General features: G+C 58.8%; 48 protein-coding genes and 1 pseudogene (1 of these 49 only partly in view). 16 read left to right on the top strand and 33 right to left on the bottom strand.

Annotated elements, in window-relative coordinates; all coding sequences use genetic code 11:
- The 5 genes from KW849_RS30370 to KW849_RS30390 all read left to right on the top strand — a co-directional run.
- Positions 1-254, top strand: partial view of a GNAT family N-acetyltransferase gene (locus KW849_RS30370; protein WP_218433743.1) — the end only. Its footprint begins 604 nt before the window's first position; only the last 254 of its 858 coding nucleotides appear in the window; the start codon falls outside the window, past its left edge; it ends in the stop codon at positions 252-254.
- A gap of 57 nt (positions 255-311) precedes the next feature.
- Positions 312-1,019: a cupin domain-containing protein gene (locus tag KW849_RS30375; protein WP_218433745.1), complete on the top strand. Its 708-nt coding sequence runs from the start codon at positions 312-314 to the stop codon at positions 1,017-1,019.
- A gap of 84 nt (positions 1,020-1,103) precedes the next feature.
- The gene (gene tatA, locus KW849_RS30380; RefSeq protein WP_218433747.1) at positions 1,104-1,325 is read left to right on the top strand and encodes a twin-arginine translocase TatA/TatE family subunit; all 222 of its coding nucleotides are present in this window, start codon (positions 1,104-1,106) and stop codon (positions 1,323-1,325) included.
- Positions 1,326-1,475: 150 nt separating this feature from the next.
- Positions 1,476-2,645 (top strand): aminotransferase class V-fold PLP-dependent enzyme, encoded by a 1,170-nt coding sequence (locus tag KW849_RS30385; protein WP_256357462.1) that lies wholly within the window; start codon positions 1,476-1,478, stop codon positions 2,643-2,645.
- A gap of 787 nt (positions 2,646-3,432) precedes the next feature.
- On the top strand, positions 3,433-3,606 hold the full coding sequence (locus KW849_RS30390; RefSeq protein ID WP_218433751.1) for a hypothetical protein: 174 nt from the start codon (positions 3,433-3,435) through the stop codon (positions 3,604-3,606).
- Between the two features lie 48 nt (positions 3,607-3,654).
- On the opposite strand, the gene KW849_RS30395 is transcribed toward KW849_RS30390, so the two are convergent.
- The 12 genes from KW849_RS30395 to KW849_RS30450 form a co-directional block, all read right to left on the bottom strand.
- Entirely contained in the window at positions 3,655-4,734 is a 1,080-nt protein-coding gene (locus KW849_RS30395; protein ID WP_218433753.1) for a tartrate dehydrogenase, read from the bottom strand.
- A 41-nt stretch (positions 4,735-4,775) separates the two neighbouring features.
- Positions 4,776-6,233 (bottom strand): NAD-dependent succinate-semialdehyde dehydrogenase, encoded by a 1,458-nt coding sequence (locus tag KW849_RS30400; RefSeq protein WP_218433755.1) that lies wholly within the window; start codon positions 6,231-6,233, stop codon positions 4,776-4,778.
- A gap of 725 nt (positions 6,234-6,958) precedes the next feature.
- Positions 6,959-8,116, bottom strand: coding sequence for an acetylornithine deacetylase (argE, locus tag KW849_RS30405; protein ID WP_218433757.1), 1,158 nt, complete (start codon positions 8,114-8,116; stop codon positions 6,959-6,961).
- Positions 8,113-9,267, bottom strand: coding sequence for an FAD-binding oxidoreductase (locus tag KW849_RS30410; protein WP_218433759.1), 1,155 nt, complete (start codon positions 9,265-9,267; stop codon positions 8,113-8,115). The genes argE and KW849_RS30410 overlap by 4 nt, the downstream gene beginning before the upstream one ends.
- Positions 9,264-10,655 (bottom strand): NAD(P)/FAD-dependent oxidoreductase, encoded by a 1,392-nt coding sequence (locus tag KW849_RS30415; protein ID WP_218433768.1) that lies wholly within the window; start codon positions 10,653-10,655, stop codon positions 9,264-9,266. The genes KW849_RS30410 and KW849_RS30415 overlap by 4 nt, the downstream gene beginning before the upstream one ends.
- Positions 10,637-10,945 (bottom strand): (2Fe-2S)-binding protein, encoded by a 309-nt coding sequence (locus KW849_RS30420; protein ID WP_218433770.1) that lies wholly within the window; start codon positions 10,943-10,945, stop codon positions 10,637-10,639. The genes KW849_RS30415 and KW849_RS30420 overlap by 19 nt, the downstream gene beginning before the upstream one ends.
- Entirely contained in the window at positions 10,942-12,786 is a 1,845-nt protein-coding gene (locus KW849_RS30425; RefSeq protein WP_218433772.1) for an ABC transporter ATP-binding protein, read from the bottom strand. The genes KW849_RS30420 and KW849_RS30425 overlap by 4 nt, the downstream gene beginning before the upstream one ends.
- A gap of 1 nt (position 12,787) precedes the next feature.
- A complete protein-coding gene (locus KW849_RS30430; RefSeq protein ID WP_218433774.1) occupies positions 12,788-13,660 on the bottom strand; it encodes an ABC transporter permease in 873 nt (290 codons plus the stop codon).
- On the bottom strand, positions 13,657-14,613 hold the full coding sequence (locus KW849_RS30435) for an ABC transporter permease (RefSeq protein ID WP_151213984.1): 957 nt from the start codon (positions 14,611-14,613) through the stop codon (positions 13,657-13,659). The genes KW849_RS30430 and KW849_RS30435 overlap by 4 nt, the downstream gene beginning before the upstream one ends.
- 46 nt (positions 14,614-14,659) lie before the next feature.
- Positions 14,660-16,303 (bottom strand): ABC transporter substrate-binding protein, encoded by a 1,644-nt coding sequence (locus tag KW849_RS30440; protein WP_218433780.1) that lies wholly within the window; start codon positions 16,301-16,303, stop codon positions 14,660-14,662.
- 93 nt (positions 16,304-16,396) lie between these two features.
- Positions 16,397-17,671 carry an FAD-binding oxidoreductase gene (locus KW849_RS30445; protein WP_218433782.1) on the bottom strand — a complete coding sequence of 425 codons (1,275 nt, stop codon included), beginning with the start codon at positions 17,669-17,671 and terminating at the stop codon, positions 16,397-16,399.
- A gap of 36 nt (positions 17,672-17,707) precedes the next feature.
- A complete protein-coding gene (locus tag KW849_RS30450) occupies positions 17,708-18,376 on the bottom strand; it encodes a haloacid dehalogenase type II (protein WP_218433811.1) in 669 nt (222 codons plus the stop codon).
- A gap of 862 nt (positions 18,377-19,238) precedes the next feature.
- On the opposite strand from KW849_RS30450, the gene KW849_RS30455 reads away from it, so the two are divergent.
- The gene (locus tag KW849_RS30455) at positions 19,239-20,726 is read left to right on the top strand and encodes an aldehyde dehydrogenase family protein (protein ID WP_218433813.1); all 1,488 of its coding nucleotides are present in this window, start codon (positions 19,239-19,241) and stop codon (positions 20,724-20,726) included.
- A 203-nt stretch (positions 20,727-20,929) separates the two neighbouring features.
- Here KW849_RS30455 and KW849_RS30460 read toward each other — a convergent pair whose 3' ends face one another.
- Genes KW849_RS30460 through KW849_RS30490 form a run of 7 tightly spaced genes read right to left on the bottom strand, consistent with a single transcriptional unit; the run spans position 20,930 to position 27,213 of the window.
- Positions 20,930-21,634 (bottom strand): 2-oxo acid dehydrogenase subunit E2, encoded by a 705-nt coding sequence (locus KW849_RS30460; RefSeq protein WP_218433814.1) that lies wholly within the window; start codon positions 21,632-21,634, stop codon positions 20,930-20,932.
- A gap of 3 nt (positions 21,635-21,637) precedes the next feature.
- A complete protein-coding gene (locus tag KW849_RS30465) occupies positions 21,638-21,871 on the bottom strand; it encodes a lipoyl domain-containing protein (protein WP_108219369.1) in 234 nt (77 codons plus the stop codon).
- Positions 21,872-21,875: 4 nt separating this feature from the next.
- The gene (locus KW849_RS30470; protein WP_218433815.1) at positions 21,876-22,901 is read right to left on the bottom strand and encodes an alpha-ketoacid dehydrogenase subunit beta; all 1,026 of its coding nucleotides are present in this window, start codon (positions 22,899-22,901) and stop codon (positions 21,876-21,878) included.
- Between the two features lie 24 nt (positions 22,902-22,925).
- A complete protein-coding gene (locus tag KW849_RS30475; RefSeq protein WP_256357464.1) occupies positions 22,926-24,005 on the bottom strand; it encodes a 2,3-butanediol dehydrogenase in 1,080 nt (359 codons plus the stop codon).
- Between the two features lie 56 nt (positions 24,006-24,061).
- Positions 24,062-25,051 (bottom strand): thiamine pyrophosphate-dependent dehydrogenase E1 component subunit alpha, encoded by a 990-nt coding sequence (locus tag KW849_RS30480; protein ID WP_218433817.1) that lies wholly within the window; start codon positions 25,049-25,051, stop codon positions 24,062-24,064.
- A 12-nt stretch (positions 25,052-25,063) separates the two neighbouring features.
- Positions 25,064-26,644: a GMC family oxidoreductase gene (locus KW849_RS30485; protein WP_218433818.1), complete on the bottom strand. Its 1,581-nt coding sequence runs from the start codon at positions 26,642-26,644 to the stop codon at positions 25,064-25,066.
- Positions 26,645-26,694: 50 nt separating this feature from the next.
- A complete protein-coding gene (locus KW849_RS30490) occupies positions 26,695-27,213 on the bottom strand; it encodes a transcriptional initiation protein Tat (protein ID WP_218433819.1) in 519 nt (172 codons plus the stop codon).
- Between the two features lie 687 nt (positions 27,214-27,900).
- On the opposite strand from KW849_RS30490, the gene KW849_RS30495 reads away from it, so the two are divergent.
- Positions 27,901-29,850 carry a sigma-54-dependent Fis family transcriptional regulator gene (locus KW849_RS30495; RefSeq protein WP_218433820.1) on the top strand — a complete coding sequence of 650 codons (1,950 nt, stop codon included), beginning with the start codon at positions 27,901-27,903 and terminating at the stop codon, positions 29,848-29,850.
- A gap of 61 nt (positions 29,851-29,911) precedes the next feature.
- Here KW849_RS30495 and KW849_RS30500 read toward each other — a convergent pair whose 3' ends face one another.
- From KW849_RS30500 to KW849_RS31635, 4 genes and pseudogenes are all read right to left on the bottom strand, one after another.
- On the bottom strand, positions 29,912-30,463 hold the full coding sequence (locus KW849_RS30500) for a VOC family protein (RefSeq protein WP_218433821.1): 552 nt from the start codon (positions 30,461-30,463) through the stop codon (positions 29,912-29,914).
- Between the two features lie 260 nt (positions 30,464-30,723).
- Positions 30,724-32,136 (bottom strand): aldehyde dehydrogenase family protein, encoded by a 1,413-nt coding sequence (locus KW849_RS30505; RefSeq protein ID WP_218433822.1) that lies wholly within the window; start codon positions 32,134-32,136, stop codon positions 30,724-30,726.
- A 5-nt stretch (positions 32,137-32,141) separates the two neighbouring features.
- The gene (locus KW849_RS30510; RefSeq protein ID WP_218433823.1) at positions 32,142-33,191 is read right to left on the bottom strand and encodes a homoserine dehydrogenase; all 1,050 of its coding nucleotides are present in this window, start codon (positions 33,189-33,191) and stop codon (positions 32,142-32,144) included.
- 126 nt (positions 33,192-33,317) lie between these two features.
- Positions 33,318-33,401, bottom strand: a pseudogene (locus KW849_RS31635) (YqgE/AlgH family protein); the annotation flags it as partial.
- 400 nt (positions 33,402-33,801) lie between these two features.
- Between KW849_RS31635 and KW849_RS30515 the strand changes: the two are divergent.
- Positions 33,802-34,113: a DUF6124 family protein gene (locus tag KW849_RS30515; RefSeq protein WP_218433824.1), complete on the top strand. Its 312-nt coding sequence runs from the start codon at positions 33,802-33,804 to the stop codon at positions 34,111-34,113.
- 211 nt (positions 34,114-34,324) lie between these two features.
- On the opposite strand, the gene KW849_RS30520 is transcribed toward KW849_RS30515, so the two are convergent.
- The 10 genes from KW849_RS30520 to KW849_RS30565 all read right to left on the bottom strand — a co-directional run bounded on the left by KW849_RS30520 (position 34,325) and on the right by KW849_RS30565 (position 45,912).
- Positions 34,325-34,762, bottom strand: coding sequence for an Lrp/AsnC family transcriptional regulator (locus KW849_RS30520; RefSeq protein WP_008003746.1), 438 nt, complete (start codon positions 34,760-34,762; stop codon positions 34,325-34,327).
- Between the two features lie 22 nt (positions 34,763-34,784).
- Positions 34,785-36,164 carry a threonine synthase gene (thrC, locus tag KW849_RS30525; protein ID WP_218433825.1) on the bottom strand — a complete coding sequence of 460 codons (1,380 nt, stop codon included), beginning with the start codon at positions 36,162-36,164 and terminating at the stop codon, positions 34,785-34,787.
- Positions 36,165-36,180: 16 nt separating this feature from the next.
- Positions 36,181-37,071 carry a LysR substrate-binding domain-containing protein gene (locus KW849_RS30530; RefSeq protein WP_218433826.1) on the bottom strand — a complete coding sequence of 297 codons (891 nt, stop codon included), beginning with the start codon at positions 37,069-37,071 and terminating at the stop codon, positions 36,181-36,183.
- A gap of 60 nt (positions 37,072-37,131) precedes the next feature.
- Positions 37,132-38,562 carry an amino acid permease gene (locus tag KW849_RS30535; protein ID WP_218433827.1) on the bottom strand — a complete coding sequence of 477 codons (1,431 nt, stop codon included), beginning with the start codon at positions 38,560-38,562 and terminating at the stop codon, positions 37,132-37,134.
- A gap of 150 nt (positions 38,563-38,712) precedes the next feature.
- Positions 38,713-39,990 (bottom strand): cystathionine gamma-synthase family protein, encoded by a 1,278-nt coding sequence (locus KW849_RS30540; RefSeq protein WP_218433828.1) that lies wholly within the window; start codon positions 39,988-39,990, stop codon positions 38,713-38,715.
- Positions 39,991-40,382: 392 nt separating this feature from the next.
- Positions 40,383-41,321: a carbohydrate kinase gene (locus KW849_RS30545; RefSeq protein ID WP_218433829.1), complete on the bottom strand. Its 939-nt coding sequence runs from the start codon at positions 41,319-41,321 to the stop codon at positions 40,383-40,385.
- 90 nt (positions 41,322-41,411) lie between these two features.
- Positions 41,412-42,071 (bottom strand): nucleoside triphosphate hydrolase, encoded by a 660-nt coding sequence (locus KW849_RS30550; protein ID WP_218433830.1) that lies wholly within the window; start codon positions 42,069-42,071, stop codon positions 41,412-41,414.
- A 289-nt stretch (positions 42,072-42,360) separates the two neighbouring features.
- Positions 42,361-43,287 carry an ABC transporter substrate-binding protein gene (locus KW849_RS30555; protein WP_218433831.1) on the bottom strand — a complete coding sequence of 309 codons (927 nt, stop codon included), beginning with the start codon at positions 43,285-43,287 and terminating at the stop codon, positions 42,361-42,363.
- A 46-nt stretch (positions 43,288-43,333) separates the two neighbouring features.
- Complete coding sequence (locus tag KW849_RS30560; protein WP_218433832.1) at positions 43,334-44,356, bottom strand: ribose ABC transporter permease; 1,023 nt, start codon at positions 44,354-44,356, stop codon at positions 43,334-43,336.
- The gene (locus KW849_RS30565; RefSeq protein WP_218433833.1) at positions 44,353-45,912 is read right to left on the bottom strand and encodes a sugar ABC transporter ATP-binding protein; all 1,560 of its coding nucleotides are present in this window, start codon (positions 45,910-45,912) and stop codon (positions 44,353-44,355) included. Before KW849_RS30565 ends, KW849_RS30560 begins: the two co-directional genes overlap by 4 nt.
- 459 nt (positions 45,913-46,371) lie before the next feature.
- Here KW849_RS30565 and KW849_RS30570 point away from each other — a divergent pair, with 459 nt between their 5' ends.
- From KW849_RS30570 to KW849_RS30605, 8 genes are all read left to right on the top strand, one after another.
- Entirely contained in the window at positions 46,372-47,376 is a 1,005-nt protein-coding gene (locus KW849_RS30570) for a LacI family DNA-binding transcriptional regulator (RefSeq protein WP_108219390.1), read from the top strand.
- A gap of 299 nt (positions 47,377-47,675) precedes the next feature.
- Entirely contained in the window at positions 47,676-49,340 is a 1,665-nt protein-coding gene (gene pgi, locus KW849_RS30575; RefSeq protein ID WP_108219391.1) for a glucose-6-phosphate isomerase, read from the top strand.
- A 276-nt stretch (positions 49,341-49,616) separates the two neighbouring features.
- Complete coding sequence (locus KW849_RS30580; protein ID WP_218433834.1) at positions 49,617-50,843, top strand: carbohydrate porin; 1,227 nt, start codon at positions 49,617-49,619, stop codon at positions 50,841-50,843.
- Positions 50,844-51,337: 494 nt separating this feature from the next.
- Positions 51,338-52,738 (top strand): GABA permease, encoded by a 1,401-nt coding sequence (gene gabP / locus KW849_RS30585; protein WP_108219393.1) that lies wholly within the window; start codon positions 51,338-51,340, stop codon positions 52,736-52,738.
- A gap of 112 nt (positions 52,739-52,850) precedes the next feature.
- The gene (locus KW849_RS30590) at positions 52,851-53,966 is read left to right on the top strand and encodes a GlxA family transcriptional regulator (protein ID WP_218433835.1); all 1,116 of its coding nucleotides are present in this window, start codon (positions 52,851-52,853) and stop codon (positions 53,964-53,966) included.
- A gap of 73 nt (positions 53,967-54,039) precedes the next feature.
- Entirely contained in the window at positions 54,040-55,161 is a 1,122-nt protein-coding gene (locus KW849_RS30595) for a Re/Si-specific NAD(P)(+) transhydrogenase subunit alpha (RefSeq protein ID WP_218433836.1), read from the top strand.
- An 11-nt stretch (positions 55,162-55,172) separates the two neighbouring features.
- Positions 55,173-55,523: an NAD(P) transhydrogenase subunit alpha gene (locus tag KW849_RS30600; protein ID WP_046042645.1), complete on the top strand. Its 351-nt coding sequence runs from the start codon at positions 55,173-55,175 to the stop codon at positions 55,521-55,523.
- A partial coding sequence (locus tag KW849_RS30605) for an NAD(P)(+) transhydrogenase (Re/Si-specific) subunit beta (RefSeq protein WP_218433837.1) occupies positions 55,520-56,579 on the top strand: 1,060 nt, incomplete at its 3' end. The genes KW849_RS30600 and KW849_RS30605, both read left to right, overlap by 4 nt.

Consider the following 56,579-nt stretch of genomic DNA (forward strand, 5'->3'; position numbering starts at 1 on the left):
GCCGTGGTCGCTGCATCGGCCCGGTCATCGCGGAAAATCCAGAGCAGGCCAAGCACCTGATCGCGGTGTTGTTGGCCCAAGTGCCGGACGCATTCGTGCGCATGGATATACCGTCCGATAGCGGACTGGCCCCTTGGCTGGAAGAGGCCGGGCTGAAGCAGGTCGACACCGTTGCGCAAATGGCTCGTGGTACCCCACCGCAGGCTTTCGGCGGAGTGCGCCAGTTTGCGCTGGTGACTCAGGCCATCGGCTGACAACCCCCACAGATCCATCCAACGCCACACGACGCATATTCCTGGAGAAACTCCTTCATGCAAGAGCCCACTGCAGTGCTGCTGGCACACGCCGACGGCAGTCCCGTTCTAACAAAATTCACCCCCGGTTCGTTAGGGGCAAATGATCCTTTCGACCGGCACATTGCTTATCTCGGGCCGGATGACATCGCTGCCGGCGTGGTCCAGGCGAGCGGACAGTTCAACGTCGATGACTATCCCTATAGCGAAACGATCGTGGTTCACGCGGGACGCGTCATCCTGCAGAGCCAGGATCACAGGCTCCAACTAAATCCCGGCGACAGCGCCGTGATCGCCCGCGGTACGTCGCTCCAGATCGAGGCGCAACCCGACTCTCTCTGGGCGTTCTGCGCGGATACCCAGCTCGTTGAAGAGCGCCATCCCGGGCTCACCGTGCTCCCCCCGCTAACCCTGCTCTCTCCCTCGGCGGCACCGGGGCCAGAAATTCTGCTAAGCCCGGCACCGCAATGTCGCTCGCACAATTTGTTTGTCGAAGAGGCGACCAATCTGCGCATCGGCGTCTGGGATTCGACACCCTATACCCGCGGGGCGAGGCCGCACCTGCTGCATGAACTGATGCACCTGATCGAAGGTAGCGTCACCCTCCAGCTGGCGGACGGGATCGATCTGACAGTCAACACTGGCGATACGGTATTCGTGCCCCGAGGCGCACCATGCGCCTGGCAAAGCAGCGCCTATGTACGCAAGTTCTACGTCGTCAAATAACTCGAACCGCGTTAGCGCCGGCAGATGAGTTTTCCTCCGCCGGCCCCACCACAAAACCGATCAATCAGTTGCGGAGTACAGACAATGGGATTAGGTGGCTTCAGTACCGGAAAACTCCTGATCATCCTGTTGATCGTGATCATGCTGTTCGGAACCAGGCGCCTGAAAGGCTTGGGGTCGGATATCGGCGACACGATCAGGGGGTTCCGCAAATCCATGGGCGACGATAAGCCGGTCACTGAACCGCCCAGGGACCCGCCCGTTGACGCTCAGGCGCGCACGCTCGAAGACTCGGTAAAACCCTAATCTATATCGGCTTTAACGAACGGCTATTGATGGTCCAGGCTGCTCCAAAGAGATCACTAATCGTGGCGTTGAAGCTCGTGGGCGTGGCGAGTGCCCAAGCCTCAGTCACAATTCAAACAGAGGTGAGAAGCGGGAATGCAAGTGCAGTCGATGTCAGACAAGTCTGTCGGAGGGGAAGCATTCTGGGAGCGCGTGTGCGCAGCCTATCCGGAGCAGCGCCCTCTATTGAACCTGAACAACGCGGCCGTGAGTCCGCCGCCGCTGGTGGTTGAGCAGGCCATGATCGATGCCTATCGGCTGATCAGCCACAACCCGGACGTCAATATGTGGAGCAAGCTCGACGCCGAGCTCCCAACGATCAAGCAACAGCTGGCTGACATGGCTGATTGCGATCCCGATGAGATCGCCCTGAACCGCAACTCCTCCGAAGGCTTGTCGACAGTCATCTTCGGCATTCCATTGAAGGCTGGCGACCAAGTGCTGGTCTCACAGTGGGACTATCCGAGCGTAATAGCTGGATGGTTGCAGCGTCAGCAGCGCGAAGGCATCGAAGTGGTGACCGTCGACTTCGACCTGATGGACGATGAGAATGTCATCGTGCAAGCGTATGCGCAGGCAATTACCCCGCGTACCCGGGTGATCCAGCTGACCCACATGCTGCACTGGACCGGGCGGGTCCTGCCGATCAAGCGCATCTGTGCGCTAGCCCGGGCGCGGGCGGTTGTCACGGTGGTGGACGGTGCCCAGACGTTTGCACAGATGCCGCTCAGCTTCCGCGAACTGGATTGCGACTACTTCGTCACCAGCCTCCACAAATGGCTGGGGGCGCCGGTCGGCAATGGCATGCTCATTGTCAGGCGCGACCGAATCGACGGCACCTGGCCGTTGCTGGGGCCTTTCGATCCTCCGCCGCTACAGATCGACAAGTTCGACCACTGGAATCTCGACACCTATAACTCGGCGATACAGGCCGGCATTGCCCCGGCTATCCGTTTCCATGCGCAAATCGGCACGCGAGCCATTCACGCGCGTCTACAGGAGCTGACCCGCTACTGGGTTGACCTCGCCAGCGACATTCCCGGTTTCAGGCTCCACACGCCACTTGATACCGTCGAGCTGGGCGCAGTAAGCCTGTTTTCCATCGATCAATGCGATGCTCGATGGATTGATCAGGAGCTTCGAAAAACCCACAAGGTGCATGTCAAGTTCCGCCAGATCAGACACATCAGCGGACTTCGGGTATCGCCGGGCATCTACACGCAGAAGAGCGATCTATGCCGCTTCGTCGAGGCGCTAAAGCAGGTGGTTGCAAGCAGATAGGCCGGCGGGCCGGGGGGACCCACGGAGGCAGTGGCCCCCGAAAATGGCTTGGGTGTACTCCCCGGCCGCAAGCATGCTTTGGTAGTCCTTGTCGTCAACCCTCACGAACCCTCTGTTCGCGCCAGTACGTAGACCGCTTTAGCCAAACGGGATATGTTCGACCGGTCGTATTTGCGCCAATTCTGCGCGCACAAAGACGACAACCCTCCCCCTCAATATAGTCCGCCAATAGTCCCTCCGGGGCCGTGCGCCGGGTCGATAGTTGCGTAGATAGAGGGCAAAGGCGCGGCCGCTGGCTACCTTGAGAAGTAACTGTCCAGGTTTTTTGCGCCAAAAAAAGGTTCTTCACGGAATCCCGGGGAACACATATAACGAAATATCTGTAGGGGCTGCCGAAGGTTCGGGCCGCGTTCGGACGATCTTTTTGATCTTGATCTTCAGCAATCTCCCGATCGCAAAAGCAAGATCAAAAGATCGCAGCCTTCGGCAGCTCCTACAAGGGAACGCGTGCACCACCAAACAATGAGGTCGAGCGTTAGCTCGCCTCGCGGTGCTGTTGCGGTGCACGCCGCCTCGAGAGGCCGAGCGCAGGTTCTGCGCAGTGGGCAACCCGGCATGGATGCCGGGTTAGCCGCGCACGGCCATGGATGGCCGATCGCGGCGGGCCCACGGAGCAGGACCGGAGCGAGGGCATGCCGAGCCTAGGCGAGGCACCGAACGTCAGGGGCAAGAGCCCTTGGTTACTTGGGGCTCTTCCAAGTGACCCGCCGTAAGGGCGGAACCCTAAGTGGCCGTTACCCCAGCAATGAATATGTACACCAGGAAGAAAATGCTCGGCCGTAAGGTCGCCATCGCTGGCAAGTCGGATCGCCGCACCGCAGTTTCTACAGGTATCGGTGTTCCCCGGGATTGCGTGAAGAGCCAAAAAAAAGCCCGCAGTGTGAACGGGCTAAAAGGGTGACACACAAGAATGAGTAGAGCGGTGAAGCCGACCGGGTGTTTCCTCAGCTCAAAGCGCCGCGGCGATTGCCCCACCGACATCCTGGGTCGAGCCCTGCCCGCCCAGATCAGGGGTGATCGGTCCTTGGGAAATAACCTGCTCGATGGCCTTGAGAATACCGTCATGAGCCGCACGGTAGCGCTCATCGCCATTGCCCAGGAAATCCAGCATCAAGGCACCGGACCAGATCATCGCAATCGGGTTCGCGATGTTCTGCCCATAGATATCTGGCGCTGAGCCATGCACCGGTTCGAACAGCGAGGGGAAGCGTCGCTCCGGGTCGAGGTTGGCCGAAGGGGCGATGCCGATGGTACCGGCGCAGGCAGGTCCCAGGTCGGACAGAATGTCGCCGAACAGATTCGACGCCACCACCACATCGAAACGATCCGGTTGCAGCACGAAACGTGCACACAAAATATCGATGTGTTGCTTGTCCCAGGTGACATCCGGGTACTTCGCAGCCATCAATGCGGTGCGCTCGTCCCAGTACGGCATGCTGATGGAAATCCCGTTGGACTTGGTCGCCGCCGTCAGGCGTTTGCGCGGCCGGGTCTGGGCCAGGTCAAAGGCGAACTTGAGAATCCGGTCCACGCCGCGTCGGGTGAATACCGATTCCTGCAGCACGAACTCATGCTCGGTGCCTTCGAACATCTTGCCGCCGACCGATGAATACTCGCCCTCGGTGTTCTCGCGGATCACCACGAAATCGATGTCCCCCGCTTCGCGTCCGGCCAGCGGACACGGCACACCGGGAAACAGCCGCACCGGACGGATGTTCACGTATTGGTCGAAGTCACGGCGGAACTTCAGCAGCGAACCCCACAGGGAAATGTGATCCGGCACTTTGTCCGGCCAGCCGACGGCGCCAAAGTAAATCGCGTCGAAGCCCTTGAGTTGTTCGAACCAGTCGGCGGGCATCATCTGCCCGTGTTCCAGGTAGTAATCGCAGTGCGCCCAGTCGAGCACCTCGATGCTCAAATCCAGCTGCCATTTCTTCGCGGCCTGTTCCAGTACCCGCAGTCCTTCCGGCAGTACTTCCTTGCCGATGCCATCGCCGGCAATCGCGGCGATTCTGAATGGTTTGCTCATCAATCGTGGCTCCTCAATGTCCTGTTCAAACGGTGACCGGATCACAGCCCACCGATGTGGAAGGCTTTGACCTCAAGGTATTCATCCAGGCCGTACTTGCTGCCTTCACGACCCAGGCCCGACTGCTTGATACCGCCGAATGGCGCGACTTCCATGGAAATGAGCCCGGTGTTGAGACCGATCATGCCAAACTCCAGCGCCTCGCCGAACCGCCATGAACGGCGCAAATCCTGGGTGAAAAAATAAGCGCCCAGGCCATAAGGCGTGGCATTGGCCAGGGCCAGCGCTTCTTCTTCACTGGTAAAGCGCATCAGCGGTGCGACCGGACCGAAGGTTTCTTCATTGGCCAGCAACATCCCGGCATGGGCCTCACCGAGCACCGTCGGCTGGACGAACTGGCTGTCGCCCTCGGGGACGCCGCCACAGAGCAGACGGGCTCCCTGACTCAAAGCATCGTCGATATGCCGAGCAACCTTGCTCACCGCCGCCGCATTGATCAGCGGGCCGATGGTGGTATCCGCGTCCAGGCCATTGCCGACCTTGAGCTTGCCCACCTCCTCCACCAGGCGCTGGGCGAAGCGCTCGTAAATCCCATCCTGCACCAGGATCCGGTTGGCGCAAACGCAGGTCTGGCCAGCGTTGCGGAACTTGCTGAGCATGATACCGGCCACTGCCTGTTCCAGATCAGCGTCGTCGAACACAATGAACGGCGCGTTACCACCCAGTTCCAGGCTCAGGCGCTTGATGTGTTCGGCGCTCTGGCGCATCAGCAGCCGGCCGACAGCGGTGGAACCGGTGAAAGAGATCTTGCGCACCGTCGGGTTGCCGGTCAGTTCTTCGCCGATGCCGACGGGCATACCGGTCACTACGTTGAACACCCCGGCCGGAATGCCGACGCGCTCGGCGAGCACGGCCAGAGCCAGGGCGGACAGCGGAGTCAGATCCGAGGGTTTGACGATGACCGGGCACCCGGCGGCCAGGGCCGGCGCGCACTTGCGGGTGATCATCGCGTTGGGGAAGTTCCATGGGGTGATCGCGGCGCAAACCCCGACCGGCTGCTTGAGCGTGAGCAAGCGGCGGTCGCCGCTGGGTGCCGGGATGGTTTCGCCGTAAACCCGGCGGGCTTCCTCGGCGAACCATTTAACGAAACTGGCGCCATAGCGAACCTCGCCCTTGGCTTCGTTGATCGGCTTGCCCTGTTCGCAGGTCATGATCAGCGCCAGGTCGTCCAGGTTATCGATCATCGCCTGATACCAACGTTCCAGCAGCGCCGCCCGTTCTGCCGCCGGGCGTGCGCGCCAGGCCGGCCAGGCGCGTTCGGCAGCTTCGATGGCGCGTCGGGTTTCGCTGCCGTGCATCGCGGGTACGCGGGCGAGCAACTGGCCGCTGGCGGGGTCGATGACGTCAAGGGTGGCGGCGTTGTCGGCGCTGGTCCACTGACCGTCGATGTAAGCGAGTTCTACCAGCAGGCTGGGGTCTTTCAGGCGATGCTTGAGCATGATGTCGAGTCCTGTTCCGAGACAGCCTTCAGTCTATTGAGTCGTCCCGGACGAGGATGCTGAAAGCGCCGCCCCAGCAGTCGTCGAATGCTGAAAATCGGCATTCGACGGCAGGCTCTACTGTTGGTGGGGTGATAGATATTGTCGCGGTCAGACGATGTAGTGCTTGACGATGTCATTCAGTTTGCAGGCCAAGATCAACAGCTTCGCGAGCAGGCCCCCACAGTTGGACTGGGTACATCCGGAGAAGATTGATCGGCTGACAGGCCGCCATCGCAGCGATGCGACGACCCGACAAGCCAGCTCCCACAAAAAAATCAGCGCCCATCCGCTCTGCTTTTCACCACCCATCAGGCCGAGCGTTAGCTCGCCTGCAGCTGTTGATCTTGATGCACCTATATCGAGAGGCCGAGTGGAGGTTCTGCGCAGTGGGCAACCCGGCATGGATGCCGGGTTAGCCGCGCACGGCCATGGATGGCCGATCGCGGCGGGCCCTGAAGGAGCGAGCTTGCTCGCGAAAAACCTGAGAGCACCGCGGGGTGTCAGGCTCCCCGCGTCATCGTTGACCTCCATCGCGAGCAATCGAGCGTCGACCGGCTGCTCCTACAGGCCGGGCGGCGTTCCGTTTTTCCAAGTGACTCGCTGTAAAAGCGAAACCAATAGTAGCCGTGACCACAGAAACGGATATGTACACCGATCAATGTTCGGTGTCAGCAAGCGGGACACTAAAGCCGCATCGAGCCCAACAACCCTTGCAGAAAGTGCTCGCCGGCTTCCATCTGACTGATCTCGATGAACTCGTCAGGCTTGTGCGCCTGTTCTATCGAGCCCGGGCCACAGACCACCACCGGCACATCCAGGCGTTGTTTGAACAACCCGCCCTCGGTGCCGAATGAGACTTTGGCAGTGCCGGTGTCCGGGGCGGCGAAGTTTTTCAGGAAGCGCACCGCTTCGACGCTCGGGTGGGTATCGAGGCCCGGATAGACGTTCAGGGTTTCGATCTCGATATCCGCCACACTGGACAGCTTTTTGGCTTCGCGCACGATCACTTCGGCACGCTTGCGCATCTGTTCCAGGAACTGATCCAGGTCGTCCGCCGGCAAGTTACGCACTTCAAAATCCAGGGTGCACAAGTTCGGCACGATGTTCAGCGCCTTGCCGCCGACAATCTGCCCGACATGCACGGTGCTGTAGGGCACGTCATAGTCGGCATCCTGGGCGCCCTGCTCTTGCAGTTGCTGTTGGCTCTGACGCAGTGCCGCGATGAAATCGCAGGCCACGTGAATCGCATTGACCGAACGCGGCGCCAGCGAGGAATGGGCTTCCAGGCCGCGACAGTAAGTGCGGTAAGAACCCTTGCCCTTGTGCCCGAGCACGAACTGCATGTTGGTAGGCTCACCGATCACGCACAAAAACGGCCGTACCGGCGCCAGGTGCAGCACGTCGAGCAAACGCCGCACGCCGACGCAACCGATCTCTTCATCATGGGACAGCGCCAGTTGCAATGGCCGACTCAATGAATGGTCGGCGGCATCGAGCATGGCGTCGATAGCCAGCGCGACAAAGCCCTTCATATCGCAACTGCCACGCCCGTAAATCCGTCCGTCCTGCACTGTTGCCTGAAACGCCGGAAAGGTCCAGGCCTGCCCCGCTGCCGGCACCACGTCGGTATGGCCGGACAGCAGAATCCCCGGCACCTCCCGCGGACCGGTACTGGCGAACAGGTTGGCCTTTTTGCCAGTGGAGTCTTTGACGATCAGCGACTCGATGCCCTTGGTCAGCAGCAGATCGCGCACGTACTCAATCAAGGCCATGTTCGATTCCGCAGAAACGGTTTCAAAGGCCATCAGGCGTTTAAGAATGTCCAGTACACGGGGCTTCATGAGACCTTGCTCCGTTGCTCGACTGAAGAAGCGAACCGGTTGATGGAGAACGGCGAAATCGAAGTGCTGGTGCTGCCGGTGCTGATCAGTTCGGCCATCACGTCGCCCACGCCCGGACCGAGCTGGAAGCCATGGCCGGAGAAACCGAAGGCATAGAACAAGCCATCAACGGTGCCGCTTGGCCCCATTACTGGCAGGGAATCAGGCAGGTAACCTTCGATACCACTCCAGACCCGAATGATGTTCAGGTTGCCGACACCCGGCAGCAGGCGACGCATCTGATCGAACTGATTGAGAATGCTGCGAGGCTCGACATAGGCCCGGCGGTTGAGCATGTCCGGTTCGCTGCGATAGCCGCCACCGATGATGATGTTTCCACGGGGTATTTGACGGAAATAAATCACTTCCTCGGGAATCCTGGTATAGACACCGATGACTGTCGGCAAGGCGTAAGGCACTGGCTCGGTCACGGCCATTTGCGGACCATGGGTCTCCAGCGGCACCGGTTCGCCGAATTGCGCCGAGAGTTTTTGGCCCCAGGCGCCAGCGGTGATCAACAGCTGAGCGGCGCAGAACTGACGACCGTCGGTGGTGCTGATGTGGAACTCGCCGCCGACCTTCTGCACCTCGGCCACTTCCGTACGCTCTTCGATCCGCGCACCGAGGCGTCGTGCCGCGCGGGCAAATGCCGGGGCCGCCAGACGCGGGTTGGCATGCCCATCGTGGGGTGCATAAGAGCCGCCCTTCACATCCGGGCCGAGAAACGGAAAGCGCTTATGTAATTCGTCGCCACTAAAGATCTTCAGCTCCAGCTGCTCTGCCTCAGGGGCGTCTGCGTAGGCTTGCAGTTCGGCGATCTCGTCTTCGCGGTAACACACTCGCATATGCCCACTGGCGATGAATTCCAGGTCATCGTCAATCAGTTCTGGCAGACGCTTCCATAACGCCCAGGAACGATTGGCCAGTTCCAGCTGCCCGAGATAACGCCCTTGGCGTCGCACGTTGCCGAAATTCACGCCGCTGGCGTACTGACCGATCTGGTCGCGCTCCAGCAAGATCACCGACTGCCCGCGCAGGCGCAGGAAAAACGCCGCCGCCGAGCCCATCAGGCCGCCGCCGACAATCACGACATCGGCTTTCTGTACCGTCATGGCGACACCTCCTCGGTGAGTATCGAAAGGGGTTTGACCGGCGCCTGACCCCGTTGTCGGCCGACCTGTTGCACGCTGACGCCCGCGGCGGCTGCAATCACCTCTGCCCCGGCCTGCGAGCAATAACGCCCCTGGCAGCGGCCCATGCCGACCCGGCTGAATGCCTTGGCCCGGTTGACTTCACAGGCCCCCTTCTCACTGACGGTCCGACGCAACTCGCCGGCCGTGATCATTTCGCAGCGGCAGACGATCGCCTCGTCCGGCAGCGCTTTGGCCTGGGCGCTTGGCCAGGGAAACGCCTGTGCCAGACCGAGGCGAAATTCATCCATCACCGCCAGGGCTTGGCGTTGTTCGTCGCGCAACCCGATGTTCATCGGTTGCTGCTGATCCTCCAGCAGCGCCATGGCCACCAGCCTCCCGGCGTGTTCGGCGGCATCGGCACCGCGAATCTTCGAGCCGTCGCCGGCGGCATACACGCCGCTGACCGAGGTCCGGCCGTCTTCATCCGTGGCCAGCCACCATTGGCTCGACGCTTCATCGAAGCGCATACGGCAACCGGCCAGGTCGGCCAATTGAGTTTCCGGGCGCAGGTGATAACCCAGCGCCACGGCATCGCAATCCACCGTCAAGGTCTCACCGCGCGCCGTGCGCACGCGTACGCCACTGACACCTCTGGCCGCATCGCCCTGCACTTGAAGCGGCGAAATGCCCAGATGCACCGGGATCTTCGCGCGATACAACTGCGCCAATAACTTCATCCCGGTGAACAGCAACCCCGGGCGTGCCAGCAGTTTCGGCATGGCAAGGATGCGTTTGCTCAGAGGCGAAGTGTCGAGCACTGCCGCGACCTTGGCTCCCGCCTTCACATACTGACTGGCAACCAGATACAGCAACGGACCGCTGCCCATGAACACCACGCGGTGGCCGATGGACACAGCCTGAGATTTCAGGGCGATCTGCGCACCGCCGAGGCTATACGTGCCCGCCAACTGCCAGCCTTCGATCGGCATCAAGCGGTCGGTGGCACCGGTGCAGAGGATCAGCGCGTCGTAATCCACCGTCGAGTGCTTGCCCTGGCTGACACAGCACAGTTGCCCCGGTGTCAGGTTCCACACCAACGTGTCCGGGCGATAGTCGATCTGCCCGCGCAAGCGATCAAAGCACTGGTGCAGATCGTTGGCCTTGGCGGCTTCGGTGCCATACAACGTGGCGTAATCCCGGGTAAAACCTTCGGGCTGGCGACGGTAGATCTGCCCCCCATCACGACGATTTTCATCGATCAGGATGGGCTTGAATCCAGCGGCGACCAGGGTTTCGGCACAACGTGTGCCGGCCGGCCCGGCACCGACGATAACGACTCGATGAGTGCTCAGCCGCGCAGTGGCCATATCGCCTCCGGTTGTGTGGTGACAATATCCAGGCCTTCACGGACCTCATTGGAACAGGCACGTAGACGCTCGCCGCTGCGGGTCCAGACCCAACAGTCCTGGCAGGCTCCCATCAGGCAGAAACCGGCGCGGCGACCCGGATCGAACTCCGATTGGCGCAAGGCCGAACCCTGAGTCAGCAACGCGACCATCAGCGTATCGCCCTGCAGCGCCTCGATAGGCTTGCCGTCTACCTGAAGTTTGATGATGGGCCGGCCCTGTTCGGCCAGCCTTACGAAACGCCCGTTCATGCATAGGCTCCCACGGTCATGCTGTTGGAATCCTGCTGAGCTTTCAGCAGCTCGGCACTGTCGTGATGGCAAAGGACTTCACTGCCGCCAACGATCATCCGGCGGTCCGGCGGGATACAATTGCACAGGCCGTCGACCCGCACCGGGCAACGATTGAGGAACGTGCACAGCCCCGGCACATTGGCTTTTGCACCAATGGGCGGCAGCGTGCCGCAGGTCGTTGTTCCACAGCTTTCCAGCCAGCCCTGACGCAACTCCGGCACCGAATGGATCAACAAGTCGGTGTAGGGGTGGAACGGTGCCTGGGCGTACGACTGGCGACTGCCGGCCTGGATCTTGTGGCCGCTGTACATCACCACGATGTCGTCGCACAGCGCTCGCACGGTGGAGATGTCATGGCTGATGAACAGATAGGACACCCCCAGTTGCTGGCGCAGGTCGCGCAGCAGTTCGAGAATCGCTGCACCGACCACGGTATCCAGTGCCGAGGTCACCTCGTCGCAGAGAATCAGATCCGGCTTGGCCGCCAGGGCCCGGGCCAGATTGACCCGTTGTTTCTGCCCGCCGGACAGTTCGTTCGGACGACGTTCAGCCAGCGTGCGCGGCAAACGAACGAGGTCCAGCAACTCACCGATACGCTCGCGCAAAGCCGCACCCTTGAGGCCGAAATACATCTTCAGCGGGCGACTCAGAATCGTGCTGACGCTGTGCATCGGGTTGAGCGCGGTGTCGGCATTCTGAAAGACCATCTGAATGCGTCGGAACTGCTCGTCGGTGCGCGACGACAGGCTACCACCCAGGGGCTGGCCATCGAAGGTCAGCCCGCCCTGGGCCGGCTCCAACAACCCGGCCACCACCCGCGCCAAAGTCGACTTGCCAGAACCTGACTCACCGATGACGCCAATCGCCTGGCCTCTGCGAACCGTCAGATCAATGTCCTCCAATACCAGGATCGATGGCATGCCATGCGTGTTTTTGTTGCCGTAACCGGCGGTCAGTCCCTGGATAGTCAGCAAAGGCGTGTCTTCAGCGACACCGCAGGGTGGACGGATGGTGGTGTCCGGCCGTGCTGCCGCCAGCAAGCTGCGGGTGTATTCGTGGGCCGGGCCTTTAAGCAAGGGTGCCGTGGCGCTCTGTTCGAAGATCTCACCGCCATTGAGCACCACGATCTGATCGGCCATCTGCGCCACTACGGCCAAGTCGTGGGAGACGTAGACCGCCGTCGCGCCACGTTCACGGACCACCCGTTTAAAGGCGCGCAGCACATCGATCTGGGTGGTCACATCAAGCGCCGTCGTCGGTTCGTCGAGCACCACCAGCAATGGATCGCTGATCAGCGCCATGGCCGCCATCACCCGTTGCAGTTGCCCGCCGGAAACCTGATGAGGGTAACGCTGGCCAATGTGATCAGGGTCTGGCAGGGCCAGGTCGCGGAACAACTCGATGGCCTTGGCCTCAAGCACAGTCCTGCTGCCCAGGCCATGAATCAACGCCCCCTCAATCACTTGGTCGATGAGTCTTTTCGCCGGATTGAACGCCGCGGCGGCGCTCTGGGCAATGTACGACACACGGTTGCCGCGCAAGCCTTGCAGCTCGCCTTCGCTCAACGCCAGCATGTCGTGTTCGCCGATCTGTACCACCCCGCCCGCCAACCGACAACCGCGTCGGGCATAACCGAGTAACGCCAGGGCGATAGTGGTCTTGCCGGAGCCAGACTCACCGATCAACGCCAGCACTTCGCCTTTCTGCAGGGAGAAGCTTACGCCCTTGACGATTTCCACATCACCGAGCTCGCCACAGGCGACCACTCGCAGGTCCTGAACGCTAATTAATGCACTCATTTCAATGACCTCCCGAACGTCGACTACGTCGCGACGACAGTCGGTCGATAAACAGATTCACACCGATGGTCAGGGTGCCGATGGCCAAAGCCGGAATCACGATGGCAGGCGCACCCTGGTAGAGACCGCCGATGTTTTCGCGCACCAGCGACCCGAGATCGGCATCCGGCGGTTGCACACCCAGGCCAAGAAAACTCATACCGCTGAGCAACAACACAATGAAACCGAAGCGCAGCCCCAGATCTGCAAGCACCGGGTTGAGCATATTCGGCAGAATTTCCACGCAAGCCACATACAACCGGCGCTCGCCACGGGTACGAGCTACCTGCACGTACTCCAGCGCTTCAATGTTCACCGCCATGCTGCGGGCGATGCGGAATGCGCCTGGGGTGAAGCTCAATACCGCCGTGCAGATCAGCAAGGTGACCGAGGAGCCAAAGGCCGAGACCATGATCAGCGCCAGCATCTTGCTGGGGATCGAAATGAAGGCGTCCATCAAGCGACTGATCAACTCATCCAGCCACTTCGGCGACACCACCGACAGCAATGCACAACTGGTCCCCAGACCGCTGGCCAACACCGCGGCCACCAACGCCAGGCCGACGGTGAATCGTGCGCCGACGAGGATCCGGCTGAGCATGTCGCGACCCAGGTAATCGGTGCCGAACGGGTAAGCAGCGCTCAGGTTTTCGAAGACATTGTCGGAGACCACTTCCCCCACCGGATGCGGTGCCAGCCATGGGCCGAAGATAGCCACCAGCAACCAGATCACACACATCGCAGCGCCGATCAGGCCGAGCCAGGACGATCCGTGGGAAACCTTGCCCAGCGCCAATTTGGTAGTAGCCGGCGATTTCACAATGAGATTGTTCATTGATTTCTCAGCCTCGGATTGGAAAGAATCGCGCACAGGTCGGCAATCAGCACCAACGTCAAATACGCCGTACAAAACAACATGGTGCAGGCTTGAACCAGGGCCATGTCGCGGTTGGTCACGGCATCGACCATCAGGCTGGCGATGCCGGGGTAGTTGAAGATCGTTTCAACGATCACCACCCCGCCCAACAGGTAAGACAGGCTCAAGGCGATGGCATTGGCGATGGGCCCGATGGCGTTGGGCAAGGCATGGCGTAGAACGATCCGAATCTTGCTCACACCTTTGAGCCGGGCCATTTCCACGTAAGGGCTGTCGAGCTGATCGATCACCGCCGCCCGGGTCATGCGTGCCATCTGCGCGACAATCACGCAGCACAGCGTCATCACCGGTAAGGCGTAAGTGCGCATGAATTGCCAGGGCGAAGTGATGTCACTGGCGTAGGACAACGCCGACAACCAACCCAGGTTCACCGCGAAAATCAGCACTGCCAGGGTCGCAACCAGAAACTCTGGCACCGCCACCATGGTCAAGGTAAAAAAGCTCAGGACACTGTCGATGCGCCCGCCCCGGCCCATGGCCGAACCGATGCCCAGAATCAACGCCACCGGCACTGATACCAGCGCCGTGGCGGCCGCCAGCATCAGGGTGTTGGGCAAACGCCCGGCCATCAAGTCGCTGACCGGCATGGCGTTGGACACCGACTGCCCCATGTCACCGCTAAGCAGGCTCATCAACCAGTGCAGGTAACGCAACACACCGGGCTGATCCAGCCCCATTTTCAGGCGCAAGGCTGCCACCTGCTCGGGCGTGGCGAATTGCCCCAGAGACTGTTGTGCCGCGTCTCCCGGCAGCACCGCCGTGATGGCGAACACCACCATGGACACAATCAACAAGGTCACGATCGCCGCGCCCAGGCGCCGGCCGATCAACCACAGTGTGTTGCTGTTCATCACCCTATCCTCATGCAATGTAGCTGCAGCAAAAACCCGACTTTCATCAAGCGTCCAGCCAGACCTGCTCGGCAAACATGTACCCCATGAAACCGCCCAGGGGGTTGGTGCCGTAGCCCTTGACTCGCTGATCGGCACCATCGATGTTGCTGATGAACACCGGCACGCCGATACCGCTGTGCTCATGCACCAGGGTTTGCATATCTGCGTACATCTTGCCGCGCTTGGCCTCGTCGGTTTCACCTCGGGCTTGTACCAACAGTTGGTCGAACTGTTCGTTTTTCCAGCCGGACTCATTCCAGGGTGCTGTCGACTGGAAGAACTGCGAGAAAAGCATGTCGGCATTGGGCCGCGGATTGATGTTGCCAAAGCTCAGCGGGTGCTTCGCCCAATGGTTGGACCAGTAGCCATCGCTCGGCAGACGGTTGACGTCGAGCTTGAGCCCCGCCTGTTTGGCTGACTGCTGCAGCAGCACGGCGATGTCCACAGAACCTGTCGCAGCTGGCGAGCACATCAGCGGCATGGTGATGCTTTCCATGCCGGCCTTTTTGAGCAGAAACTTGGCTTTTTCCGGATCGTAGGCACGTTGTGGCAGGTCGGCGTTGAAGAAGCGCGCACCGGGTGCGATCGGGTGATCGTTGCCGACCCTGGCGTAGCCACGGAATATCGCCGACTTGATCTGCTCGCGGTCCAGCAAGTATTTCATGGCCTGGGTGAATTCCGGGCTTTGGCCTGGCATCTGGTCTTGACGAATGATCAGGTCAGTGTAGTTACCCGACGGCGAGTCCACGACCCGATGCTTGGTGCTGGCCTTGATGCGAACCGTTGAGCGCGGGTTAACCTCGTTGACGATGTGCACGTCGCCCGACAACAGGGCGTTGATCCGTGACGGCTCGTCGGCAATGGCGATAAATTCGATCTCGTCCAGATACGGCAAGCCGGGTTTCCAGTAATTGGTATTGCGCACACCAATCGAACGCTCCCCGGGTTTGAACTCCTTGGCCTTGAACGGACCGGTACCGATACCCTGGCTGAAATCGCTCGTACCCTCGGGAACGATCAACATGTGAGAGATGGCAAGAACCGACGGCAATTCAGCATTCGGGCCGCTCAATTGAATCTGCACTTCGTGGGTGCCGACGGCCTTGACCTCAGCGAACTGCGACGCCAGCGGCAGGACCTTGGAACCGGTGATTGGATCCTTGTGCCGCAACAGAGAAAACACCACGTCGGCCGCTGTCAGAGGCTTGCCGTTGTGGAAGGTCACGTCCTTGCGCAGGCTGATCACCCAGAGCGTGGCGTCAGTGGTTTCGATACGCTCGGCCAACTCTAGCTGCGGCACCATATGGCTGTCGAAACGCGTCAGACCGTTGTAGAACATGTAATGGCGCACGTAGTCGGTGGACGACGAACCTTTGGCCGGGTCCAGGGTGTCGGCGGTGGAACTGGACGAGCCTGCGACGCGGATACGACCGCCGGGCTTGCCTTTGCCAGGGCTTGCAGCTTCCTCGGCAAACAGCTTGCCGGCGGCGCCGAACAGGCTGCCGGCACCCGCGACGGCCACTCCGGCCAATCCCAGCATTTGCAATGCATTGCGGCGTGACATGCCACGATTGAGCCCTTCAAAAACACGCAGACTTTCTTCACCGGTGATCAACTGGGAGTCGATATTCTTTTTATCGTCAGTCATGTCAGTCCAACCTTTCGCAAATGATAAGGCTCAAGTGCTGGCGATTAAGCGCAGCGTGATTGAAACGTAAAAATGAGAAGCAACCACATGAACTCAGTGCAGGTAGTCCTGCAGGCGGTAATACGCACCCACCAGAGGCAGGAACCAGGGTTTGCCGAAATGCCCGGGAATGGCCGGCCAATCGAGTTCGCGCCACGGGTTGGCCTCGACCTTGCCGGCCATGACCTCGGCCATGACCTGCCCCATGTGCACCGACATTTGCACCCCATGACCGCTATAACCCATGGAGTAATAAACCCCTCCATGCTGCCCGGCCCGGGGTAACCGATCGGAGGTCATATCCACCAGGCCACCCCAGCAGTAGTCGATCCTCACGCCAGCCAGTTGCGGAAACATCTGGACCATCGCCGCCTGCAATACCTTGCCGCTCTTGGCGTCGGAAATGCTGTCGGACATGGCAAACCGGGCACGACCGCCAAACAGCAAGCGGTTGTCCGGCGTCAGGCGGAAGTAGTTACCGATCATGCGGCTGGTGACATAGGAACGCCGTGCCGGTAGCAAGCTGTCGATCAGGGCCTGCGGTAGCACCTCGGTGGCGATCACGAAACTGCCCACCGGTACGATCCGCCGCCGATACCAGCCCAATCCGCCCTGCTGGCACGTGCCTGTGGCCAGCAGAACCTGCGTGGCGTGTAGCGAGCCCTTGGTGGTATTGACCTGATAGCCGCCGGCACTGGCTTTCCAGTCCGTCACCGTCACGCCTTGAAAGATCAGCGCGCCGTGACGGGCTGCCGCCTCGGCCAGTCCGACACCGAAGCGCCCGATGTGCATCTGCACGCCGTTGCGTTGCAGCATGCCTCCATGGAACTGGGCCGAGTTGGCTTCAGCACGGGCCTCTTCTGGAGAGAGCAACTCGACATCGGCGTCGACCTCCCGCCGAATCAATTCGCAGGTGCGCGCCAAACCTTCGTAATGCATCGGTTTGGCAGCCAGCTTGAGCTTGCCATTGCGTTTGAGGTCGCAGGCAATCTGCTCCTGCTCCACCAATGAAACGACGCTCTGTACAGCGCTTTCATAGGCCTGGTAATAAGCACGCGCCTTATCAGCGCCGAGGCTGGCGCTGAGTGCCGCGTAGTCCTGGGCAACGCCGGTGCTGCAGTGGCCACCATTGCGCCCCGAAGCCTCGCCAATCACCCGCCCGCCTTCCAGCACCACCACACTGGCCCCCTTCAAGGCCAGGGCGCGGGCCGCGGCCAGGCCAGTGAGACCACCACCGACGATGGCCACATCGACCTGCCCGGGCAATGCGCCGAGCTGTGCACCGGTGAATTGCGGTGCGGTATCGAGCCAATAGGACTCACTGCCCATGTCTAACCCCTTTTGCCTTGAAGAGTGCCCTGAGACTTAGAGACCGACCAACCCGGGCAATGCGCCGATATCCGGGATCTGGTGGTAGCCATAGACGGCATTCGCCGGCTGTTCATGACCACGAGCAACGAAGGCCTTGTTCTTGATCTTCATGTCGTGGGCCGGCATCAGGTCGTAACGGAAGCTCGAGGACACATGCAAAACGTCCTCAGGCCCGCAGCCGAGGTTATCGAGCATGAACTCGAAGGCGGCCAGGCGCGGCTTGTAGGCCTGGGCTTGTTGGGCGGTGAAGACTTTATGGAAGGGAGCGCCGAGCTTGTCGACGTTGGACATGATCTGCTCGTCCATCGCGTTGGAGAAAATCACCAGGGGAATCTTGTCGGCGATTTTTGCCAGGCCGGCCGGTACGTCGGCATGTGGCCCCCAAGTCGGTACGGCGTCGTAGTAGAGTTGGCCTTCACCCCGGTACTCGACACCCCAACGCTTACAGACGCGCGCCAGGGCGGTCTTGATGATCTCATCATACGGCCGCCAGTCACCCATCACCTGATCCAGACGATAGGCGGAGAAGTCCTTGACGAACTGATCCATTTGCTCAAAAGGGACACGATCGGCGAACAGTTCGCGCGTCATGTTTCCCATTTGAAAGTTGGTCAACGTGCCATAGCAGTCAAAGGTAATAAACTTGGGTCGAAGAAAGCTCATGAGTGCGGTCCTTAATGATGGTTGAGGTCATGACGGGGCAAGCAATTACTCCGTTCTGGAAGCATCGGAGCAACGCTGCATCACGGATTTATTACAACACCAAGAGACCATGCATAAACTGTTAAAAGTATAGGCTGCTTGGTACAAACCACCGTTTTGCAGGGCTTGCTCAGCAGACTTTGCGGGATGCTCCAGACCCGGGCGCTCCACCCCCTGTTTCTACGCCTTTGCGGGCTTTTATGGTGCGCTGGCAAGCCACGCACAACGCAATGTGCGGCAGTATTCATGACTGGCGAAAGGAGAACGGGGGCATTTTCTGAGGCGCGCCCGCTGATTGTGCTGCGAGGTGAGGCGGGGCCAATCAAGCGTCAATGCGCTTGGGGACAACCTTGCTTCTATATAGCGATAGGCGTGACATACCGGTCAAAGCAACATCTGTACGCGTCGTGACAGCTCTACAAAGGCGGCGCATTGCACGATGCAGCACCACGTCCCTTCCTGCTTATCTATATGGCCCACCACCGCCACCGATGAGCCTGCGACCGCACTGACCGGTAATGGTCTCATTGAGCTGTCTATCAGCAAGGTTTCTGACGAAATCGGGTCAACTTGCGCTCATACAAAGTCAGCCTGACAGATACGGCAGATTCTCCCTTGCAAACCTCAAGAACAGCACATTTCATCTGGCACGCTTTGTTAGCTTATTGAGAAGACGCGGCATAGCGATGTCCTGGTCGCCACGGCGATGTTCTGGTGATTTCCACGTTCGGCTTGATCTATGTTTCAGCGGCCTTGCAGGGTCGCGAGCCAGACCGCCCTCTGCTGCTTGCAGTGCCTATTACCGCTCAAGGGAGCCAGTTGGATGACAATACAATCTTCGAATAGCTACAGCGTTGATCCGCAAACGTCTCACAAATTTTATATCAATGGCTGTTGGTCTTCCCCGGCAATCCCGGCAAGTTTGCCGGTGGTCAATCCGGCCACTGAAGAGGTCGTTGCGCAGGTCGCGCAAGGGTCCGCCGAGGATGTTGATCGGGCAGTCGCTGCGGCGCGTGCAGCATTTGCTGGTTGGTCTGCCACCTCGGCAGAATCACGCGCGCTTTTCCTTGGAAAAATCTACGACCTGATCCTTGAACGAAAAGAACAGCTTGCCCAGGCGATCTCTCTGGAAATGGGCGCTGCCATCGGTTCCGCACGAGCCATGCAAGTGCCTCTTGCAGCCGAACACGTTCGGGTCGCACGTGATCTGCTGTCCACTTATCGTTTCCAGACGGTTGAAGGTGGAACCGCGATTGAACGCGAACCCATAGGCGTCTGCGGTCTCATCACTCCGTGGAACTGGCCGCTTTATCAAATCACCGCGAAAGTCGCCCCGGCTATTGCTGCCGGATGCACTGTGGTCCTCAAACCAAGCGAACTGTCGCCTCTGAGCGCCCTTCTTTTTGCACAACTGGTCCATGACGCAGGCCTTCCACCAGGCGTCTTCAACCTCGTGAACGGAAGTGGATCCGAGGTCGGCGCTGCGATGGCTGCGCACCCTGATATCGATATGATTTCGATTACCGGCTCCAACCGCGCGGGCGCGCTGGTCGCACAGGCGGCCGCCCATACGGTGAAGCGCGTCACACAAGAATTGGGAGGCAAATCCCCGAACATTCTGCTTCCCGACGCCGACTTTGCCAAAGCCGTCCCACTGGGCGTGATGTCAGCGTTGCGCAACGTCGGACAATCGTGCAGTGCGCCGACAAGAATGATCGTACCTAAGGACCGGCTGGCGGAGGTTGAAACGCTGGCAGCCGAAACCGCCAATGCGATCATCGTGGGTGATCCGCGATCGGAAGCTACGGTGCTCGGTCCGATTGCCAACGAGGCCCAGTTCAATCGCGTGCAAGCCATGATCGAGGCTGGCCTGAGTGAGGGTGCAAAACTCGTTTGCGGCGGACCAGGACGTGTGCCGGGTTATGAGAAGGGCTTCTACACTCGACCGACAGTATTCTCCGACGTAGATACCGCAATGCGCATCGCCCAAGAAGAAATTTTCGGGCCGGTGCTGTGCATCATTCCGTATGAGACGATCGATGAGGCGGTCGTTATCGCGAACGATACGGTATACGGCCTGAGCGCCCATGTTCAGTCTCAGGACCTTGATCTAGCGCGTGCAGTGGCCTCTCGTATCCGCGCGGGACAAGTGCTTCTGAATTACCCCGCCTGGAATCCGATGGCTCCATTCGGTGGTTATAAACGTTCTGGTAATGGTCGTGAGTATGGTGTCTACGGTTTTGAGGAATACCTGGAAACCAAGGCAATCATTGGATTCGGCGGATCACTTGATAGTACTTCCCGCACGTAGAACTCATTCAAATGTTCGGTGCCGTCCAATTCGGCTAGCCACCGATGCGGACGCCCATCGCACAGACCGGTTGAATCCACAGCCAAAAGCGGACGCTTTTCAAACGTCCGCTACGGCTGAATTGTCTTAAGGAAATCGACTCGTCCTCAGCCTTTTTCGCTCAGCCTCCAGGCCGGCTTCGATACTGACGCGCCAGATCCGGCTCATGGTGGCTCTACCCCTTCGATTCGTTGGCACAGATCATCGAGGAAGTCTGCGGCAGGAGCACCATTCACGGCCCGGTGATCGAAGGTCAGCGAAAGGCCCATGAAGTCGCGCTCTGATAACGAACCATCGGCGCCTCGTTGCAGGCGACGCTGGATGCCTCCCAGCCCGATAATGGCCACCTGAGGGACATTGAGGATGGGCGTGAAGAAACGCACCCGCGACAGCCCCAGGTTGGTCACGGTCACCGTGGCGCCCGTCAGCTCCTTCACCGAGAGCTTCCCGGACAGTGCCTTGTCCACCAGGGCCCGGCGTGCAAGTGCCAAGCCCTGCGCATCCAGTTGGTCGGCATCGAACAGTGCGGGCGCCACCAGCAGATCGTCCGGCAGCGGGATCGCCAGACCGAGATGCACCGAACCATGCCGCGTGATCTGGTTATCCTGCAGGGTTGCGTTGAGTCCCGGATGGTTCTTCAGGGAACATACGATCTCAAACAGCAGCAGGTCCTGGAGCGATACCTGGCTACCCGCAGCCTTCAGCTGCGCCCGTTTCGCCTGCAGGTTGGTCAACTCGCATTCAGCGTGGTGAGTCAGTTGCGCGGCAGTCTGCAAGCTTTCGCTCATCTTCGCAGCGATCATTTTTCGCATGCCTTTCAAGAGCACGGTGCTACCGGTACGGGCAGCAACATTCAGTATGTGCCCCATGGCTCACTCCACTAACCCGATGGTCGCGCCTTTGGCGACCACCGCGTCTTCTTCTTCGAGGATTTTCAGCACGCCCGAAGCCGGCGCCTCGATCTCGAACTGGGCCTTTTCAGACATGATTTCTGCCACCAGGTCGCCTTGGCCAACTTCCGCGCCGTCACTGACCAGCCAGGAGGTGATCACGGCTTCAGCGTCGCCTTCCCAGAGGTCGGCGGGAATCAGGATTGAGTTGGACATGTCGTTACTCCTCGTTCTTCAGGTTCTGGTAGGCCGCAACGATCTTTGCTGCGCAAGGCAGCGCCCATTGCTCCATCGGCGGTGTGAAAGGAATCGGAATGTCGGGGAAAGCCACTCGCTGCGGGCGCGCCTTGAGCATCCCGATGTCGTGTTCGACGACGCTAGCGATGATTTCGCCGCTCACACCAAAGCTGTGGTAGTCCTCGTCGACAACGATGAGTCGGCCGGTCTTGCGCACAGAGGCGATGACGTGCTCACGGTCCAGCGGCACCAGACTGCGCAGGTCCACGACTTCGGCGCTGACACCCTGCTGCTCCAACTGCCGGGCAGCGCGCAGCGCGTGATGCACGCCGGCGCCCAGGCTGACGATACTGACATCACTGCCTTCGCGGACCGTCTTCGCCTTGCCGATCTCCACGGTATAGGGTTCCTCCGGTACAGCCACCGTGGCGCCCTTTTCGGTACCCAGCCAGCCCATGCCCTGCAGCGACTTGTGGAACAGGTAGATGACCGGGTTGTCATCACGAATGGCGGCGGTCATCAGGCCCTTGGCGTCGTAGGCGTTGCTCGGCACCACCACCTTCATGCCAGGCAGGTGAGCGAAGGTGCCGTAAAGGCACTGCGAATGCTGCCCGCCGTCGGAGTAGCCGGCACCGGTGGATGCCATCAGCACCATGGGCACGCTGACCTTGCCGCCGGAGAAGTAGGTGTTCTTCGCCATCAGGTTGTAGATCGCGTCCATACAGACGCCGAAGAAGTCGACGAACATCAGTTCGACAATCGGACGCATGCCGTCAGAGGCCGCGCCCACGGCAGCGCCGATGAAGGCGGTTTCCGAGATAGGCGTATCGCGAATGCGCGCGCTGCCGAATTCTTCATGCAGGCCACGGGTATTGCCGAACACCCCGCCGAGTTGGCCAATGTCCTCGCCCATCACGAAGACGCGTGGGTCGAGGCGCATTTCCTGGGCCATCGCCTCGGCCATGGCGCGGGCGATGGTGAGTTTGCGTTCTTTGATTGTTGCGGACATGTCTCGTTTCCTCCGTCGATGGGATCAGTGACGGGCAGCGGCAGGCGCGGACGGCCTGACGATGATCTTCACGTTCTGGTCCTTGTTGTTGACCAGCTCCTCGAAGCCCTGCTCGAGGATGTGTTCCAGTTCGATCCGCCCGGTGATCAGCGGAGTGACGTCCAGGCGGCCGTCGGCGATCAGGGCGATGACATCGGCGAACTCACCGTTGTAGGCCAAGGCGCCAATGACCTGCTTTTCGGTGGCGACGATTTCGAAGAAGTTGAATTCGCTGGGCTCCTCGAAGATGCCCACCATCACGCAGCGCCCGCCCTTGCGAATGACATCGATAGCCAACTTGGCAGTGCTCTTGTGGCCGATGCACTCGAAGGAAACCGCGGCACCATATCCATCTGTCAGTTCGCGCACCGAAGCAATGGCATCGCACTGGCTGGGGTCAAGCACCTCGGTGGCCCCCACCTCAAGCGCCTTCGCCTTGCGCGCCGTGGACATTTCGAGCGCGATGATCCGGGCCGCACCCGCGGCACGGGCGCACATGATGGTGCACAGACCGATGGTTCCAGCGCCGACTACCACCACTGTCTGGCCGAGGAGGCTGCCGGCCTTCTTCACCGCGTGCATGCCAACTGCCAGAGGTTCGATCAGCGCGCCGGCCTCATCAGGGAAACCTTCCGGTAGGCGGTACAGCAGATTTGCCGGGATGTTGACCAGTTCAGCGAACGCACCGTTGTTCATCAATCCGGTGAAGGCGAGGTTCTCGCACAGGTTGTATTGGCCCTGCTGGCAGAACCAGCATTTGCCGCAATGCTGGCAAGCATCGGCGGCCACACGCTCACCTACTGCAAAGTTCTGGACCCCCTCCCCCACGGAGACAATCTCGCCGCAGAACTCGTGGCCGAGAATGCACTGCCCTTTGAGGCCAGTCAGTGGATGGGCAGTATCAGTGGGAATGAATACCGGCCCGGCCAGGTATTCGTGCAGGTCCGAGCCACAGATGCCGCACCATTGCACACGGATTTGCACCCAGCCCGCCTGAGGTTGTGGCGGGCAGGCAACGTCCTGCAGGCGGATGTCGCGTCGGCCATGCCAAACTGCGGCCTTCATCGTCGGTTGTCGGTACATGTCGGTCTCCTTCTTGTCGTTGTTGTGGCGGGCTCCGTTCACACGAACACCCTTTCCAGAGCTTCTTGCGGTGCCGGATAGGCACTGTCGCGGGCGAACTGCACCGCAGCGTCGACGCGTCCTCGGGCACGTTCTTCAATGGCGGCGGCGCCGACCTCGTCCAGCACGCCCAGATCCAACAGGCGTTGGCGGTAAACCGGAATCGGGTCCTTTGCCAGCAGGGCTTGCTTCTCGCCGGCAGGACGGTAGGTTTCGCCGTCACCCATGAAATGGCCGGCCAGGCGGTGAGTTTCGATCTCGATCAGGCTCGGCCCTTCACCGGCACGGGCCCGAGCAATGGCCTCACCGGCCGCGGCGAAGATCGCGTCGGCGTCGTTACCCGGGACGAACACGCCGGGCATGCCATAAGCGGCAGCACGCAGGTAGTTGCGCTCGATGGCAGTCGAAGAGGCCTTGGCCACCGAGATGCCCCAGGCGTTGTCCTCGATGACGAAGACCACCGGCAGCTTCCACAGCGCGGCCAGATTCAGGGTTTCGTGGAAGGCTCCCTGGTTCGCTGCGCCTTCACCCAGGTAGGCCACGGCGACTCCGGACTTACCCTGTAATTGGCGCGATAACGCAGCACCCACCGCAGGGCCCATGCCTTGGGCGATGATGCCGGAGCAGGAGAAGTTCACCCGTGCGTCGAACAGGTGCATATGGCCGCCGCGGCCGCCAGACAGGCCGGTCTTTTTGCCGAAGATCTCGGCGACCATCTCGTCCAGGTCTACGCCCTTGGCCACGGCGATGTGGTGTGGGCGGTGAGTGGCGGTGACGATGTCCTCCACCGCGAGGTGGGCGCAGACACCGACGGCGCAAGGCTCCTGACCGTTGGACAGGTGCATCTCACCGGGAATTGGCCCATTGGCCATGTTGAATACAGGCGTCTTGCCTTCCATGTAGATTCGTTCGATGGACTCCTCCAGGTAACGGCTGACGAGCATCTGCTCGAGCATCCAGAGTCGCTGGGCTTTGCTGGGTGTGGTCATGGGATTGGCTCCTCAGAGGGCGCGCTGGTTCATCAACGCGCCGATGTGCTCGGCCTGGCGCAAGGCCAGGGCGACAATGGTCAGGGTCGGGTTCTGCCCGCCGCTGGTGGTGAACTGGCTTCCGTCGGAGACGAATAGATTGGGGATGTCGTGGCTCTGGCCCCATTTGTTCACCACGCCGTCGGAATCCTTGGCGCTCATGCGGTTGGTGCCCATGTTGTGACTGGCCGGGTAAGACGGCAGGCGGATCACCTCGGTGGCACCGACCGCCTCGTAGCACTTGCGGGTCTGCTCCACACCGTGATTACGCATGGCGGTGTCGAAGGCATGGTCGTCCTTGTGCACCACCGGGACGGGCAGGCCGTACTGGTCCTTCTCGGCGCCGTGGAGGGTGATGCGGTTGCTCTCCATGGGCAGGTCCTCACCGCACAACCACACGCCGGACATATGGTCGTAGCGCTCCATCCGCGAAGCGAAGGCACGCCCCCAGCCCTGCGGGGTCGGATCGAGGAAGGCGGACATGAACGGCAGGCCGAGGGACAGGATTTCCAGCCGGTAGCCACCGACGAAGCCCCGCGAAGTGTTGTTGTACGACTCGTCGGAAATGATTCCGGCACAGGTGGTGCCCCGATACATGTGAATCGGCTTGGGCAGCACTGCGTAGATGCCCGCGGTGGTGTGACACATGTAGTTGCGCCCAACCTGACCGGAGGAGTTGGCCAGGCCGTCCTTGAACATCGAGGACTCGGAGTTGAGCAACAGGCGCGGCGACTCGATGGAATTACCGGCCACGCACACCACTCTGGCCTTCTGGCGCTGCTGGCGACCCTCGGCGTCGGCGTAAACCACCCCGGTGACTCGGCCGCGGGCATCATGTTCGATGCGAAGCGCCATGCTCTGCGGACGCACCTCACAGTTGCCGGTAGCCTCCGCGCGGGGGATATCGGTGTAGAGAGTCGACCACTTGGCGCCGATGCGGCAGCCCTGCATGCAGAAGCCGATCTGCATGCAACCGGGACGACTGTCATAGGGCTGCGTGTTGATCGCCATGGGGCCGGACTGGATTTCCTTGTAGCCAATGCGTTGGGCGCCTGTGGCCAGGACCTTGAAGGAGTTGTGCCATTGGTGATAAGGCATTCCGGTGCTTGGACCGGTCACGCCCATGTGCTTCTCAGCCTTGACGTACCAGGGCTCCAGCTCCTCATAGCTGATTGGCCAGTCCAGCACATTGGCGCCCTTGATATCGCCGTTCTCGGTGCGCATGCGAAACTCGAAGTCGCGAAAGCGCAAGGCCACGCCGGCCCAGTGCACGGAACTGCCGCCCACCGCTTTGACGATCCAGGCCGGCAGGTTCGGGTGGTTGCGTGCCACGTCCCAGCCGCCGGTGGCGATGCGTTTGTCGAGCCAGGAAATCTTGTTGAACATGGCCCACTCATCGTTTTCGATGTCGGACATCTCGTAACGCTTGCCGGCTTCCAGCACCACGGTACGGATTCCTTGCTTGGCCAAGGCGTGAGCCAGGGTCCCGCCACCGGCGCCCGAGCCAATGATGACGACGACATCGCTGTCGTCCTGGGAGTATTTCGCTGCCATGGGGTTAACCCTCATTGTTGGAATGGATGGAGCCGCGAAGAGAAGGCTGATCAGAGCCAGTCGAGGTCGTTGAAGCCACGCGCGATATAGCCACCTTTCTCCACCGACGAGCCCTCGTAGCCAAACAGTGGGAACAGCGTCTTGTTGTCGTAGATGCCAAACATCAGCGCACTGCGGGTTTCGCGGAAGAACGGCGTGGTCTCGATCTCGCGAAGCAGGGCGACACGATCATCCTCACTGACGATCTCTTCAAAAGGCCGGCCCTGTGTGGCGCGGGCTCGCCCCTGCAGGGTCTTCAAGCCATCGTTGACCAGGTCCGGGTGTTTACCGAGCAGCTCGACCAGCGACTTGGCATACGGCGCATCGCCGAGCCGGTCATGGGGATAGATATCGCGCCCCATCTGCAGCAGCCCGGCGGGCAACCGGGGCAACACGTCGTCGGCGATGACGGTGACGGGAATGAGCTGGCTGAAAACGGCGGTAGCGCCGATGATCAGGGCCGACTGCCCCGAAAGACTGAGGAAGCGCCGGCGGCTCAGAGGGCCACTCAGGGGTGAAGAGTCATGCATGGCAGAGCTCCAGGCTTTTGCCGGCACGCCTGTAAGGTGGGAACAGGTGTGGCCGACGTTATTGTTATTAGTCCGGGTGCCTTTTCGGCCCCTTCGGTAGTGAAGGGGCAACTTGTGTGCCAATGCCAAAAACCAATCTTAACCTGCTGTTTTTAAATGATTTTTTATCAATAAAAAAACATCTTTCGAGCATGACCTGTAAAGCGAAGGCTTTACACCTGTAAGCATCCGTCCAGGCGTTTTACATGCGTAAAGGCTGGCGATACCTGAACTGAGTGCGAGATCGCAGCGGCGGCATTGCCGGGCACCGCCAACAAATAAGGGGGCCATTTACCTAATGCCAGTCAGTTAAGGGACCGACCAGCGCTGATTAACCTGTGGCGAGGGAGCTTGTCGGATCGCCGCACCGTCCCGCCGGGCAGCGAAGCGGCCCCAACAAATGGGCCTGCTGCGCAGTCCAGCGGGAGCAAGCTCCCTCGCCACGGGTTCAGTGCCTCGGCTTAACTGATCGGCATTAGGCCATTTACCGGTCTTCTGGCGGTGGGCCAGCCGTGATCAACGAGGGAAGTGACAGCGCAGGGCTAAACTCGTAATGTGATTGCAACCGTGCCAGCCCGCCCCCCACGTGCTGATGCCAAACAAGAACAAGATCGTCACGGACCCCTCATCCCGTGCCCGGGAGGCCGCATGAGCACCCTTTCGACCCCCAGCCTGCACATCGACACTGTGCTGTCCTACGCCAGCGATAGCGCCGGGCACGAATCCATCATCACCCGGTCCTGGAAGCGTTGTATCCAGGATTACGGTCTGGATCCGGCCAAGCCCGCGCCACCGCGGTTTGTTCCGCGTCAGGTATTGCGCGAACACCAGGACCACGCGGACGAGCTGATCAACGTGGCCCGTGCAGGCGTCGAGCAGTTGTACCGCCACATCGCCGAGCTGGGGTACGTCATTCTCCTCACCGATAGCCGGGGGATCACCGTGCAGTTCCTCGGCGATCCACTGGATGAAGCGGCGCATCGCAAGACCGGCCTGTACCTCGGCGCCGACTGGAGCGAGAACCACGCAGGAACCTGCGCGGTGGGGACCTGTATCAAGGAGCAACTGCCGCTGACCTGCCACCACCATGATCATTTCAGCGCCCATCACATCGCCCTGACCTGCACTGCAGTGCCCATCTTCAATCCCCACGGGCAGCTGCTGGCCGTGCTGGATATCTCGGCATTGAATTCACCACCGTCCAAAGACTCCCAGCAATTCGCCCTGCAACTGGTCAAGCAGTACGCGCGAATGATCGAGGATGCCTACTTCCTGCGCCGCTACCGTGAAGCTCATATCCTCTGCTTCGACCGTTCCCGCGAGTTCGTCCTGATCAATCGCCAGTACCTGCTGGCGATTGCCGGGGATGGCAGTCTCCTGGCGGCGAATACCGCGGCCCGTGTACTGCTCGCCGAATGTGGCTTGCAGTTGCCGGAGCGGCCTTCGGCACTGGCGCGCCGGATCGGTATCCAGGATCTGTTCGACTGCGAACCTGAAGACATCTTCAGCATCCCCCGCGCCAGCCCCGACCAGGTACGCGCCTTCCGTACCCACCGTCAAAACGCCCTGTTCTTCGCCGCGTTGATGGAGCCCAGCCGAGCGCCCGTTACCCCTCAAGCTCAACGTTCGAGTGAGGAACGCTGCCCGCTGGATGATCTCTCCGACGATGACCCCGCCATGCGCAAGATGCTCGCTCGTGCCAAGCGACTGTGCAACGAGCCGCTGAACGTGCTGCTCAATGGCGAAACCGGTACCGGCAAAGAACGCCTTGCCCGCGCTTTGCACGACAGCAGCAACAGGCGCAAGGCCCCCTTCGTCGCCATCAACTGCGCGGCAATGCCTGAGTCATTGATAGAGAGCGAACTCTTCGGCTACCAGCCAGGCACCTTCACCGGGGCACGCAGCAAGGGTATGCGAGGGCTGATCCAGCAGGCCGATGGCGGCACACTGTTCCTCGATGAAATCGGAGACATGCCGCTGCATCTGCAGACGCGGCTGCTGCGCGTGCTTGCCGAGCAGGAAGTGATGCCACTGGGCAGCGAAAAACCGATCAAGGTCAATATCCGCGTCATCGCGGCCAGTCACCGCGACCTGCGGCAGTTGATTGAACGAAACGAGTTTCGCGAAGACCTCTACTACCGCCTCAATGGCGCGATCCTGCGCCTGCCGGCGCTGCGCGAACGGGCCGACAAGAACTACCTGATAGAACGCATTTTCAGAGAGCTCTGTGAACAGCGCCAACGTCCCGCACGAATCCGGGGCGACGCCATGAGTGCTCTCCTCGGCTACGCCTGGCCAGGCAATATCCGCGAGCTGCGCAATGCGTTGCAGTACGCGCTGGCCACCGCGGAGACGGATGAGATCACGGTGAACGACCTGCCCGAAGAATGCCTGCCGAGCGTCAATCAAAAACAGGCCAGGCGTTCGGTTCCCGTACAGGAACGACAGACATCCCACGCACGCGAAATCGAGGACTGCTTGCGCAGGCAGCGCTGGAATGTCAGCGCCGCGGCACGCGAGCTCGGCATGTCGCGCCCGACCCTATATCGCTGGATGAAGCTTCACAACATCGTTCCTCCCAACGCCCTGGACAGCTAAACCAAAAGTTTCAAATGCCCGTAACCGGCCCGAGCCGGGCCGGCCGGGCTTTCAAGTCGAATCAGTGCTCAGGTGTGCGCGGGTCCCAGAGAAGGCGCGTCTCTCCTTTCTCGTAGCCCATCCCGTCCGGGAAACTCACCAGCTCCAGCTGCAGCCCCCAGGGCGCCAGGAAGTACACCCAGGTCAGGCCCTTGGCCGGGCCATCGGTGAAGGTCGATGGCGTATCCAGTACCTGCACGCCACGAGACTGCAGATACTCCACCGCCGCCGCCATGTCGTCCACATAGAACGCCAAGTGGTGCCCGCCGACGTCGCTGTTGCGGGGCAATCGACGATTCTGGTCGGGAGCTGTGTACTCGAAAATTTCGAGGTTGGTGCCATTGCCACATCGGACCATCTGGAAGTCGCGAATAGACGCGCGCGGATGCACGTTGAGGTGCCGCTCCATCCAGTCGTCTTCAAAACGGAACTCGCCAAAGGTGAAGTATGGCTCGCAGCCAAGCACCTCGACGAAGAAGGCAACAGCCTCAGACAGGTTCGGCACCGTGATGCCGATATGCTGCATGCCGCGCATTCCCGGCAGAGCGTCATTCAGGTTGTTCTTGTGGGTCATGAGTGTCTCACTTGTTGTTGTACGAGATTCGCCAGCTTCGTGCTGACTCATCCCCTGCTGCACACCCAATGCCACAAACTAACCCATTGATTTTAATAGTAGTCACTCCCGCCGTTGGCAGCAGCGGTGTAAAGGCCTTTACAGCTGCAAGGCGTTACAACACACCGCCCATCTGCTCTCGCCCCATTCAGCAAAACGCATTGGGCCGGTGTCCAAACCGACCCAATGCCATACGAGCTGATCCATTTACCGCGAATCGACTAACCCAGCGTGTTAAGGCACACCACCTTGGGTTGGGTCATTTCCTCGTAGGCAAAACGCACCCCTTCCCGGCCCAGGCTACCGTACTTGGAACCGCCAAACGGCATTGCATCGAAGCGGTAGTCGGAAGAGTCGTTGATCATCACTCCCCCGGCTTCGATCCTCCGTGCGGCGCTCATCGCGGTTGCCAGATCATTGGTGAAGATCCCGGCATGCAGGCTGTATTCGGGTTCATTGGCCAACGCGATGGCTTCATCGAAACTCTCGAAACACTGCAGTACCACCACCGGAGCGAAGACTTCGTTGCGCCAGAGTCGACTGGCGTGATCGACGTTTTCCAACACGGTGGCGGCGTAGCACGATCCTATACGCCGATGGCCGCAGAGCAACGTGGCGCCCTCCTGCAAGGCCTCGTTCACCACTTGCTCGGCATTCTGCGCGGCTTGCGCAGTAATCATGGGGCCGATATCGGTATCGGCCAGCAATGGATCGCCGACCACAAGCGCACGGGCCTGGCTGACGAATCGCTCTCGGAACGCTTCATAAATCGACGCCTGAATCAGCAAGCGCTGGGTGCCTACGCAGTTCTGCCCCGCTGCCCAAAAGGCTCCGGACACGCAACTCTCGACAGCGGCCTCAAGGTTGCAGTCGCCCATGACGATGACCGGCGCATTGCCGCCCAGGTCCATGGCGAGTTTCTTCAACCCGGCCGTGCGGGCGATCTGCTCTGCGGTGACGAAACCGCCGGTGAAGGAAATCATCCGCACCTCACGGGCGGCGACCAGCGCCTTGCCCAGTTCCGCACCGCCGGTGGCGACTGTGACCACGGACTCAGGCAAGCCTGCCGCGACCAGATAAGACACCAGTTTAATGGCCGACAATGGCGCGAGCTCGGAGGGTTTGAGAATCACCGCGTTACCGCCCGCAATGGCCGGACCGAGTTTATGCGCCACCAGGTTCAACGGATCGTTGTACGGCGTGATCGCAACGATCAGACCCAGAGGTACACGGGAAAACCAGCCCTGACGCGATTCGGAACCTTCATAAGCGTCGAAAGGCACCACCTCCCCGGCATTGCGCCTGGCCTCCTCGGCCGACAGCTTGAGGGTGTTGACGCAACGCTTGACCTCCTTTTCCGCCTGTTTGAGGGTCTTCCCGGCCTCATCGACGATCAGCCTGGCAAACACACCGGCATCACGTTCGATGTTGATTGCGGCTTGCTCAAGAATGCGAGCCCGACGATGACGCGCTAACGCGGCGCACGCTCGTGCACCACTGCGTCCCGTCTCCAACAACTGCGGAACTTGCGACGCACAGACATTCGTTACGCTACCGATGACAGAACCGTCATAGGCGTTAAAGACTTCAATGGGCGGTTCCACGATATCCAGAACCAGGCGCGATAATTTCACAGGGTTTACTCCTGGTTGCGGGCAGTGGATTGATGGATGCTGATGATGTCCGAGAGCAGCGCAAACGCTGTTTCCGTACGCCCGGCTCCCGGCCCCGAAACCGTCACCGCACCCAGCAGTTCGGAGGTAAACGACACCGCGTTGGTCGCGCCACCGACACTGGCCAGCGGATGGTCGTTGTTCAACAGCCGCGGTTCGACACTGGCACTGATCGAACCGTCGGCATGGCGCATCGCCGACCCGATCAGCTTCCAGCGAGCGCCGTCCTGTCGGGCTTTTTCGATGTCGCCAAGGCTGAGGGACGAAATGCCGCTGCACGTGACGTCACTGACCGTCAGCTTTGCGTCCAGCAGTTCATTCGCCAGGATCACCACCTTGAGGCGTACGTCATGCCCCTCGACATCCGCCGTCGGATCGGCTTCGGCGTAGCCCAGTTCCTGAGCCTTGGCAACGGCCTCGGCAAACCCCAGGCCGCCTTCCATGCTGGTGAGCACGAAGTTGGACGTGCCGTTGAGAATCCCTTCAAAACCGACAATGGAGCTGCCTGCCAGCGCCTGCCGGGCCAGGCGGATAACCGGTGTGCCGCTCATGACCGAGCCTTCGTATTCAAAGGCGACATGCTTGCGTCGAGCCAGTGCCTTGAGCTCGGCGCCGTGCAAGGCGATGGGGCCCTTGTTGGTGGTGACGACATGCTGGCCGCCCTCCAGCGCCCAACGACAGAACGAAGTCGCCGGTTCACCGTCCACCGGGTTGGTGAAGGTGGCTTCAACAATAATGTCCGCGCCGGAGTCCTTGATCACCGCTTCATTGAGGGCTGTGACGTCGCCACCCGGCAGTTGCGCCAATGCACCTTTGGCTGCCGGCAATTGGGCGAGCACATTGGCATCCAGCCCTTCGCGGCCAATCACCGAACCGAGAAACAAGTCCGTCACACCGACGATTTTCAGGGTGAAGCCCAGTTCTGTTTTCCACTGTTCGTTACGTTCGGCAATCAGCTGAGCCAATGCCCGGTTAACACCACCAAAGCCAACCAGCGCCAATTTGTATTCAGTCATTTTGTTATGCCCTTGATCCGGGTGATGGGTTGTTGGGCACTAGGTTAGGGCTGGGACCAGGGCAGTGAAATAGGCCAATTTGCTCTATTTTGTGGGCGTTTTGACCAGTGTCAGGACAAAGCTTCAGAATCGGGTAGGAGCGAGCTTGCTCGCGAAAAACCGAAGAACGCCGCGTGGTGTCAGGCTTGCAGCGTTATCGTTGGCGACCATCGTCGGAACGCCGCCCGGAGCCAGCTCGCTCCTACAGGTTTTGGGCCTATAGATAGGGCCTGTTTAACGGCTGTCAGTGTTACTCGATGAAAGCTACAACGCCTTGCGTCGTTGCCTACAGGTACGCCAGAATCCGCCGGCTTGTGCGCCCTGGAAGCCATCGGTAACTTGGCCCGCGTCACTGATTTCCAGTGATCGGGTTTAGCAGCCCGTGGTATTTGAAGATCGTACGAGTGTCCGTCAGGCAGGTATTCAATACCTGCATTTGATGGTGGCTGTGCGTAGGGCGCCCTTGGGCGCGCCGGCTTTCTTCTTTTCCCCGGTCTGCTAACCTGCGTACAGCCGCCACCCCTCGTTTAGCAGCGACGGCGTGGCTGCACTACAACAGGAAAAGAAAATCATGTTCAAGGTCACACCCAATCCCCCGAACAATGATCCGGCAATATCTTCCGAACGCATCCCCTCTGCCGCCGACCTACAGGCCACTCCCCGCAAACTCTGCAGCATGTTCATCGTCAATCCGCAACTCGATACCGAAACCCTGTTGGCTCACGCCTGCGAGTCACTGGCTTCGGCCAATGTCATGACGATGGATCTGGCGGACCGGACGCAGGGATCGAGTCGCAATACACTGCTGGGTATTGCTCAGGTCATCATGCTCGGCGAGCTGGCGGTGAATCGGGCGCTGGATCGAATCGATCGGCCTGAGTAGAAGATCAAAAGATCGCAGCCTGCGGCAGCTCCTACATGGGTCCGCTGCGACCGTCATTTTGCGCGTGTACGCAAAACCCGTAGGAGCTGCCGCAGGCTGCGATCTTTTGACTTTCAATGCCTGTGCAACCACTCGATAAACAGCGCAAATGCTCGCGATGCACGCAAAAAAAAGCCAACACACGTTGGCTTTTAGCGGTACGAAAAATGGGCTACACGACAGACGACAGCACAAAGGAGGTCACGGTGTTTTCCACCCCGGGCAACGCGGCAATTTCAGTCCAGACCTTGTGCACCCGCTGTGGGCTCGCAGCGCCCACCCGCAGCATCAAGTCGAATTCACCGCTCATGACATCGCACTGGATGACTTCCGGAATGGCCCGCAGCGCTTGCAACACTTCCGCCCCCCGCATCCGGTCGTAGCGGTAAACGAAAATCACCGCGTTGATGTTCGAAGTGGCTTGTCGTCCCTCCCCCGTGCGTACCGTATATCCCTGTATGACCCCGTCGCGTTCAAGTCTTTCTATACGCTGGCGCACCGCATTGCGTGACAGATTGACCTTGGCCGCCAGCTCGGCATGTGCAGCCCTGGCATTGAGCTGTAGTTCCGCGATGATGTGTTCATCGAGAGGGTCCAGAATTCGCTTCACTTGGCCTCCTGTTGCCGCGCCTTCACAGCGCGCTGAGCAGCTCATGGATGGTATCGAGGTCGTCCGGTTGAATCCGGTAAACCTGCGCCTGTCCTTGCGTCGTGACCTCAGGGTGCAGCCCCGCCACACTGATGCCCAACTCGCCAAGCAGTGCCGCCGACTTGACCGGTGAGATTTCCCCCAGGGTCACCATTGGCGCCACCAGGCTTCGCCGATACAACCGGGCGGCCAGCACGCCGGTGGCTGTATGCGGGTCGATGACGTATCCCGTGTCGCGATACAGCGAGGTGATTTCCGTCAGCGTCTGCTCATCACTGACCGCGTAGGAGTCGATGATCATCCGCGCCTGCAACCAGAACTCGTTGGCGATGACCATCTCGCCGCTGGACTCAAACCCTTCCATCAGGGCACACACCGCCTGATCGTCACGCCCGTAGAGCTCCCAAAGGAACCGTTCCAGATTGGAAAAGATCGACAGGTCCATGGCAGGCGAAAGCGTCTTGTTGGCTCGTGACCTGCTGTAGTGGTTCTTCTGAAACAACTGGTGCAACGCGTCATTCTGATTGGTCGCAACAATCATCTGGGTGATCGGCAGACCCATTTTTTGCGCGATGTAGCCTGCATACACTTCGGCAAAACTCGCCGCCGGTACGCTGAAGCCGATCGGACGTTGACCACCCCCCAGTTGCAACACCGCGTGGAAGTAAAACACCAGTTGCGCCAACACGCTGACCCAGTTACTCGAGTTGAAACTGATCGCCTCGTGCTGCGTATTGGGCCATTGCTGGAACAACTGGGTGACGATGGTCTGGCACTCGTCGAAGCTGCCATTCACTGCAAACTGATGAACCCTTGGGTGCGCCGCTGCTTGCAGATGCAGGAGTTGGTCCAGGGGTACGCCCTTCTCTGGGTAAAACACCACCACGCAGGTGTCCTCGCAGTGCTTGAACGCCTCGATGGCCGCCAGCCCCGTATCGCCGTTGGTGGCACCGATCACCACCCCGCGACGCCCGCGCTTGCGCAGAAAATACGGCACCAGCCGTGCCTGCAACTGCGCGGCAAAATCCTTTGAGGAGCGAGTCGGCCCGTGGAACAGTTCCAGCACCCACTCGTTACGATCGACCTGATGCAAAGGCGCCAGGGAACGATGGCGGAATTGACTGCCCGCCTCTTTGAGCAGGCGCTTGAGGTCTGCCTCGGGGATCGCCTCCCCCACGAACGGACTGATCACTCTGTAGGCCAGTTCGTCATAGGGCAAGGTCGACCAGTTGGCAATGTCCTGTGCTTCAAACAGTGGCAGTTCGAGCGGCACGTACAGCCCACCGTCCTCGGCAATGCCCGACAATACGACCTGTTCGAAGTCGACCTGCACGGCCGAATTTCGGGTACTTACATAACGCATGGTTGGCTCCGGCCATTCATTTGAAACGATGTGCCTGCTCGACCAGCCAGGTGGAAAACATCACCGCGTCGGGGTGTTGCTCGGCCCCGGAACCGCGCACAAGGTAAAAAGACTCGCTGGCTTCGATACGCTGGCTAAAGGGTTCGACCAACCGTCCGTCCTGAAGCATCTCCTCCACCATCGAGGACCGCGCCAGGGCGATCCCCTGCCCTAACTCGGCCATGCGCAAAGTGGAGATCAATGTGTCGAACTGCATGCCGGTCGAGGAGTCGACGGTGTCCGCACCGACCATGTTCAACCAGTAACCCCAACCCTCTTCGTAACCCAGAACATGCAACAGCGGATGGTGCGACACGTCCGCCGGGACCGTCAGCGGCGACTTCGCCATCAGGTCCGGCGAGCAGACCGGGAACAACGTGTCCCAGGTCAGGCGCTGCGACACCAGGCCGGGCCATTGACCGTGGCCCCAGCGAATCTCCATGTCATCCTCCCCGTCCAGTTCCTTGACCCAGATATTGCTGATGTAGCGGATATCGACATGCGGATGCACCTGGCTAAACCCCGCCAGCTTGGGTGCCAGCCAATGCACGAAGAACGCCAGGCTGCCACGCACCTTGATCGGCCGACGTTTGTGCTGGCCAAAAATCTCGTTGGTCCCCACTGCCAGTCGTGTGATCGCATCCTGCACCACCGGCAGATACGCCTGGCCTTCCTCGGTCAGCCCCAGGCCTCGGGGCAAGCGTTTGAACAGTGCCACCCCAAGATGACTTTCCAGTTGGCGGATCTGCTGACTGACCGCGCCCTGAGTCAAAAACAGTTCTTCGGCGGCATGGGTGAAGTTCAAACAGCGGGCAGACACCTCGAATGCCCGCAGCCAGTTCAATGGGGGTAGCGTCTTTTGCTTCATGGCTTGAACCTCTTGGACGCCCCCTCCACCGAGCACGCTTGCCCATCCCGTCGACGCTGACTAGAACGCGTCGGACGGTTGTGCCAAGGGGGCAACCGACAAGCGTCGCTCGCGGCTTTTGCGGGTAATGTAATACACGAAATAGCACCAGGCGATGAAGGGCAATCCGAAGTACAACGCCACTCGCTGCTCCGGATCGAACGCAATCCCGACGCACGCCAGACTGCAGCAGACCAGCGCGCCCAATGGCACCCATGGATAACCCCGGACACGGAATTTCAAGTCGCGGATGTCACCGCCGTTGGCCACATAGTGACGGCGGAAAGCAATCTGGCTCGCAGCGATGCTCATCCATACCACTACCACCGCCAATCCGGAGATCGACACCAGTGCCAGATAGATGGTGTCGGCGGCAAACACACTGCTGAGCAACGAGGCAGCCCCGCCCGCCATGCTGATGATAATCGCGTTGAGCGGCGTGCCCATGCGAGTCAGTGCCGAGAATCGCTTGGGCAGATGACCCTGGTCACTCAGCGTCCAGATCATCCGTGACGCGGCATACAAACCGGAGTTGGCGGCCGACAGCAAGGCACTGATGATCACGAAGTTCATGATGTCTGCCGAATAGGGAATCCCGATGTAGGTGAACACAGTCACGAATGGACTCTCTACCAGGCCGGCCTGCTCTCGGGGTAACAGCGTCGCCAGGACGAAAATGGTCCCCACGAAAAAGATCGCCAAGCGCAGCACCGTCGTGCGAATGGCACGCGGCACGTTGCGCTGCGGGTCCTTGGTTTCCCCTGCGGCAATACCGATCAACTCAGTGCCGGAGAACGCAAAAGACACCGCCAATAACGTCATGGCTATCGGCATGACTCCGGTAGGAAAAAGTCCTTCGCGAGTGAAGTTGCTCAACCCGATACTGTGGCCCTGATCGATGTGCAGCAGACCGAGAATCGCGCCACCGCCAATCATCAAAAACACGATGACGGTCACCACTTTAACCAGAGACAACCAGAACTCGGTCTCAGCGAACAAGCGCACCGAAATCACATTGGTCAGAAACACCAGACCTGCAAACAACGCACTCCAGATCCATACCGGTGTATCCGGGAACCAACGCGCCATCAAGATACCGGCGGCGGTGAATTCAGAACCGATGGCCACCGTCCAGGTCAGCCAATACAGCCAAGCGACGGTATACCCGGTACCAGGCCCCAGAAAGCGGGTGGCATATGTACTGAATGAACCGGTTTCCGGCATCTGTACCGCCAGTTCGCCCAGGCACATCATCACCATGTAAACCATGAGCGCGCCGATGATGTAAGCGATCACCGCGCCCAAGGGACCGGCCTGGTTAACCGTGTACCCGGACGTGAGAAACAGTCCGGTACCGATGACGCCGCCTAATGCCAACATGACAATATGCCGTGTTTGCATTTCCTGTTTAAAACCGGAACGCGAATGAAGTTGTTGTTCTTTTATGGACATGATTGTTCTCATGAAAGTTATTAGGGCGCGAATTAACATCTGCGATGACTGACTGGGCAGAGAAAAAACAGATCGCCACTAAGTTTTATTATTATTCCACTTCATGAACGCCCCACTCACATCCTTGCAGTGAGGTTTAACGCTAACGCTTCAGTTTGCAACTTCGGTGCAACTTTCATTGATTGAAAGCTGCGTGTTTGATTGCGCGGGTTCGTTGCCCGCGCCCCTGACAAATGCGAACGCCTGTTTCAGGTCGTCGAGCAGATCGTCGGTGTCTTCGATGCCGACAGAGATCCGCACCAACCCCTCGGAAATACCCAGGGCCAGGCGTTCCTCCAGCGTGTTCTCGACATGGCTGGTGGTGCGGGCCGGACCGTAGATGGTTTCCACCGCACCGAGATTGCCCGCGCAGTGGGCGAATCGCAGTCGTGGCAAGAGCACCTTGACTGTGTCCATGCCGCCCGCCACGACAAAGCTGACGATGGCACCGAAGCCTGACATTTGCGCGCACGCCACCGCATGATTCGGATGACCGGGCAAACCGGGATAATTGACCGACTCCACCAAGGGTTCGACGCAGAGGTACTCGGCCAGTGCGCGGGCACTGCGTTGCTGCTGACGCATGCGCAGCACCAATGTTTTCATGCCGCGAATGATCATGTAGGCGGAGAACGGGTCGAGCGTCGCTCCGTTGATTTCCCGGTAATGACGCACCTTGGCCATCAGTGATTCACTACCGCACACCAGGCCACCAAGCACGTCACCGTGGCCGCTGAGAAACTTGGTGGCACTGTGAATGACCACGTCCACACCCAGCGCCAGCGGGTTCTGATTCAATGGTGTGGCGAAGGTGTTATCCGCCACCACAATGGCACCAACACGCTTGGCCGCAGCCACCAGACGCTCGATATCGAGTATTTTCAGCGTCGGGTTGGTTGGTGTTTCCAGATACACCAATTGGCAACCTTTGGCGATTTCGCGTTCGATTTCTTCGTGATCGAACGTCTCGCACAACGTCACGTTCACACCGGTGCGCGGCAGGAACTCTTCGAAAATCTTGTTGGTGCCGCCATAGCTGTCCCTGGTCGAGACCACCCGATCACCGTGGGCCAGGAAGGTGTAAAGCACGCTGCTGATCGCCGCCATCCCGCTGCTGAAAGCCACGGCTGATTCGGCCAGTTCCAACTCGCAAATCTTTGCCTCGAGGGTCTCGACTGTCGGGTTGCTCATGCGGCTGTAAATAAAGCCAGGCGCCTTGCCCAACGCAACGTCGTACCAGACATCGATGTCGTCATAACCATAGGCGGCACTGACCACGATGGGCGTTTGAGTGGCGTTGTAGGGATGCCTGACCTGCTCCCCGCCCCACACGGCACGGGTTCCCGCACCTGCATTAACAAACCCTGCGTTGTCTGGTTTTTTATTCATAAAGACTACTCGCACTGAGGGTGGCGAATGTTGAGTCACTCACCGGATCTGGCGGCCAATATAGTGAAAAGCAGCGCCGCCGAGAAACGATGTTATCGGTGCCAAAGGGCCGCTTTTTTTAATGGCTGCGATTGCGTGGAGTCAGGTCGATTGCAACCTTTCACCACAAGGCGGAGCACGGCGGCTGGAGCGAAACGATCTCTTTCACCGCCTGCTTGAGTTGAGCACCATCGAAATTCGATACACCGATGACGTGAGTTTTTCTTGATCGCGCGCGGCTGCCAAAACCCCGGCATCAACGGCGAGTGCAAAGCTTTCCGTGTTGATATCCGGCACGGAGGCGGCGCGATCAGGGTAGAGTGCTGTGCCGACGAAACAATCCCGACCAGATATCAATGCAACTGATGCCGAAAAGGTAAGTCCGGCCCGTTTTTACCGCAGGTCAGGGCCGCGGCGCTGACGGCAAAGTCGAGCATTGCGTCGATCTGTTCACGGCTCAAGCGTTGCAAGCCCTCCACCGAATCCAGTTGCTGCTCAGTCAGCCAAGCAATCAATGCCGCCTGGAAGGTGTCGCCGGCGCCTACGGTATCGACCATCACCACGGCTCGGGCCGGCACCGACCAAGTGCCATGACGGCGGCTGAAAACTGTTGCGCCCTGACCGCCACGGGTGAGGAATACCAGTTGGCAGCGGTGCTCCAGCCACCCCTCGATCACGCTCTGCGGATCACGCTCGGGGTAGAGCAGGTTCAGGTCTTCGTCACTGACCTTGATCAGATCGGCATGTTCAACCAGAGCGCCGATACGTTCGCGCCACAATTCGATATTCGGCTCTGGGTTGAGTCGCACGTTGGGGTCGAGGCTGATCAGGCGTTTGCCACTTTCCCGGCGGACCAGAGCCAACAGGGTATCGGCAATCGGCTGCACCACCAACGAGAACGAGCCGATATGCAACCCTCGCACCTCAGCGCCCAACTCAGGCAAATGCCCCGGCAACAGCTGACGATCAGCGCAGCCTTCGCCGCGAAAGCTGTAATGCGGCGAGCCATCGGCACCAACGGCGACCATGGCAAGGGTGGTCGGTGCGTCGAAGTCCTGAAGGAAACCCAAACGCACGCCCTCGTCCTGCAATACTTGCTGTAAACGCCGGCCCAGGTAGTCGGTGGACAACCCGGCAAACAGCGCAACGTCGATACCCAGGCGCCGCAGCCCGACGGCGACGTTGAACGGCGAACCGCCGGTAATGGCCTTGTAGTTTATTTTTGAAGCTTGAGCTCCGGGGTCGTTTTCACTAAAAAAATCGAACAGCGCTTCGCCACATACCAGATACATAGTCGTTTGCTCTTTAATGGTTCGCTACAGGTTGTTGATAGCGTTAATAGACCTGTTGATAGGCAGCCACGCCGGCTGCGACACTCTCGTTCAAGGAGAAGAAGCAGGTTCTTCATCTGTGATCGTGAAGTCAGCTCTACTGCTGGCCGAAATCACAAATTCGGCATTCGGAAGGTCGTTGCAATGAACTTTTTCATAGGCAGTAGACTCATCGAACCCGAATGATCGCCATCGATCAAGCAGTCGCGTCTCCAGGGTTTTACGGTCAACCTGCAGCATAATGGTGGTGTCAAAACAGTCCCTTAAGGACGACCATGGGGCAAGATTCAATAGAAGGTAGTTTCCTTCTACGATGAGATATTTCACGTCAGAGGAAACCAACCGTCCTGCGGCACGGGATATCTCCAGGTTACGATCGAATACTGGAACGGCAACCGTTGGCTCGTTGTTCGCACGAAGCCGCAGCAGCAGACTCCTGAAGCCACCCACATCGAATGTATCGGGGGAGCCCTTACGGTCTAAAAGGTTCAAGGATCCAAGAACCGCGTCATCGTAATGAAAGCCATCCCCGGGGATGACCGCTGCACTCCCCGGCTTAATACTATTAAGGGCCTCTACCAAGGCCTCCGAGACGGTGGACTTACCGGCACCAGGTGGCCCCGCTAGCGCAACGACAATTCGATTACCAGGCAGAGCCTTGACGTAGTCAAGTAGCTCTATGCTTACTATTGTGTTTGCGTTGGAAAACATGCCAGGTTTCTCGTCAGCAAGCGTCGCTCAGGCCCCCATACCGAGATGCGTGGAGCTTGAACAATACTTATGGATACATAATGACAACAGGATCAACTGAATCCTTAGCGAGCACACCTCTAAGAGGCCAATAATTGAAGCACATCCATGGGCCTGATACTTAACCAGGGCCATCGAAAGATCATTAAATTCAGGCTGTTCGGCTACTGCGAGTACCTCGCAGCAGCCATTACCCGCATTCCAGATGTGGCTGGATACGCCTATGTCCCCTGACTGAACCGCATATCAGTCATTGGTCAGCTTGCCAACCTTTGTACTCCATAACATTGGTTCGGGTTACAAGTGAGGGTTGAAGCAGTACCGTTGTGCTCTCCAGGGATTTGCCATTCAGCAGGTCGTTACCCATCGTTACGGCCTGTTGTGCCTGGCCCCAAGGGGACTGAGAGGCAGAAGCCTGGATCTGAGTATCGCTTTTGAGTGCTGTCTCTATATCGGGAGCCCCATCCACCGATGCGATAATGATGCCTTTACGCTTGAGTTGTTTTGCTGCCAGGTCTGCACCTATGGCTTGGGGATCATTGATAGCGAACACCGCGTCGATTTTTGCAAAGCGAGTCAGGTCGCCTTGCATCACGCTGTAGCCACCTTCGCGCGAGCCTTTGGCATCCTGATTATCGGACAGTACCTTGATATCGGGTGCCTGTGCGAAAACACTCTTGCACCCATTGACGCGATCCAGGACTGCTGAAGTCTGCGTACCATTCTGGATAATAACGTTACCCTTGCCACCCAGCTGCTCGGCAATGTACTGACAGACTATCTTGCCGGCTTCAACGTTATCTGTCTGTACCGTGGCGTTGGCACCCTGCACCATGACATCAACCCCCACAACCACTATGCCGGCCTTTCTGGCTTTGGCAATCGCAGGTGCAATCGCTACAGGGTCGACGGCATTGACAAGAATCAGGTTTACGCCCGACGAAATGAAGTTATCGATCTGGGTGAACTGCTTGTTTAGATCGTAGTCGGCCGAGACTGAGGTGAATTTTGCGGCGGGGTTGATCTGCAATGCCTGCGCTTTGGCGCCATTTACCATCGCTACGAAATACGGATTTCCCAGCGAGCCAACGGTTATCCCGACGGATTTCAATTCTTGCGCTTGAGCGGTATTAAATGCCAAGAGTGCACAAGCAGCGGCCAATATTGTTTTTTTCATGAGCACAGTCTCTTATTGTTGGAGTATTAGAGGAGTTTTATAGAGTTCAGGTTCGTGCGCCGGTCTGCCGAAAACGATCGAGTGCTACCGCCCCGATGATGACGACACCCTTGATGATGTATTGCCAGATATCCGAAACGCCCAGCAATATCAGACCGTTGGAAAGTGTCGCGATGATCAGGGCGCCAATCAGCGTACCGACGATGGTGCCGACGCCGCCGGTGAAACGTGTGCCACCCAGGATGACGGCGGCGATAGCGTCGAGTTCGTAGGACTGGCCCATTTGCAGACCGTTGGCCGCCATCAAACGAGCGGAAGTCATGATGGCCCCCACACCTGCCAGCAAACCGGATATGGCGTAAACGAAGAGCAGGACTTTCCAGACCTTGATTCCCGATAACCGCGCGGCCTCAGGATTGCCACCCACTGCGTAAATCTGTACGCCTAAAACCGTCCGACGAAGAATGAGCCACGAAAGAGTCACCACTACCAGCGCGATGACAACCAGCCATGGCACCCCGAACAACGTATCGTTTCCAATGAAGGCAAATGACAAGTCGGGGTTGAACACCGTTTTGTCTTCGCCGATGAGGCGTGCGATCCCACGCATCGCCGTCAATCCGCCCAGTGTGACTATAAACGCAGGCAGCTTGCCAAAAGCGACCAATACGCCATTGACGAGCCCGAGCAACAGGCCGATTCCAAGCCCCGCAGGGATGGCCAGAGAGGACAATCCGGGAACTTGTGATACCAACAGCGCCACTACCGCGGAAACAGCCAGGATCGAACCCACTGAAAGGTCGATGCCCCCGGTCAAAATCACGAAAGTCAGGCCGGATGCCAATACCACATTGATAGAGGCTTGTTGGCTGATGATCGAGAAGTTCTGCGCCGAGAAGAAGTTGTCGCTCATCAGGCTGAAGCCCACACACAGGAGCAACAATACGGGGAGCATGCCCGCTACCCTCATCAGTTGGCGCATTTTTTCCTGTGCGCCAGGTCCGGCAATGTTCCGCGCATTGGGTGTGATGAAGTCACTTGCTGCTTTGCGTTGCAGTGGGGAAGTCATTGAACTAAGTCTCCGTTGGCTAGAGTCAAGCTGTCGCTGCCTGTGGCAAACGCGATAATGGTTTCGGGTGTGATATCAACACCGCTGCGGCCACCGAGTTCGGCGACAAGTTTCCCTTCACACATGACCAATACACGGTCAGCGATTCCAACAATCTCTGGCAGCTCACTTGAAATCATCACGACACAAACGCCGGAGGCGGCCAATGCGTTGATTATTTTATATATCTCTGTTTTGGCTCCAATATCGACACCCGAGGTGGGTTCGTCCAGGAACAGCACTTTGGGCTTCATCTCAAGCAGACGAGCCAGCAATACCTTTTGTTGGTTGCCTCCAGACAGCGCGCCGACATTGATGTCTGGAGATGCTTTGATATTGAGTGCCTGAATGGCTTGTTCGGTGCGTCCGGTTCCAGCCGTCCGGTCCACAAAACCCGTCAATGAAGCATCATTTCCCAATACACAAACATTGATATTGTCGTGGACACTCATATCGAGAAAGAGGCCCAAGGCTTTACGGTCTTCTGTCAGATAGGTGATACCTGCATTGCCTGCATCGCGAGGGGAGCGTATGGCTACAACTTCGCCGTCCAGTTCAATGTGTCCGCCCGAGTATGCATCGACACCTGCAATTAATCGGGCAAGTTCTGTTCTCCCTGAGCCCACCAGCCCTGCAATCCCGAGAATTTCGCCGGCATACAGATCGAAACTGCAATCTCGAATTTTTAAACCATCAGTAAGGTGGCGGACACGTAGTACCGGTTGCTCGTAAGAACACGTAGCACGCTCATGGGCATAGAAACCGGAAACATCGCGACCCACCATCATCCGGACCAGGGTTTCAGCCGATAGCGTGCCACGGTCCAGCGAACCCACGTAACGACCGTCCCGGAGCACCGAAACGAAATCGGACAGGGCGTATATTTCAGCCATTCGATGGCTGATATAGATGATTGCGACACCGTCATCACGTAACTGGCGAATCAACGCAAATAGACTTTCCGTCTCTTTTGAAGACAGCGGCGTTGTAGGCTCATCCATCACCAGGATTCGCGTATCGGCATGAATTGCACGGGCGATTTCAACAAGTTGTTGGTCGGCGATCGACAATGTACCGACCAGCGCATGTGGATCAAATGTGACGCCAAGCCGCTTTAGTACAACCTGCGCGCCTTCGGTCATTGCCTTGTGGTTTACAACCCCACATCGACGAATTTCTCTACCCAGGTAGATGTTCTCGACCACGCTCATATTCGCGCACAAGCTGAGCTCTTGATAGATAACTGAAATGCCATGGCGCTTCGCATCGTTCAGGCCATAGTTTCGAATATCACATCCATCGATTCGGATAGTGCCACTGTCGGCTATATAGGCTCCCGACAGGATTTTCATCAGAGTGGATTTTCCGGCGCCGTTTTCGCCCATTAGCGCGTGGATTTGTCCGGGAAAAATACTGAGGTCGATGTCATGCAACACGCGTACGCCATTGAATGACTTGGAGATGGAACGCATTTCCAATAGAGCAGGAGGAGGACTTTCAGATCCAGTACTGAGCATAGCGGTTGACTCCTTATCTGCCGATTTGAGAAGCAGTGAAACCTCTCATCGGTGTTCTTGTTCGACAAACATAGTGCAAAGGAAAGCGCTTGCGCAAGCGCTTTCCTTTGCTCGGGAGGGAAATTGAAAGACCTAGGAAAGCGCTTGCGCAAGCGCTTTCGTCTCGGCTATGCTTTTTTCGACAGCGTCCCTGCGTCCCGTTAACGGTCCGCTACGTGGTCGTAAAAATAATAAAAAAGGAGTGCCCGGCTATGCTGCATAGCGGATTCCATCGTCTCGCCTCACCCGCTATCGGTGCGCAGCGCACCTCGCTGGGTCTTCCTCGATATTGCGCGCCTGTCCTTGCACCGATTCCTGGAGCTTGCGACACATTTTCTCGTCGTGAGCTTTACAATGGCTTACTGCCGGGCATGGTCCCGGCGCTATCCATGAATTCACGTGAGAAAGGAGTGGTACACAGTGGGCGCAAAGATGAGTGATGTCGCGCGGGCCGCAAACGTATCAATGTCTACGGTATCCCATGTACTCAACGGTACTCGCAAAGTACATCCGGACACCGTTCGTAGCGTGAATCAGGCTGTAGAGTCCGTGGGCTATATTCGAAACTCGCTCGCTCGGTCTCTGGCTCGCTCCTCTTCAGGTGCTATAGGGGTAGCGATTGCTACTCTGTCGAACTATTACTTCAGTGAAACAGTACGTGCCATCGAAGCGGCCTGTGCGAAAAGCGGCTTGATGATGATTCTGGTCAATACGCAAAAAGATCCTGAACAAGAACTTAAAGCGATCAAAGCGCTGCATGAAAGACGGGTTGACGGCATTGTACTGGCCTCGGAATATGATCCAGAAAATAGAGTATTTAATTACTTAAAGGCCAACAAAATACCCACGGTTCTCATCGACCGACTTCTGTCGACGTCTTTCGATCAGGTGGGGGTAGAGAATAAGCAATCCTCTCAAGAGTTGATTGCACACTTGATTAAACTTGGACATCGGCGTATCGGGATGGTCTCCGGACGATTGACCCAGTCTTCTTCTCTTGAACGAATTGACGGTTACCGTGCGGCCTTGGCTGACGCAGGCATTGCCTACGATGAGCAATTGGTTTGCTGTGGCGAATCGGCGATTGCGCCGGCCATGGAAGCGACTCGCCGTTTATTGGCGCTGGAGCAGCCGCCGACCGCCATCATGACTGCCAACAACCTGATGACCATTGGTGCTATGCAGGCCCTGCGTGCAGCAGGGCTTGAAGTGCCGAAAGACATCGCGCTGGTCGGCTTTGACGATTTCGATTGGGCGGATGCTTTTAGCCCCCGACTGACCGTTATGGCGCAACCTCTCGAGGAACTTGGAGCACAGGCGGTGAAGCTTCTATTGAAGCGTATCAAGCAACCGGAAGGACGACGCCAGACGCTTCGATTGAAACCCTCTTTAATTCAGCGAGACTCTTGCGGCTTTCCCAAATAATAGTACTCAGGCATTTATCCTGATGATCTGGCGGTTGCGGACGTGAATTATTGCAATTGTTTTTCCAAGTCCAGCCGCCTGAGTAACTTTTAAACTGAACGATCAGTAGCTCGTTTTTATTTGTCGTGCATGTTTGCATGGGCGCGCCGATCTGGTGGGCGCAGTCCGATAAAGGGTAGTCACTAAAACTGTAGCGCGTATCGCTGCTGGGCACTTTTGCGTTCGCGAAAGCAAAAAACCTCCACATTAGAATCGTTGGTTCAGACGGCGCAGGCCGTATTGGCAAAGAGGGACTGGGCATGAATAACTACAACAAAACGAGTGATGTGACGGCGTTGCCGGCATGGCGCAAGTTGCTCGAACACCGTGAGAGCATGGACAACTTCAGTATGCGCGATGCCTTTCGAGATGACAGTAAACGCTTTCAAGACTTTTCCCTGGCGGGCTGCGGGCTGTTTCTGGATTACTCCAAAAACCTGATCACCCACGAGACGCGTTCATTGCTTGTAAACCTTGCTCGCGAGGCTGGCGTGGAACAGGCAGCGCATGCCATGTTCAGTGGAGAAAAAATCAACTGTTCCGAGGGGCGTCCTGTGCTGCATACCGCGCTGCGACGACCAGTGGGTGAACCCTTGATGGTCGATGGCCGCAACTTGATGCGCGATGTGCATGGTGCCCTGGCGCAGATGACTGACGTTGTGAGTCGTATCCATAGTCATCTTTGGCGTGGTTACAACGACAAGGTCATCACTGATGTCGTAAACATTGGTATTGGTGGATCATTTCTGGGCCCGGAGCTTGTCTCTGAAGCACTCGCGCCTTTCGCTCGGCATGGGGTGCGGTGCCATTACCTGGCTAACATCGACGGCAATGAATTCCGAGAGGTTACTGCCGATCTGAACGTAGAAACAACGCTGTTCATCATCTCCAGCAAAACCTTCGGTACCCTTGAAACGTTGAAGAACGCGCAAGCTTGTAGAAGCTGGTACCTGGCCAAGGGCGGGACGGAAGAGAAGCTATATCGCCACTTCATTGCGGTGACGAGTAATCGTCAAGCCGCGCTGGATTTCGGCATCCGTGAAGCAAACATTTTTCCTATGTGGGACTGGGTCGGTGGCCGTTACTCACTATGGTCGGCCATTGGCCTGCCGATTGCCCTGGCCATTGGCATCGCTAACTTTAAGGAACTGCTGTCCGGCGCGTACGCTATGGATCAACATTTCCTGAATGAACCATTGGAACAGAACCTTCCCGTTCTTTTAGCGGTACTTGGCGTTTGGTATCACAACTTTTGGGGTGCGCAAAGCTATGCGTTCTTGCCCTACGACCATAATCTGCGCAACTTCGTGAAACATCTGCAGCAAATGGACATGGAGTCCAATGGCAAAAGTGTTCGTCATGACGGCACGTCAGTTTCCTACACCACTGGCCCGGTCATCTGGGGTGGCGTGGGATGTAACGGACAGCACGCTTACCACCAGTTGTTGCATCAAGGGACGCCTCTAATTCCAGCTGACTTCATTGTGCCTGTGGTCAGCCACAACCCAGTGGCTGATCATCAGGAATGGCTGTACGCCAATTGTCTGTCTCAAAGCCAAGCGCTGATGCGAGGCAAAAACCGCGCTGAAGCTGAGGCAGAGCTAAAAGCCAAAGGCCTTTCATCCAGTGAGATTGAACGACTGGCGCCGCATAAGGTGATCCCAGGCAACCGGCCAAGCAATACCGTTGCTCTTGAGATCATCAATCCACATAGCCTTGGGGCGCTGATCGCCCTTTATGAACACAAGGTCTTTGTCCAGGGTGTCATTTGGGGAGTCAATTCGTTTGATCAATGGGGCGTGGAACTGGGCAAGGAGCTAGGCAACAGCGTCTACAACCTTCTGACTCGCTATGACGCGGAACCGGCAGATGATTCCTCGACGCAGGGCCTTATAGATTTCTTCCGAGGACGTCATCGTGGTTAAGGTAGTTTGGGCTTCCAAGTGCATGGCCTGAAAATACATTCCAAAGGCTAAAACTTAAGGAGGGCTAACTAACTCATTGGTTAAGTAATCGCTTGCTTACCCTCGTCACTCCGCCTGGCACTGCATGGATTTTTCTCATGCTTTGGCTCAGGCGATACGGTGCGTTCTCTATTCGATTTAACTTATTTCCCGTTCGGGAACTTGTGTGTGGAGCTAGCGTGCTAGCTCGCATTATTGACCTTGTCCAATAAATATAAAAAACAAAAGGTGTCATGAATGAACGTTAAAACTCTCAGCGCAGTTCTGGGTGCGTCTCTTGCTGCCGGTTTTCTGCCCGTTAATGCGTATTCAACAGAGTTCAGCGGTTACTACAGAACCGGAGTAGGAGATTCGACTCAAGGAGGGACACAGTCGTGTTTTCAGCTACCGGGCGCGCAGTCCAAATATCGCCTTGGCAACGAATGTGAGCAGTATATGGAGCTGGATTTGCGCCAGGATCTGCTTTCACTGGACGACGGCTCAATGCTTAGCGTTGAAGGCATGGCACAGTTTAACAACGAGTATGGCCATAGCCCCAAATTTGACGGAGAGCACGGCTATACGCGGATGAGTCAGCTCTACGCAGAGTGGAGCAAGATGCCGGCATTGAATGGCGGTTCTTTCTGGGCGGGCCGTCGTTACTACAACCGAAACGACATCAATATTTCCGACTACTTCTACTGGAACCAAAGCTCAACGGGCTTTGGGTTCGACCAGGTCGCATTGGGAGATCTGAAATACAGCTACGTGCTCTCACGCAAGGACAACGTCTTCCAAAAGGATTTTGTTACCCGGCATGATGTGACCGTCAGCGGATTCAACACAAATCCCGGTGGCGAGGTTCAGCTGGGCGTCAGTTATCTGGACAAGCCGAGCCGTGAGGATGCTCATCAGGGCTGGTCGGTGGTTGCCCAGCACAAGCAGGTCGCGTTTCTGGGCGGAGTCAACAAGTTCGCTGTTCAATACGGCCGAGGGCCGGGCACCGCATTGGGCTATACCGGTGATACCACGCTGGATGAGAGCAACAAGAGCTGGCGGCTCGTGGAGTTTTTCGATTGGCAATTGACTCATGCTTTCAGTGGTCAAGTTGAACTGGTCTATCAAAAAGACACTCGCCCTGGAGGTGATGATCAGAACTGGTTATCCATTGGTGTTCGGCCAATTTATGCGTTCACGGATCAGTTCAAGCTGATCACCGAGGTTGGGCGCGACCAGGTTGAAGCCGCAGACGGTACCCGAAAACTCACTAAGTACACTATCGCGCCGACTTGGTCACCGAACGGTCCGGGATTCTGGGACAGGCCGGAATTTCGTCTGTATTACACCTACGCTACCTGGAACAAGGCTGCGCAACGCGCCGCCAGCTTGCAATCTCCGGGATCGGCTCTGTCTGATACCGGTGCGTTTGGTACAGACTTGCAAGGCTCCAACGTAGGGGTTCAGATCGAGTATTGGTGGAAATAAACGCCCTTGTTGACGCCGATGCCGAATTGAACCACGTGCCGACGCAAGACCGACCCACCTCTAAATCAGCTCAATTCCAGCACAGGCAACGGTTTGTGAGGAATCAGACTGGGTCGGTGACATCTCGGCAACTGGGTGTATTCGGCATCGGCGCCAACACCAGGATCGACGCTACTTTATTAAAGGAACTCTCAACGAACCGGAGATGATTGCCTTTGGCCACTTGGTGACTGACTGGTTTTAACCGTGAACACAATGTATTCATGTGTCGATATCAGACACGGAGGTGGCGTGATCAGGTAATTGAATAATCGGACAAGCCGGGTAAGGTGGCGCATCTTTTTATCGAGATAACCACATCGCGATGATGGGTTTGATAAGAACTGCAGCGTTTGAAGGGTGCCTCCTTCAGGAAGCCCGGCAGGCAACAATGATGATGATCTGTTGCCCCTATCAATTCGCTTAAATGTCGATCAGTAGAGAAAAAAAAAACAATGATTAGCCCGAACTCCAAGGATTCGAGTGGCCAATTGGCGCAGGGCTTCAAGCCTCGTCACGTCACCATGCTGTCAATCGCCGGTATCATCGGCGCCGGTTTGTTCGTTGGCTCAGGACATGCCATTGCAGCGGCTGGCCCAGCGGTCCTCCTGGCCTATCTATTCTCAGGCTTGCTCGTCGTTCTGGTCATGCGCATGCTCGGTGAAATGGCGGTGGCCAACCCGGACACCGGCTCGTTCTCCACCTATGCCGACCAGGCAATAGGTCGTTGGGCAGGCTTCACCATCGGTTGGCTGTACTGGTGGTTCTGGGTGCTGGTGATCCCTATTGAAGCACTGGCCGCCGGCCATGTGTTGAACCAGTGGTTTCCCCAGATCGATGCCTGGCTGTTCGCCCTGGTGTCGATCATTGCGTTGGTGATCACCAATCTGTTCAGTGTCTCCAAGTACGGCGAATTCGAATTCTGGTTCGCCATGGCCAAGGTGGTGGCGATCATCGGTTTCATCGGCGTGGGTTTTGCCGTGCTGATGGGCTGGGTGCCCGATCGGGAAGTCAGCGGATTGAGCGGACTGATGGCCGAACACGGCGGGTTCGCCCCCAACGGCCTGTCGGCGGTAGTCGGCGCCTTCATCACCATCATGTTCAGCTTCATCGGCACCGAGGCAGTCACCATCGCCGCCGCCGAATCCGACAACCCGTCGCAGAACATTGCCAAGGCCACGCGTTCGGTGATTTGGCGCATCGGCGTGTTCTACCTGTTGTCGATTTTCGTGGTCATCTCCGTGGTGCCCTGGAACGATCCGCTGTTGGCCTCGGTAGGTTCTTATCAGCGGGCCCTGGAAATCATGAACATTCCCCACGCCAAGTTCATGGTGGACGTCGTAGTACTGATCGCCGTGGCCAGCTGCATGAACTCCTCGATCTACATTGCCTCGCGAATGCTGTACTCGCTGGGCCGTCGTGGCGATGCGCCGAAAGCGCTGAAGGCGACCTCCTCCGAAGGCGTGCCGCGGGCAGCCGTCATCGCCAGCACCGTGCTGGGCGCAGCGATCACCGTGTGGAGCTACTTCATGCCTGCCGGGCTGTTTGACTTCCTGCTGGCCAGCTCCGGTGCGATTGCCTTGCTGGTGTACCTGGCCATTGCGGTGTCGCAGCTGCGCATGCGCCGGATGCTGCGTCGGCAGAATGTCGAACTGGCCTTTCGCATGTGGCTGTTCCCTTGGCTCACATGGCTGGTGATCGCGTTCATTTGCGCAGCGTTGGCGGTCATGATGATCACCCCGGAACACCGTAGCGAAGTGAGCTCGACCATTGGGCTGGCGCTGGCGATTTCCTTTATCGGTCTGGTGACATCGCGTCAGCCTGCGCGGGATGCAAGGGCGACGTCGGTGGGATAAACCCAGGGAGGTAATTGCGCCGAACCTGATACCCCCCGCGCGCCAAGGCTGGGGGTATTACAAGCTCCTGTGTCTCAATCCGTAATCGCTCTTTGTGAGGGCATGACCCCCGATGTCATCGAAATCCACCGTGTCCGACAGTACCCCTACAAAATCAGTTGGTTTTCTGCTACTGGACAAGTTCACGTTGATTTCCCTGGCGTCAGCCGTAGAGCCCCTGCGCATGGCCAATCAGTTGTCGGGACAACAGCTGTATCGCTGGCATACGTTCAGCCCCGGTGGTGAGCCTGTCTGGGCCAGTGATGGCGTGCCGATCACCCCGGATGCTTCGTGGAGCAATCCATTGGTGGTGGACACTGTAATCGTGTGCGGCGGTGTTGGAATCCAGAGCGTGATTACCCGCGAGCACATTACCTGGCTGCAAGCCCTGGCGCGTCAATCCAGACGGCTGGGAGGCGTGTGCACGGGCAGTTGGGCACTGGCCAAAGCCGGGCTGCTCGACGGTTATGAGTGCAGTGTGCACTGGGAGTTTCTGGCCGCCATGCAGGAAGCTTTTCCGCGAGTCAGTGTCAGTTCGAGTCTGTTCACCCTCGACCGAAACCGCTTCACAAGCTCTGGCGGAACGGCCCCTATGGACATGATGTTGCACCTGATCGGTCGCGATCATGGTCGTGAGTTATCGGCTGCCATCTCTGAGATGTTTGTTTACGAGCGCATCCGCAACGAACAGGACCATCAGCGCGTTCCGCTCAAGCACGTGTTGGGAACTCACCAGCCCAAGCTGCAGGAGATCGTTGCGTTGATGGAGGCCAACCTCGAGGAACCGCTCGACCTGGATAACCTTGCACAATACGTTGATCTGTCACGTCGACAGCTAGAGCGGCTATTTCAGAAATACCTTCACTGTACGCCGTCACGCTACTACATGAGGTTACGTCTTGTTCGAGCGCGACAACTGCTCAAGCAAACATCATTGTCGATCATTGAGTTGGCGTATGTCTGCGGTTTCGTGTCCACACCCCACTTTTCCAAATGCTATCGCGAGTACTTTGGTGTTCCACCCAGCGACGAGCGTTCCGGCTCTGAAATGAGTCGCAAACCGGCAACGCTCGCGACTGCGCCGCAGTCATCGACCAGACCGCTGACAGCGCTCGACCAGGCTCGAAACGAATCGACTTTTGCCAGTGTTCGAATGATTGATCGTTCCGATTTGGCGCAATCGTGCTGATCGGCCGTCCTTGCCACCCCCATTCATCCGTAGTGCCTGGGTTTACTCAACAAGATCACGCAGGAGATTTGACGTGCACATTGGTGTTCCTCTCGAAACCCAGACCGGTGAAACACGGGTTGCTGCAACCCCGGAAACCATCAAGAAGCTGATCGGCCAGGGCCATAAGGTCACTGTCCAAAGCGGCGCCGGCGTGAATGCCAGCGTTGTCGACAGTGCCTATGCAGCGGCCGGCGCAACCATTGGCAGCGCCAATGACGCGTTTGCGGCAGAGCTGATTTTGAAGGTGGTCGCGCCCAGCGACAGCGAGCTGGCGCTGATTAAAAGCGGCACCGTCGTGGTGGGCATGCTCAACCCGTTCAGCAACGAAACCATCGCCAAGCTGGCCGAGTGCGGGATTACCGCCTTTGCCCTGGAGGCGGCGCCGCGCACCTCCCGCGCCCAGAGCCTGGATGTGCTGTCGTCGCAAGCCAACATCGCCGGTTACAAGGCCGTGTTGCTGGCCGCGCACCACTATCCGCGCTTCATGCCGATGCTGATGACGGCGGCGGGCACTGTGAAAGCGGCGCGCGTGCTGATCCTCGGTGCCGGCGTGGCCGGCTTGCAGGCCATCGCCACGGCCAAGCGCCTGGGGGCGGTGATCGAAGCGTCCGACGTGCGTCCGGCGGTGAAAGAGCAGATCGAATCCCTCGGCGCCAAGTTCGTCGACGTGCCTTACGAGACCGACGAAGAACGCGAATGCGCCGTCGGCGTCGGCGGTTACGCCCGCCCGATGCCGGCCAGCTGGATGCAGCGCCAGGCCGCGGCCGTGCATGAACGCGCCAAGCAGGCGGACATCGTGATCACCACCGCGCTGATTCCCGGCCGCAAGGCACCGACGCTGCTGAGCGCGCAAACCGTGGCCCAGATGAAACCGGGCTCGGTGGTCATCGACCTCGCGGCCGCCCAGGGCGGCAACTGCCCGCTGACCGTGGCCGATCAGGTGGTCGTCGAAAACGGCGTGACCATCGTGGGCCCGACCAACCTGGCCAGCGCCGTGGCGGCTGACGCTTCGGCGCTGTACGCCCGCAACCTGCTGGACTTCATGAAACTGTTGTTCGATAAAGACGGACAACTGGTGATCAACCTGGAAGACGATATCGTCGCCGCGTGCCTGATGTGCCGCGACGGCCAGATCGTGCGCAAGAACGGCTGAGGATAAAAACAATGGAAGACATGCTGATCTCTCACGGTATCTACAACCTGATCATCTTCGTGCTGGCCATCTATGTCGGCTACCACGTGGTCTGGAACGTCACACCGGCCCTGCACACGCCACTGATGGCCGTGACCAACGCCATCTCGGCCATCGTGATCGTCGGCGCCATGCTGGCAGCGGCGCTGACCGTGACCCCGCTGGGCAAGACCATGGGCACCCTGGCCGTGGCCCTGGCCGCCGTCAACGTGTTTGGTGGCTTCCTGGTGACCCGGCGCATGCTGGAAATGTTCAAGAAAAAAGCGGCCAAAGCGCCGGCTGCCAAGGCCGCCGCCGTCAAGGCCGAGGTGCAGCAAGCATGAGCATGAACCTGGTTACTTCCCTGTATTTGATCGCCTCGGTCTGCTTCATCCAGGCGCTCAAGGGCCTCTCGCACCCCACCACGTCGCGGCGTGGCAACCTGTTCGGCATGCTCGGCATGGGCCTGGCGATCCTCACCACAGTGGGCCTGATCTACAAGCTCGGTGCTGAGCTCGCCCAGGACGGCATCGTCTACGTGATCGTCGGCCTGCTGATCGGCGGCACGGCCGGTTCGATCATGGCCAAACGCGTCGAAATGACCAAGATGCCCGAACTGGTCGCCTTCATGCACAGCATGATCGGCCTGGCCGCGGTGTTCATCGCCGTGGCCGCCGTGGTCGAGCCGCAGTCGCTGGGCATCGTGGCGCAACTCGGTGACGCGATCCCGGCCGGTAACCGCCTGGAACTGTTCCTCGGTGCCGCCATCGGTGCAATCACCTTCTCCGGTTCGGTCATTGCCTTCGGCAAGCTGGCGGGCAAGTACAAGTTCCGCCTGTTCCAGGGCGCGCCGGTCCAGTTCAGCGGCCAGCACAAGCTGAACCTGCTGCTGGGCCTGGCCACCCTGGGCCTGGGCGTGACCTTCATGCTCACCGGCGACTACACCGCCTTCGCCGTGATGCTGGCCCTGGCCTTCGTGCTCGGCGTGCTGATCATCATCCCGATCGGGGGTGCCGACATGCCGGTCGTGGTGTCGATGCTCAACAGCTACTCCGGCTGGGCCGCGGCGGGCATCGGCTTCTCGCTGAACAACTCGATGCTGATCATCGCCGGTTCGCTGGTGGGCTCAAGCGGTGCGATCCTCTCGTACATCATGTGCAAGGCGATGAACCGCTCCTTCTTTAATGTGCTGCTGGGTGGCTTCGGCAATACCGCAGAGGCGGCCGGCCCGGCGGGTTCGAAAGAAGCCCGTCCGGTGAAATCCGGCTCGGCCGACGACGCGACCTTCCTGCTGACCAACGCCGACACCGTGATCATCGTGCCGGGCTACGGCCTGGCGGTCGCGCGGGCCCAGCACGCGCTGAAAGAACTGACCGAGAAGCTGACCCACCGCGGCGTGA

Source organism: Pseudomonas sp. PDM26, from assembly GCF_019219185.1.
Classification (GTDB): Bacteria; Pseudomonadota; Gammaproteobacteria; order Pseudomonadales; family Pseudomonadaceae; genus Aquipseudomonas.

Coding starts and splice junctions, on each gene's coding strand:
- KW849_RS30580 (WP_218433834.1), top strand. CDS start 49,617: ATGAACGTTAAAACTCTCAGCGCAGTTCTGGGTGCGTCTCTTGCTGCC.
- KW849_RS30435 (WP_151213984.1), bottom strand. CDS start 14,613: ATGAACAGCAACACACTGTGGTTGATCGGCCGGCGCCTGGGCGCGGCG.
- KW849_RS30395 (WP_218433753.1), bottom strand. CDS start 4,734: ATGAGCAAACCATTCAGAATCGCCGCGATTGCCGGCGATGGCATCGGC.
- KW849_RS30420 (WP_218433770.1), bottom strand. CDS start 10,945: ATGAACGGGCGTTTCGTAAGGCTGGCCGAACAGGGCCGGCCCATCATC.
- KW849_RS30485 (WP_218433818.1), bottom strand. CDS start 26,644: ATGGCAGCGAAATACTCCCAGGACGACAGCGATGTCGTCGTCATCATT.
- KW849_RS30550 (WP_218433830.1), bottom strand. CDS start 42,071: ATGTTTTCCAACGCAAACACAATAGTAAGCATAGAGCTACTTGACTAC.
- KW849_RS30490 (WP_218433819.1), bottom strand. CDS start 27,213: ATGCATGACTCTTCACCCCTGAGTGGCCCTCTGAGCCGCCGGCGCTTC.
- KW849_RS30385 (WP_256357462.1), top strand. CDS start 1,476: ATGTCAGACAAGTCTGTCGGAGGGGAAGCATTCTGGGAGCGCGTGTGC.
- KW849_RS30540 (WP_218433828.1), bottom strand. CDS start 39,990: ATGAATAAAAAACCAGACAACGCAGGGTTTGTTAATGCAGGTGCGGGA.
- KW849_RS30535 (WP_218433827.1), bottom strand. CDS start 38,562: ATGTCCATAAAAGAACAACAACTTCATTCGCGTTCCGGTTTTAAACAG.
- KW849_RS30500 (WP_218433821.1), bottom strand. CDS start 30,463: ATGACCCACAAGAACAACCTGAATGACGCTCTGCCGGGAATGCGCGGC.
- KW849_RS30515 (WP_218433824.1), top strand. CDS start 33,802: ATGTTCAAGGTCACACCCAATCCCCCGAACAATGATCCGGCAATATCT.
- KW849_RS30480 (WP_218433817.1), bottom strand. CDS start 25,051: ATGACCACACCCAGCAAAGCCCAGCGACTCTGGATGCTCGAGCAGATG.
- KW849_RS30440 (WP_218433780.1), bottom strand. CDS start 16,303: ATGACTGACGATAAAAAGAATATCGACTCCCAGTTGATCACCGGTGAA.
- KW849_RS30475 (WP_256357464.1), bottom strand. CDS start 24,005: ATGAAGGCCGCAGTTTGGCATGGCCGACGCGACATCCGCCTGCAGGAC.
- KW849_RS30470 (WP_218433815.1), bottom strand. CDS start 22,901: ATGTCCGCAACAATCAAAGAACGCAAACTCACCATCGCCCGCGCCATG.
- KW849_RS30495 (WP_218433820.1), top strand. CDS start 27,901: ATGAGCACCCTTTCGACCCCCAGCCTGCACATCGACACTGTGCTGTCC.
- KW849_RS30450 (WP_218433811.1), bottom strand. CDS start 18,376: ATGAGCTTTCTTCGACCCAAGTTTATTACCTTTGACTGCTATGGCACG.
- KW849_RS30375 (WP_218433745.1), top strand. CDS start 312: ATGCAAGAGCCCACTGCAGTGCTGCTGGCACACGCCGACGGCAGTCCC.
- gabP (WP_108219393.1), top strand. CDS start 51,338: ATGATTAGCCCGAACTCCAAGGATTCGAGTGGCCAATTGGCGCAGGGC.
- KW849_RS30555 (WP_218433831.1), bottom strand. CDS start 43,287: ATGAAAAAAACAATATTGGCCGCTGCTTGTGCACTCTTGGCATTTAAT.
- KW849_RS30465 (WP_108219369.1), bottom strand. CDS start 21,871: ATGTCCAACTCAATCCTGATTCCCGCCGACCTCTGGGAAGGCGACGCT.
- KW849_RS30455 (WP_218433813.1), top strand. CDS start 19,239: ATGACAATACAATCTTCGAATAGCTACAGCGTTGATCCGCAAACGTCT.
- KW849_RS30400 (WP_218433755.1), bottom strand. CDS start 6,233: ATGCTCAAGCATCGCCTGAAAGACCCCAGCCTGCTGGTAGAACTCGCT.
- KW849_RS30430 (WP_218433774.1), bottom strand. CDS start 13,660: ATGAACAATCTCATTGTGAAATCGCCGGCTACTACCAAATTGGCGCTG.
- KW849_RS30590 (WP_218433835.1), top strand. CDS start 52,851: ATGTCATCGAAATCCACCGTGTCCGACAGTACCCCTACAAAATCAGTT.
- pgi (WP_108219391.1), top strand. CDS start 47,676: ATGAATAACTACAACAAAACGAGTGATGTGACGGCGTTGCCGGCATGG.
- KW849_RS30510 (WP_218433823.1), bottom strand. CDS start 33,191: ATGACTGAATACAAATTGGCGCTGGTTGGCTTTGGTGGTGTTAACCGG.
- KW849_RS30415 (WP_218433768.1), bottom strand. CDS start 10,655: ATGGCCACTGCGCGGCTGAGCACTCATCGAGTCGTTATCGTCGGTGCC.
- KW849_RS30565 (WP_218433833.1), bottom strand. CDS start 45,912: ATGCTCAGTACTGGATCTGAAAGTCCTCCTCCTGCTCTATTGGAAATG.
- tatA (WP_218433747.1), top strand. CDS start 1,104: ATGGGATTAGGTGGCTTCAGTACCGGAAAACTCCTGATCATCCTGTTG.
- KW849_RS30445 (WP_218433782.1), bottom strand. CDS start 17,671: ATGGGCAGTGAGTCCTATTGGCTCGATACCGCACCGCAATTCACCGGT.
- thrC (WP_218433825.1), bottom strand. CDS start 36,164: ATGCGTTATGTAAGTACCCGAAATTCGGCCGTGCAGGTCGACTTCGAA.
- argE (WP_218433757.1), bottom strand. CDS start 8,116: ATGAAGCCCCGTGTACTGGACATTCTTAAACGCCTGATGGCCTTTGAA.
- KW849_RS30530 (WP_218433826.1), bottom strand. CDS start 37,071: ATGAAGCAAAAGACGCTACCCCCATTGAACTGGCTGCGGGCATTCGAG.
- KW849_RS30460 (WP_218433814.1), bottom strand. CDS start 21,634: ATGGGGCACATACTGAATGTTGCTGCCCGTACCGGTAGCACCGTGCTC.
- KW849_RS30560 (WP_218433832.1), bottom strand. CDS start 44,356: ATGACTTCCCCACTGCAACGCAAAGCAGCAAGTGACTTCATCACACCC.
- KW849_RS30600 (WP_046042645.1), top strand. CDS start 55,173: ATGGAAGACATGCTGATCTCTCACGGTATCTACAACCTGATCATCTTC.
- KW849_RS30425 (WP_218433772.1), bottom strand. CDS start 12,786: ATGAGTGCATTAATTAGCGTTCAGGACCTGCGAGTGGTCGCCTGTGGC.
- KW849_RS30545 (WP_218433829.1), bottom strand. CDS start 41,321: ATGTATCTGGTATGTGGCGAAGCGCTGTTCGATTTTTTTAGTGAAAAC.
- KW849_RS30410 (WP_218433759.1), bottom strand. CDS start 9,267: ATGACGGTACAGAAAGCCGATGTCGTGATTGTCGGCGGCGGCCTGATG.